This is a genomic window from Thermoflexus sp. (assembly GCF_040289485.1).
Classification (GTDB): domain Bacteria; phylum Chloroflexota; class Anaerolineae; order Thermoflexales; family Thermoflexaceae; genus Thermoflexus.
This window is the reverse complement of sequence record NZ_PSLG01000007.1, coordinates 15,038-62,282: the sequence shown is the minus strand read 5'-3', so window position 1 is coordinate 62,282 and position 47,245 is coordinate 15,038. Positions and strand designations below refer to the sequence as shown.

Sequence of the window (47,245 nt, the reverse complement as noted above, 5' to 3'; positions counted from 1 at the left end):
TGGCCCGCCGCAGCACCACGCCCGGCTCCGGGCGGCCCTCCCGACCGAAGGGCACCAGCACCAGGTGCCCCGGGCGCAGGCGGCCGTCCCCTTCCGCCGGCTCCTCGTAAACGAACACACCGCCGGCGTAGGCGGCGCCGGCGGCCAGCACCGCGATCTCCAGGGCCATCGGCGTTCCGGCATGGACTCAGAGGGGGCCCCTCACGGCTTGGGCTTCGCCCGCTCCGGATAGAGGGCGGCGTAGAGGCGGTCCGGCGTCAGCGGGAAGGTCTCGAACCAGATCCCGGTGGCATCGTGGACCGCGGCGATGAGGGCGGGGGCCAGGGGCAGGAAGGGCATCTCGGCCATCCCGCGGACCCCCCACGGGCCCAGGGGGTCCGGGTGCTCCAGGATCAGGCTCTCGACGGCCTCGGGGATGTCGGCGACGCCGGGGATCAGGTAGGTGCTGAAATGGCGGGTGAGGATGCGCCCCTGCTGGACGATGAAGTTCTCGGTGAGGACGTAGCCGATGGCCTGCACCACGCCGCCCTCGATCTGCCCCCGCACGTTGAGGGGGTTGACCGCCCGCCCCACGTCGTCGGCACAGATCACCTGCACCGGCCGCACCTGACCGGTCTCCAGGTCCACCTCCACCAGGACAGCCTCGGCCACGTAGCCATAGGTCACGTTGGGGCGCTCGGAAAAGCCGGTCTCCGGGTCGAAGGGGAAGGTGCGCACCGGGCGGTAGGTGAACTCGCCGATAGCCGGCCGCTCCTCGTTCTGCCAGGCCTCCAGGGCCCGCTGGGCGGCCCCCCGGATGGCGTTGCCCGCCATGAAGGTCATCCGGGAAGCCGAGGAGCTCCCTGAACTCTCGGTGGACGCGGTGTCCGAGGCCCGCAGTTCGATCTTCTCCGGGGGCAACCCCAAGGCCTCGGCGGCCATCTGGACCATCACCGTGTGGGCGCCCTGTCCCACGTCGGCCCCGGCGTGATAGACCACAGCCCGCTCGATGTGCGCGTCGCCGTGAAGCTCCACGCGGGCCCAGCAGTGCTCGGGAAAGCCGAAGCTGTAGGCGATGTTCTTAAAGCCACAGGCGAAGCCCCAGCCGTAACGCCGGGTCGGGTCGGGGGAGGGCGGGGGCTGGGGCCGGACCCAGCCGGAGGCCGTGCGGCGCCAGCCGGCGGCCCGGGCGCAAGCCTCGATGACCTCGGAGAGACTCACCCCCTCCGGGACCACGCCCCCTGTGGCCATGCGGGAGCCCTCCCGCCAGCCGTTCTTCAGGCGGATCTCCACCGGGTCCATCCCCAGGGCCTCGGCCAGGCGGTTCATCTGGGTCTCAGCGATGAAGAGGGCCTGGGGCGCGCCGAAGCCCCGCATCGCCCCCGTCGGAGGGTTGTTGGTCAGCGCCCCGCGGATATCGGCCCGCACGTTGGGGACCTCGTAGGGGCCGCAGATGGACATGGTGATGTTGCCCAGCACCTTGGTGGAGGTGTAGGCGTAGGCGCCGACATCGGCGATCACGTCGGCCTCAACGGCCAGCAGCCGCCCTTCCCGGTCGGCCGCCCAGCGGGTGCGGGCCACCACCGGGTGGCGCTTGTGGTGGCCGATGATGGACTCCTCCCGACTCCAGACGATCTTCACCGGGCGGCCCAGCCGCCAGGCGACCAGGGCCAGCAGGATCTGCACCGACATGTCCTCCCGTCCCCCGAAGGCCCCACCGATGGCCGCGTAGATCACCCGCACCCGCTCCTCCGGCAGCCCCAGGGCGTGGGCGATCTGATGACGGTCCTCGTGGGCCCACTGGCCGGCCGTGACCACAGTCACCCGCCCTTCTTCATCAATATAGGCGATCCCCGCCTCCGGCTGGAGATAGGCGTGCTCCTGGAAGGGGGTGCGATAGATCCCCTCCACGATGACCGCCGCCTCCCGGAAGGCGGCCTCCACGTCCCCCCGGCGGATACGGTAGTGACAGAGCAGGTTGCCCGGGTAGTCGGGGTGGACCTGGGGGGCGCCGGGGCGCAGGGCCTCCTCCGGATCATAGACGCCCGGCAGGTCCTCGTAGTCCACCTCGATGAGGTCGACCGCCCGGGCGGCCATCTTCTCGCTCTCGGCCGCCACCAGCGCCACCACATCCCCCTCGTATCGGACCACGTCGGCGCCGGGCTTGCTCCCCGGCCCGCAGATCACCGGCTGGTCGAAGTGGATGAGGCCGTATTCGTTCACCGGGACGTCCTTCGCGGTGAAGACGGCGACGATCCCGGGCAGGGCCTCGGCCCGGCGGGTGTCGATCCGCCGGATCCGGGCGGGCGCTCGCCCCGCCCACTTCACCTTCAGGTAAAGCTGCCCGGGCATGTCCAGGTCCCCGGGATAGGGGACGCGCCCGGTCACCTTCCCTTCCGCGTCGATCCGCGGCAGCGAAACCCCAAGGGCCATCGGCGTTTTCCCTCCGCGCTTGAGGATCGATCTCCCAGGCTACGGACCGGCGCCGGCGGCCTCCTCCACCGCCTCGAGAAGGCTGTAGTAGCCGGTGCACCGGCAGAGGTTGCCGGCGAAGGCCTGCCGGATCTGGTCCCGGGTGGGCCGAGGGATCTCCGCGAGGAGCGCCACCCCCGACATCACGAAGCCCGGGGTGCAGTAGCCGCACTGCACGGCCCCGTGCCGGATGAAGGCTGCCTGCACCGGATGGAGGCGCCCTCCGGCGGCCACCCCCTCCACAGTAAGGATCTCCGCCCCGTGGGCGCGAGGTGCCGGCACCAGGCAGGACATCACGGCCATGCCGTCCAGGATCACCGTGCAGGCCCCGCACTCGCCCTCCCCGCAGCCCTCCTTGGTCCCGGTCAAATGAAGGTCCTCCCGCAGCATTCGCAGCAGGGTCTTGTCGTTGGCCCCGTGCACCACGACCCGCTGCCCGTTCACGGTGGTCACGATGGGCTCCGGGCCCTCCTCTCGGTGGCAGACCTGGCCGTCCCATGTGGCCAGTCCTGGAGGGACCTGGAGCCACGTCGGCCAGCGGCCCTCCCCGCGGGCCCAGAGCTGGGCCGGGCGCTCGGGGAAGCCCTCCCGTTCCGCTCCTTCTCGCAGCCGGCGCAGGGCCCGCATGGTCAGCACGCGGACCATCTCGGCACGATACCAGGCGGGCCCTCGGATGTCGTCGATGGGCCGGGCCGCCCCCCGGGCCAGTTCCCCGGCCCGGGCGATCGCATCGTCGGTGAGGGCCCGGCCCTGGAGGAAGTCCTCGGCCTCCCGGGCCCGCACGATGGTCGGCGCCACGGCTCCCAGGGCGATGCGGGCGCGGGCCACCCGCTCCCCGTCGAAGGCGACCACCGCCGCCACGCTGACCACGGAGATGGCCTGGAAACGGCGCAGGCCCAGTTTGAGGAAGATCCCGCGCTCGTTGGGCTCCAGCGGCGCAAAGGCGATGTCCACCAGCATCTCATCGGGCGCCATCGCCGTCCGGCGGACCCCCTGGTAGAAGTCCTCGAAGGAGAGGATGCGCCGGCCCCGGACGCTCTGAAGGGTGACAGTGGCGTCCATGGCCCACAGGGGCACGATGGTGTCGTTGGCGGGCGAGGCGGTGATGAGGTTGCCGGCCACCGTGCCCCGGTTCCGGATCTGGGGAGATCCCACCTCCCAGCATGCCTGGGCCAAGGGGAAAGCGCGGGCCCGGCAGAGGGGCGAAGCCACCACCTGGTTGTGGGTGACCAGCGGACCGAGGTGGATACGACCATCCGGGCCCTGCTCGATGGTGTCCAGGCCCGGGATACGGGTGATGTCGATAAGGACCTCGACGTCGGGGCGCTGGCCGCGCTCCAGTTCCAGGATCAGATCGGTGCCGCCGGCGATCAGCCGGGCGCGGCCTGCGTGCTCGGCCAGCAGACGCAAGGCCTCCTCCACAGAGACCGGGGTGTAGTAGGCTTTCCACATAGCGCCCTCCGGGTTCCCTTTGTCTTAAGTTTAGCGCATCCGCCGCGAGCTCCCCGCTCCGCGGGCCCCGGCCGCAGGATCCAGATCCGCCGGGTGGCGGCCCGGACCGCCGCGGGGCTCCAGGGCATCGGTCGCGCCCGGCCCTCCTGCCACAGGGGGAACTGGTCGAAGTAATGCGGCGAGGCCGGCGATCCGCCCTGGCCGCCGGGGAGCACAGCCAGGCAGCGGTCCCAATCGCTCAGGTCGGCCACGAACCGCCAGGAGGGCAACGCCCCCAGGGGCCCGCCGAACCGGTTCCCCTGGAAGCCGGCCTGGAGCGGGGTGTCCCCGTCGCCGCCCAGCGGGAAGGGGCCCCGGTTGAAGAAGGGCGCTAGGAGCGGGACCTGGCCCAGCCCATGGGCGAGGGTCACCCGATGCACCCGCCCCCAGGTCCAGCGGGCCGGGTTCGGGCCGAGGCGCCGTCGCAACATCCGCACGGCCTCCCGGAACGCCTCGGCGACCCATTCCGTTGCCGAACGCTCCCCGAGCCAGAAGGGATCCGCCCGGCGGAGGATCTCCCGCAGGGCGTGGGGGGCGGTTCGATAAAACGAAGAGCCCGGCAGGAACGCGTTGAGGGATTCCCCCAGATAGCGGCGCCCAGCGGCCCCGAGCCGGGGCCCCAGCAGGCCCTGCAGCAACATCCATTCCGTGGCCGCCACAACCGTCGGCGCCACCGCATCCGGATCCATCCGCCCGTCCCAGGCCTTGACCTGGGCCAGCAGCCAGGCCTCCTCCCCATCGACGGGCGCCACCCGGGCCAGCCACGCCTGCCATTCCCGGGCCGCCAGGGAAACCACGTCCGTCTGGACGGTCAGGCAATCCGCCGGGGTGAGGGCCGGGGTGGACTCCAGCCGCTCCCGGATCCGCCGCGCCCGGTGATCCGGCATCCACTCGGCGCTGATGAAGTAGGGATAGCCAGGTCCCACAATGCGGTGGTTGGCCGTGACGAGGAGACCCTCGGGCGGGTCGAAGCAGGAGGGGAGGGCCTCAAAGGGGATCTCCCCCTCCCAGTCGTAATCCCCGCTCCAGCCGGGGACGGGGACCAGGCCGTGGCCGCGGCGGCGGATCGGGATCCGCCCGGCCATCTGGTAGCCGATGTGCCCTGCGCGGTCGGCGTACACGAAGTTGAGGACGGGGGCGGGCCACTGGCGGAGGGCCTCCCGGAAGGAGGCCCAGTCGTGGGCGCGGTTCAACGCCAGGAGGGCCTTGAACCAGGTCTCGGCGGGGGCGCCGGCCCAGGCCAGGGCCAGCCCCACCTGGGGCCACGGGAGCCCCTCCGGCTCGTATTCCGGCATCAGGTCGGTGAGGACCGGCCCGTGGCGGGTGATCCGCAGGGCGTAGCGTTCGGGATGGCGCCTCCCCCGGACCCGGATGGCGATCTCCCGGACCTCGGCGACCTGCCAGCCGGTGGGGCTTTCGTAGCGGAAGGGGTCCTCGGGATGGAAGCGCTCGATGAACCAGTCCTGGGTGTCGGCGAGGACGGCGGTGGCGCCCCAGGCGATGGCCGCGTTGTGGCCCAGGACGACCCCGGGGAGCCCCGGCACGGTGACCCCGGCCGCAGCGAACCCTTCCGGCTCGCAGACCAGATGCTGCTCATACCAGAGGCTGGGGAGGGAGAGGGGGAGATGGGGGTCGTTGGCCAGCAACGGTGCGCCGGTGGCCGTGCGGGATCCGGCCACGACCCAGTTGTTGCTGCCGATCCCCTCGCGGGGGCCGAGCCAGCGGGCCAGGGCGGCATAAACCGCCAGCAGCCGCTCGGCCATGGGCTCGATCCCCATCGTCTCCGGGAAGAGAGCCGTCTCGCCGAAGAGGGCCGCCGGCTCCAGGTCAGCGGCCCGCTCCCCCAGGGCCCGGGCGAGGGCCACCCGGGCCAGTTCGCTGTCCCAGTTCCAGGAGAGGGACCAGGCGACCACCAGGCCCCAGGCGGCGCTGTGTTCCGGCGTCCAAGGGAAATCGGGCAGCGGCACCAGACGGTCCTCCGGGCCGGTGGGGCCGCAGCGGAAGGCGGCCGTGACGCCGGCCGCGTAGGCCTCCAGGAGCCGCCGGTGGCTCTCGGGGAGGCGGGAGAGGCCCGCTCGGGCGTGCTCGGCCCATCCCACGCCCCGGGCGAACCGGTCCATCTCCAGCCCCATAGGCCCGAAGACCTCGCCGAGGCGCCCGAGGGCCACCAGCCGGTGGAACCGCATCTGCCAGCCTCGGTGGCGGCCGTGGACGAAGCCCTGGGCGAAGAACAGGTCGGCCAGCGTGCGCGCCTCAATGTGGGGGATCCCCCACGCATCGAATCGGATCTCCACGGGGGCGGAGAGCCCTTCCAGCCGGAAGACCCGCCGCGGGGCCATGGGCACCTCCCCATTGAGGATCGAGGGACCACTGGAACCCATCATAAGCGGTCCGACCGCCCTCTTCAAACCGCCGATGGGCCGGTATGAAGGCGGCCGCCGGGGGCCAGGCCGCGGGGTGGGAGCGGCGGGGCGCCGGCCGGCCCGTCCCTATGGCTATAATAGAAGCGCATCCGGATCGCCGGCGGTTTTATCTTCCTCAGGAGCGGACTTATGCGCGTGGAGATCATGGAGGACCGGCTGGAGCAGTTGCGACGGTGGCGGGCGGAGGCCCTGGCGGGGGGCGGCCCGGAGCGCGTCGCCCAGCAGCACGCCAAGGGGAAGCTCACCGCCCGGGAGCGCCTGGACCTGCTGCTGGACAAGGGCTCTTTCCGGGAGATCGACCCCTTCGTCACCACCCGGGTCACCGACTTCGGGCTGGCGGAGCGCCGCTATCTGGGGGACGGGGTGGTCACCGGGTGGGGGACCATCGACGGGCGCCTGGTCTACGTCTACGCCCAGGATTTCACCGTGCTGGGGGGGAGCCTGGGCGAGGGCCACGCCCGCAAGATCGTCAAGATCCTGGATATGGCCCTCAAGAACGGGACACCGGTCATCGGCCTCAACGACTCCGGCGGCGCCCGCATCCAGGAGGGGGTCCTCTCCCTCGGCGGCTACGCCGACATCTTCCTGCGCAACGTCATGCTCTCCGGCGTGGTCCCCCAGATCAGCGCCATCCTGGGCCCCTGCGCCGGCGGCGCCGTCTACTCCCCCGCCCTCACGGATTTCATTTTCATGGTGCGGGGGACCAGTTACATGTTCATCACCGGGCCCGACGTGGTGAAGGCGGTGACCCACGAGGAGGTCACCTTCGAGCAACTGGGCGGGGCTGATGTGCACACGACCATCAGCGGGGTGGCCCACTTCGCCGCCGACACCGAGGCCGATCTCTTCTTTATGATCCGCAAGCTGCTCTCGTATCTCCCTTCCAACAACATGGAGGATCCCCCCTACGTGCCCAACGGCGACGACCCCCTGCGCATGGAGGAGCGCCTCAACACCATCGTCCCCGACGACCCTGCCCGGCCCTATGACATCAAAGAGGTCATCCGCCTCATCGTGGACAACGGGGACTTCTTCGAGGTCCAGCCCGACTACGCTCCCAACATCGTCATCGGCTTCGCCCGCCTGGGGGGGCACAGCGTGGGCATCGTAGCCAACCAGCCGGCGGTGCTGGCCGGGGTCCTGGACATCAAGGCCAGCGAGAAGGCGGCGCGGTTCGTGCGCTTCTGCGACGCCTTCAACATCCCCATCATCACCTTTGAGGACGTGCCCGGCTTCATGCCGGGGGTGGCCCAGGAGCACGGGGGCATCATCAAGGCGGGGGCCAAGTTGCTCTACGCCTATGCCGAGGCCACCGTCCCCAAGATCACGGTGATCACCCGCAAGGCCTACGGCGGGGCCTATTGCGTGATGAACTCGCGGCACCTGCGGGCCGACCTGGTGCTGGCCTGGCCCACGGCGGAGCTGGCGGTCATGGGCCCCGAGGGGGCGGTGAACATCATCTTCCGGCGGGAGATCGCCGAGGCCCCCGACCCCGAGGCGCGGCGGGCGGCGCTGGTGGCCGAGTACCGGGCCAAGTTCGCCAACCCCTACGTGGCCGCCTCTTACGGCTTCGTCGACGACGTCATCGAGCCGAAGGAGACCCGCCCCCGCCTGATCAACGCCCTGGAGATGCTGGCCAACAAGCGGGATCAGAACCCGCCGAAGAAGCACGGCAACATCCCCCTGTGACGGGCCCGGGAGCGAAGCATGTTCCGCAAGATCCTGATCGCCAACCGCGGCGAGATCGCCGTGCGCGTCATCCGCGCCTGCCGGGAACTGGGGATCCGGACGGTGGTGGTGTTCTCCGAGGTGGACCGCAACGCCCTGCACGTGCGCTACGCCGACGAGGCTTACCCCATCGGCCCGGCGCCGGCCCGCGAAAGCTATCTGCGCATCGACAAGATCATCGACGTGGCCCGCCGGGCTGGGGCCGACGCCATCCACCCGGGCTACGGCTTCCTGGCCGAGCGCCCTGACTTCGCCGAGGCCTGCGAGGAGGCCGGGATCACCTTCATCGGGCCGCCGCCGCGGGCTATCGGGGCCATGGGCGACAAGGCCACCGCCCGCCGGATGGCCAAGGCCCTGGGCGTGCCCATCGTCCCAGGCACCGACGGTGGCCTCTCCAACGAGGACCTCATGCGGGCCGCCCAGATCATCGGCTTCCCCGTCCTCATCAAGGCCTCCGCGGGCGGCGGCGGCAAGGGCATGCGCATCGTCCGCTCCCCCGAGGAGATGCCCGACGCCCTGGCGGCGGCCCGGCGGGAGGCCATGGCCGCCTTCGGCGACGACGACGTCTACCTGGAAAAACTCGTCGAGGGCGCCCGCCACGTGGAGGTCCAGATCCTGGCCGACCAACACGGCAACGTCATCCACCTGGGGGAACGGGAGTGCTCCATCCAACGCCGCCACCAGAAACTGATCGAGGAGTCCCCCTCTCCCATCGTGGACGAGGAGATGCGGGCCCGCATGGGCGAGGTGGCCGTGCGCATCGCCCAGGCCATCGGCTACGTCAACGCCGGCACGGTGGAGTTCCTGGTGGACAAGGACCGCAACTTCTACTTTATCGAGATGAACACCCGCCTCCAGGTGGAGCACCCGGTGACCGAGATGGTGACGGGGGTGGACATCGTCAAGGAGCAGATCCGCATCGCCCGGGGCCGCAAGCTCCGCTACCGCCAGGAGGAGATCCGCCAGACCGGGTGGGCCATCGAGTGCCGCATCACCGCTGAGGACCCCTTCAACAACTTCATGCCCTCCACCGGCCGCATCGTCACCCTGGCCGAGCCCACCGGCCCCGGCGTGCGGGTGGACAGTGGGGTCTACGAGGGCTGTGAGATCACGCCCTACTACGACTCCCTCATCGCCAAGGTGATCACCTGGGGGGAGACCCGGGGCGAGGCCATCCTGCGCATGCGGCGGGCCCTGGAGGAGTTCCGGATCATCGGCATCCAGACGAGCATCCCTTTCCACCAGGCCATCCTGAACAGCACCCGCTTCCTGGCCGGCCACTTCGACACCAAGTTCGTCGAGGAGCGCTTCGCCATGGACGAGGAGACGCCGCCGGAATTGGAGGAGGTGGCGGCCATCATCGCCGCCCTGGTGGCCCACCGGCGGGGCCAGGCCGCCACCTACGTGGCCCGCCGGCCGGCGCGCCCCCTCAGCCAGTGGAAATGGTTCGGCCGCTACGAGCAACTCGGGAGGGGCGGATGAAATACGTGGCCACCCTCCATGACAAGACCTTCGTGATCGAGATCAACCGGGAGGACCGCGTCCTCTGCGACGGCGTCGAGCGGGCGGTGGACTTCCGCCTGATCGACCAGCAGCACGTCTACTCGCTGCTTTTGGACAACGCCTCCTACGAGGCCCTGGTGGAGGAGCGGGAGGGCGAATACTGGGTCTTCCTGCGGGGCCACCTCTTCGCTGTCCGCGTTGAGGACGAGCGAGAGCGTCGCCTCCGGGAGGCCTCCGGACGGGCCGCCGGGCCGGCCGGCGAGGTGGCCGTCAAGGCCCCCATGCCCGGCCTGATCGTGGCCGTCCCGGTCCGGGAGGGCCAGGCCGTCCGGAAGGGAGAGAAACTGGTCCTCCTGGAGTCCATGAAGATGCAGAACGAGATCCGCGCCCCCCGCGACGGCACGGTGAAGGCGATCCGGGTGCAGCCCGGCCAGAGCGTGGAACAGAACCAGGTGCTGGTGGTGCTGACCTGACCCGTGGGAGGGAGCCCATGGCGCTCCGGCTGGAAGCCCACGTTGAGGCGATCCGGGCGGCCAAGGCCCGCTGGATGGAGAGCATCCGGGGGGCCCCCCAGCGTCGCCCGCGGTTCGAAACCCCCTCGGGGATCCCCCTGGAGCCCCTCTACACCGCCGCCGACGTGGCGGTGGACGAACTGGAGGACCTGGGGTTCCCGGGGGAGTTCCCCTTCACCCGGGGGATCTACCGCACCATGTATCGGGGCCGGCTGTGGACCATGCGCCAATATGCCGGCTACGCCACCGCCGAGGAGTCCAACCGGCGATATCGCTACCTCCTGGCCCAAGGGCAGACCGGCCTCTCGGTGGCCTTCGATCTGCCGACCCAACTGGGCTACGACGCCGACCACCCGATGGCCCACGGGGAGGTGGGCCGGGTGGGGGTGAGCATCTCCTCCCTGGAGGACATGCGGCGGCTGCTGGAGGGCATCCCCCTGGACCAGGTGAGCCTCTCGATGACCATCAACGCCCCGGCGGCGGTGCTGCTGGCCATGGTGCTGGCCCTCGCCCGCGAGCAGGGGGTGGACTGGCGGCGGCTGCGAGGCACGGTGCAGAACGACATCCTGAAGGAATACGTGGCCCGGGGCCTGTACATCTTCCCCCCGGAGCCCTCCATGCGGCTGACGGTGGACGTGATTGCCTTCTGCCACCGCCACGTCCCCCACTGGAACCCCATCAGCATCAGCGGCTACCACATCCGCGAGGCGGGGGCCACGGCGGTGCAGGAGGTGGCCTTCACCTTCGCCCACGCCCTGGAGTATGTGCGGGCCGCCGCCCGGGCCGGCCTCTCCATCGACGACATCGGGCCCCAGTTGTCGTTCTTCTTCAACGCCCACAACCACTTCCTGGAGGAGGTGGCCAAGTTCCGGGCCGCCCGCCGGCTGTGGGCCCGCCTGGCACGGGACCGCTTGGGGGCCACCCGGCCGGAGGCCATGATGCTGCGCTTCCACGTCCAGACGGGAGGCAGCACCCTCACCGCCCAGCAGCCCGAGAACAACATCGTCCGGGTGACCATCCAGGCCCTGGCGGCGATCCTGGGCGGCTGCCAGTCCTTGCACACCAACGCCATGGACGAGGCCCTGTGGCTGCCCACGGAGAAGTCCGCCCGGGTGGCCCTGCGCACCCAGCAGATCCTGGCCTACGAGTCGGGGGTGGCCGACACCATCGATCCCCTGGCCGGCAGTTACGTCATCGAGTATCTCACCTCCGAGATCGAGCGCCGGGCCCTGGAGGAGATCGACCGGGTCGAGGCCATGGGCGGGGCGTTGCGAGCCATCGAGGCCGGCTACATCCAGCGGGCCATCGCCGAGGCCGCCTACCGGGCCCAGCAGGCGATCGAATCGGGGGAGCAGATCATCGTGGGGGTGAACGCCTTCCCGGTGGAGGAGGAGGAGCGGGGACTGGAGCGGCTGAAGGTGGACCCAGCGGTGGAGGAGGCGCAGCGGGCCCGGCTGGCCGCCCTGCGGGCCCGGCGGGACGCCGAGCGGGCCTCGGCGCTGCTGGCCCGCATCGAGGCGGCGGCCCGCCGGCCGGAGGAGCCCCTGATGCCCCTCTTCATCGAGGCGGTAGCCGCTGACGTCACCCTGGGGGAGATCTGTGGGGTCCTGCGGGACGTCTGGGGCGAATACCGCCCCCCCGATGTCCTGTGAGCGGCGGGCGATGGCTCCCGCAAGGGTTGTCAGGCGCGTGGGGAGCGGTGATGCCCGAAGGCTAGGCCCATGGGTATCATCATGCGCCCATCGATCGGCGGACGTATTCGGCCGGCGCCCGACCCCGTGGTAAAATGCCCTTGATCCCCCAGAACGGGAGCGACCGCGGATTCCCCATGCGCCTGCTTTATGATCTCACGCTGGACGAGCTGGCTGCCGTCTTGGCCGAGTGGGGCGAGCCGCCCTATCGGGCCCGCCAGATCTGGGGATGGGTCTACCGGCGGGGAGCTACCACCTTCGCGGCGATGACCGACCTCCCCAAGGCCTTGCGGGACCGCCTGGCCGAGATGTTCTCTCTTTCCCCCCTTCAGCCTGTCGCCGAGCGGGTCTCCCGGGACGGGTGGACTCGCAAGTGGTTGTTCGCCCTGCCCGACGGGGCGGCGGTGGAGACGGTTCTGATGGAGTTCACCGACCGGCGCACCGCCTGCGTCTCCACCCAGGCCGGCTGCGCCATGGGCTGCCCCTTCTGCGCCACCGGCCAGATGGGCCTGCTGCGCAACCTCACCGCCGGGGAGATCGTCGCCCAGGTCCTGCACGTGGCCCGCTGGCTGGAGGCCCACGGCGAGCGCCTCACCCACATTGTCTTCATGGGGATGGGCGAGCCCTTCGCCAACTACGCCCAAGTGGCCAAGGCCCTGCGCCTGCTCATCCACCCCGAGGGGTTCGGCATCGGGCAGCGGCGGATCACCGTCTCCACCGTGGGCATTGTCCCGGGCATCCGGCGCTTCGCCCAGGAGGGCTGGCAGATCAACCTGGCGGTCTCCCTCCACGCCGCCACCGACGCGCTGCGGGACCGCCTGGTCCCCATCAACCGCGTGTATCCGCTGGACGCGCTGATGGAGGCCGTCCGGGAGTACGTCGCCCGGACCCGACGGCGGGTCACTTTCGAGTGGGCGATGATCCGCGGGGTCAACGACACGCCCGAGCAGGCCCGGGCCCTCGTCGAGCACCTGCGGGGCCTGCGGGCCCACGTCAACCTGATCCCCCTCAACCCCACCCTGGGGTTCGCGGGCGAGCCCTCCCCCCCGGAGCGGGTCGAGGCCTTCCGGCGCATTGTGGAGGCCGCCGGGATCCCGTGCACGGTGCGGGTGCGTCGTGGGATCGACGTGGCTGCCGGCTGCGGCCAGTTGCGCGTCGAGGCCCAGGGCCGGCGCCCGCTGATCCAGCCGGCAGGCCCTCCCCTCCCCGCCCTCCGGAGGGAAGGCCGGTGAGCCGGGTGAAGATCGCCCCCTCTATCCTTTCGGCGGACCTGGCCCACCTGGCCCGGGAGGTAGCGGCCGTGGCCCAGGCAGGGGCCGACTGGATCCACGTGGACGTCATGGACGGCCATTTCGTCCCCAACCTCACCTTCGGCGTGCCCGTGGTGGCCGCCCTGCGGCGGTCCACCCACCTCCCCCTGGATGTCCATTTGATGATCGAGGCCCCCGACCGCTACCTGGAGGCCTTCGCCCGGGCCGGTGCCGATGGCCTCACCGTCCACGTGGAGGCCTGCCCCCACCTGCACCGGACGGTCCAGCAGATCCGGGGCTTGGGCCTGCGGGCCGGGGTGGCCCTCAACCCGGCCACGCCCCTGGCCGCCGTCGAGGAGATCCTTCCCGACATCGATCTGCTGCTGGTGATGACGGTGAACCCCGGCTTCGGCGGGCAGCCCTTCATCCCCCGCATGCGGGAGAAGGTGCGGCGGGCGCGGCGGATGATCGAGGCCCTAGGCCGCCCGGTGGAACTGGAGGTGGACGGCGGGGTGGGCCCGGAGAACGCTGCCGATCTGGTCGCCGACGGGGCCACGGTCCTGGTGGTCGGCGCCGCCCTCTTCGAGGCCCCCGAGGGGCCCGCCGAGGCCCTCCGCCGCCTCCGCGCTGCCATCGCCGCGCCGTAGCGGGGCCGCCCGCGGATCTTTCCCCAGGAGAGGACCGGCCGTGCTGTTCGGGGCGATGGAAGCAGGAGGCACCAAGTTCCTGTGCGCGGTGGGCACCGGCCCGGACGACCTGCACGAGATGGTACGGATCCTCACGACGACGCCGGTGGAGACCCTGGGCCGCGCCCTGGCCTTCTTCGAGCGGTTCCGAGGGCGTCTGCGGGCCCTCGGCATCGGATCCTTCGGCCCCCTCGACCTGGATCCAGCCTCCCCGGCCTTCGGGACCGTGACTACCACGCCGAAGCCGGGCTGGTCCGGCGTCCCCCTATTGCGGATCTTCCAGGAGGCCCTGGGGATCCCGGTGGCCCTGGACACCGATGTCAACGCCGCCGCCCTGGGAGAGGGGCGCTGGGGGGCAGCCCAGGGGCTGCACACTTTCATCTACGTCACCGTGGGCACCGGCATCGGGGGCGGAGCGGTGATCCACGGCCGCCGGCTCCGGGGCCTCCTCCATCCCGAGATGGGCCATCTGCGCATCCCTCGGGATCGGGAGCGAGACCCTTTCCCCGGCCTCTGCCCATATCATGGGGACTGCTGGGAGGGGCTGGCCTCGGGGCCGGCCATGGCCGCCCGGTGGAGCCAGCCGCCTGAGACTTGGCCGCCGGATCACCCGGGGTGGGCGCTAGAGGCCGAATACGTGGCCCTCGGCCTGGTCAACCTCATCCTCACCTTGGTGCCCCAGCGGGTGATCCTGGGCGGCGGGGTCTTCCGGTTCCCGCCGCTTTACGGGATGGTCCGCCGCCGGGTGCAGGAGCGGTTGGGAGAATACTTGTGGGCGCCTGCCCTGGCCGGGGACCTAGAGGGATACATCGTGCCGCCGGCCCTGGGGGAACGGTCCGGCCTGCTGGGGGCCCTGGCCTTGGCGATGGGGGTTGCAGAGGACACGTGAGGACAGGTGCGGCCATGCTCAACGGATGGATCGACCTGCGCAGCGACACGGTGACCCACCCGACGCCGGCCATGCGAGAGGCCATGGCCCGGGCGGAGGTGGGAGATGATGTCTTCGAGGAGGACCCCACGGTGCGGCGGCTGGAGGAGGCGGCCGCGGCGCGCATGGGGAAGGCAGCCGCCCTCTTCGTGGCCAGCGGGACGATGGCCAACCTGGTCTCCCTGCTCACCCACTGCGGCCGCGGCGACGAGGTCATCGTGGGGGACCAGTCCCACACCTTCCTCTCCGAGGTTGGGGGCATGGCCGCCCTGGGAGGCATCCACCCCCGGCCGGTCCCCAACCAGCCGGACGGCACCCTCCGCCTGGAGGACATCGCGGCGGCCATCCGGTCCGAGGACATCCACCACCCGCGCACCCGCCTGATCGCCCTGGAGAACACCCACAACCGGTGCATGGGGGCAGCCCTCCCCCCGGCGTATCTCGCCCAAGTCCAGGCCCTGGCCGACCGCCACGGCCTGGCCGTGCACATCGACGGCGCCCGTATCTTCAACGCCGCCGTCGCCCTGGGGGTCCCAGCGGCCGAGCTGGCCCGCTTCGCCGACACGGTCACCTTCTGTCTGAGCAAGGGGCTGTGTGCCCCGGTGGGCTCCCTGATCTGCGGCCCCGCCGACTTCATCCGAGAGGCCCGGCGGGTCCGCAAGATGGTGGGCGGCGGGATGCGCCAGGCGGGGGTGCTGGCGGCGGCGGGGTTGGTGGCCCTGGAGACCATGGTGGACCGCCTGGCGGAGGACCACCGGCGGGCGCGGCGCCTGGCGGAGGGGCTGGCGGAGATCCCCGGCGTGCGCATCGAGGTCCACCGCGTGCAGACCAACATCGTGATCTTCGAGCTGGACCCGCGGATCCCTCTGGACGAGGCCGCCTTTCTCGAGGCCTTGGCCGTCCGCCGGGTGCGGATGCTGCGCTGGGGCCCCCGCCGCTTCCGCGCCGTCACCCACTACTGGATCGACGACGCGGACATCGACCACGCCCTGCGGGCCGTTGCCGCCGTGGTCGGGGAGGCTCTGGGGCGGAGGTAGGGCCATGACGCTGACGCGGATCTGGCCGCCGGAGGCGGGAGCCTCGTCCGGGGAAGCGCTGCGGGCCTGGCGCGAACGCCCCGAGGGCTTCCTCTGGCTGGACCTCTGCGGGCCGGGGGAGGCGGAGAAAGCGCTGCTCCGGGAGGCCTTCGGCTTCCACCCCCTGGCGCTGGAGGACGCCTTCCGGGCGCGGGAGCGGCCCAAGCTGGACGCTTATGCCGACCACTACTTCTTGGTGTTCTATGCGGTCGCCCTCGATGCGAAGGTGGGCCTGCAACTGCGGCCGTTGCACCTGTTCGTCAGCCCCCGGGCGGTGGTCACCGTGCGTCCCGAGGCCATCCCGGAGGTGGAGGCGGCCCTCGCCCGCTGGCAGGCCCAGGCCGCCGACGGGCCGCCCCGCCCCGGCGAGGTGGTCTACGCCCTCCTGGACGCCGTCGTCGACGGCTACTTCCCTGTCCTGGACCGGATCGCCGAGGCGGCGGAGGAACTGGAGGAACGGCTTTTCCGAGGGGGCGACGGCCGGCTGGTGGAGGACCTCTTCCGGCTGCGCAAGGTGCTGCTGGAGCTGCGGCGGGTGGTGGCCCCGGAGCGGGAGGTCATCAACCTGCTGTTGCGGCGGGAGCTCCCCATCTTTAGGCCGGAGGACATGGCATATTTCCAGGACCTCTACGACCGCCTGGTGCGGCTGACCGAGAGCATCGACCTCTACCGGGACATGCTCTCGGGAGCCCTGGAGAGCTACCTTTCCCTGCAGTCCAACCGGCTGAACGAGATCGTCAAGGTCCTCACCATCGCCTCCATCGTCCTGATGGCCGACGCCCTGGTGGCGGGGATCTACGGAATGAACTTCCGGTATATGCCGGAACTGGAACAGCCGTGGGGGTATCCCTTCGCCCTCGGCCTGATGGGCCTGATCAGCGGGGGGCTGATCCTCTTCTTCCGCCGCCGCGGCTGGCTGTAGGGCGACCCACCCGGGCACCCCTGACCTCCTCTCTGTAGAATAAAGGGGACCTCTGCCTCCTGAGGGCCTGGGATGGGACGGACGATCCGTGTGCGACCGCGGCCGGGGGAGGGCGAACTGGAGCCCTCCGAGTGGTTGTGGCTGTTGGGCGTTCTGGCCGTCGCCCTCCTGCTGTGCGGGGCCGGCCTCTGGCAACTGCAGCGCGCCGTCGCCGGGGCCCTGAGGGCTCCCCCCACGCCCACCCCGCGCCCGACCTGGACGCCGATGCCACGCCCCACAGCGACCCCGGCGCCCACCCCCACACCCACCCTACCCGCCTCCATCCATGTGGGGATCTTCGTGAAGGTCACTGGGGCGGGGGAGCAGGGATTGAGTTTCCGCCGCGGGCCGGGCCGGCAGGCGGAGCGGATCCGCTTCCTCCCCGAGGGGGCGGTGCTGCGGGTGGTCGGCGGTCCGGAGGAGGCCGACGGGCTGGCCTGGTGGCAACTGGAGGATCCCCAGACCGGGGAGCGGGGCTGGGCCGCCGGCACCTATTTGACACCGTCCTACGGCCCGTGAGCCTCGCGCGAAACAGGAGGAAGCCCTATGCCGCACCGGCGAAGCCTGCGGTCCCCCAGTGCGTGGGGGATTGCCCTGCCGGCCCGCGTCCCGGTGGCCCCGTGGCGTGCCACCGCGCGGACCGTCGCGGCGCTGGCCGGGCCGGCGGTGGTGGAGCAGCTGCTGAACATCGGGGTGGACTGGACGGACGCCTATCTGGCCGGGCACCTGGGCACCGCGGCCCTGGCCGCCGTGGGGCTCGGCGGCCAGTTGCTCAACCTGGTGGCGGCCTTCTTCGGCGCCCTGGGCGTCGGGGCCACTGCCCTGGTGGCTCGCGCGGTGGGGGCCCGGGATCCGGAGGCGGCGGGGCGGATCACCTACCAGGCCCTGGAGGGCGCCCTGCTCCTGGGGGTGGGGGGGATGGCCTTTGCCCTCCTCAGCGGGCCGTGGCTCTTCGCCGCCCTGGGGGCGGAGCCGGCGGTCCGGGCCGTGGCCATGGCCTATCTGCAAAGTGTCGCCCTCTCCTTCCCCGCCATGGCCTTCCTGTTCGTGGGCAATGCAGCGCTGCGGGGGGCGGGCGACACCCTGACCCCAATGCGGATCTGGGCCGTCGTGGTGGTGACCAACGCCCTCCTGGCGTGGGCCCTGAGCGGGCCCTTGAGCCCCTTCCGCCTGGGGGTCGTGGGGCTGGGGGCGGCGGCCGCCGGCGCCCGGACCCTCGGGGCGGCGCTGGTGTTCTTCCGGCTGTGGCGGGGATCCGGACGCCTCGCCCTGCCCCGCCAGCAGCCGTGGGTGGACCGGGACCTGCTGGCGCGGATCCTGCGGGTGGGCATGCCGGCCGGCGCCGAGCAGTTGCTCTTGCAACTGGCCCTCCTCAACATGACCGGCGTGATCACCGGCCTGGGCACCGCGGCCTACGCCGCCCATCAGATCGGGCTGCGGGTGATGTCCCTCTCCTTCCTGCCGGGGTGGGGATTCGCGGTGGCCGCCTCCACCCTGACCGGTCAGGCCCTGGGGGCGCGCCAGCCGGAGGCCGGGCGGCGCGCCACCCTCGTCGCCGCGGCGATGGCGCTGGCCCTGATGGGGACCATGGGGGTGGCCCTGGCCCTGGGCGGGCCCTGGCTGGTGGACCTGTTCACGGAGGACCCAGCGGTTATCGCCCAGGGAGCCGCCGCCCTGCGTATCGCCGCCCTGATCCAGCCGGCGATGGCCCTCAGTTTTGTGTTCTCCGGGGCGTTGCGGGGGGCCGGGGACACGCGCTACACCTTGCTGGTCACCGCCGTCTCGATCTGGATCGTGCGGCTTCCTGTGGCCGCCCTTTTCGCCCACAGCCTGGGCTGGGGCCTGCCGGGGGCCTGGTTGGGGATGCTGGCCGACTTCGCGGTCCGGGCCTTCCTCTTCGGCCGGCGCTTCCGGAGCGGTGCCTGGCAGCGGATCCGCCTTTGACTTTCCCCGAAAACAGTGAAGATGAGGGGACGATGCGGCGGGAATGGACTTTCCGGGCCATCGGCCAGGTGCGCAGCCGCTTCACCGAGGGGACGGCGGCGGACGTCATGCGTGAGGAGGAGAGCGAACTGGTGATCGACCCCGAGCTCGTCGAGGGGCTGGAGGGGCTGCGGCCGGGGGACGTCCTGATGGTGCTCTATGTCCTGGACCGGGTGACGGAGCCCCGGCTGAAGGTGCACCCCCGTGGGGACCCCACCCAGCCGATGAAGGGGGTTTTCGCCACCCGCTCCCAATACCGCCCCAACCCCATCGGCCTGACCGGCGTCCGCGTCCTGGCCATCGAAGGGAACATCGTCCGAGTGCGGGGCCTGGACGCCCTGGACGGCTCCCCCATCCTGGATCTCAAGATCGCCTCGGACTTGGACCGTCCGCCGGACATGGCGCCCCCGCAGGCCGGGGGGCGGGACGGCTAACGGCGGGCAGCGGGCCGGGCCGCCCAGATCTCGTCGAAGATCTGCGCGCCGGTCCGACCGGTGCGGGCGCTCCGGGCCAGGGCCAGGGCCCGCCGGAACCCAGTGGCGAGATCCACCCCGGCTGCCTCCTGCGTGCACTCGATGGCCCGGGCGGCTTGCCGGATCACCAAGCGAGGCTCCAGGCGGTCCAGATCCTCGAAGAACCAGCCGCAGCTGGCGAACATCCGCTGCCGGTGCACCTGGGCCTGTAGGGCCAGCAGCAGCCGCCGCTCCACCTCCCCGGAGAGGGGGCGATCGGCGAACTCCCGCAGCAGCGAGGGGGCATCGGCCGTCCCCAGCACGACGTGGATGTATTCGTCCCGCAGCCGCCACGGGTCCTGGACCCGACCGTGGGCGAGGTCCAGGTAAGCGGCGTCGATCTCCTCGGCCAGCAGGTCCATGGCCGCTCGCAGGATGGCCTTCCAGCGCGCGTCCCCGGGCGTGCAGGCGCATCCCGTGCTCCAGCGGGCCAGCCCGTGGGGGCAGCTCCACGCCGTGTTCTGGAGGATCTCCACCTCCTCCATCGGGGGATGCTCGCGGAGGTAGTCGGCCAGGGTGGTGACCCGGTAGGCTGCGTCCGGGGGGCGCACCAGGCGTTCGAGGAAGGCCACCCCCTCCCGGTGGTGGTGGCCGAAGGTCTCCCCGTCCATCGCCAGCAGGGTCAGGTGGCGACGCCCCCGCAGGGCCGCCGCCGCCCACCGATCCGCCGGCCTCAAGTCCGGCAGGGAGAAGGCCACCTGGTTGGAGAGGTCCCGGTCGCGGACGAAGACGGTGAAGTAGGCGTTGGCCTCCAGGCGGACCCGGTAGGGCCCGGCCCCGCGGGAGAGGTCTCCGCGCACCTGCTCAGAGGAGAGGATGGTGAAGGTCAGCCCCGCCTCCGCCAGCACCTCCAGCGTGGCCAGGTCCACGGCCATCTCCGGCAGCCAGATCCCGCGGGGGTGGCGGCCGAAGCAGTGCTGGAAGGACTGGATCCCCCAGTAGACCTGGGTGATCCGATCCCGACGGCGGGCCAGGGGCAGGATGGTGTGATGGGCCGATTGGGCCAGCGCGGGCCCCACCCCCCGGGTCGCACCGATGCGGTCTGCGGCCACGATCCGCCGATACGTCTCGGGATCATGGCGGGCCAGCCAGGCGATGAGGGTCGGGCCGACGTTGAAACTGATCGCCTCGAACAGGGAACGCTCGGCGAGGGGCCGGTAGCACTCTGCTGTGATCTTCTCGTTGAAGTTGGCGTAGGGCTCCGCGCCGGGCTCCGGCGGGATCTCTCCGGTCCAGGGGTCCTCCCGGGGGGGCTGGTAGAAGTGGCCGTGGACGGCCAGCCAGGGCCGGGTGTCCTCCACGGACGGCCCTCCGGGCTCAGAACTCGGTGACGCCGGTGAAGGTGAAGGCCTCCAGCAGCAACGCGGGGGCCACCACGCACCCGAAGCCCTCGGAGAGGCGCCAGCGCTCCCTTCCCACCGCCCGCACCCCGGCCAGGGCCGGAACGTAGCCTTGGGTGAAGCGGAGATTGCGCACCGGGTAGGCGATCTCCCCACCCTCGATCCAGAAGACCCCGTCCCGCGTCATCCCGGTCAACACGCAATCCCGGGGGTGGACCAGCCGGGTATACCAGAACCGCGTGATGTAGAGCCCCCGGTCCACCTGCTGGATCATCTCCTCCAGGGTGGCCTCGCCCGGCGCCATGAAGAGGTGCAGGGGAAGGGGGCCCAGGCTGGCGGTTTGGGGGCGGGCCCGGGGCAGGGCGTGCCCGGTCGAGGGGCGGCCCTCCCGAGCGGCGGTGATGGTGTCGTAGACCGGCCCCTGGGGGACGCCCCGCTCGACGATCACCACCCGCTGCCGGGGGACGCCCTCGAAATCGAAGGGCAGGGGCAGCCCCCGAGGATCCCGCCCGTCGTCCCAGATGGTGACCAGGGGAGACATCACCGGCCGGCCGATGCGGTCGTTCATCCAGGAGCGACCCTCCTGGACGGCCAGGGCCCCGGCGCCGGCATATCCGAGCCAGGAGAGGATGTCCTCGACGGCGTAGGGCTCCAGGACCACCGGATACACCCCGGGCGGGATGGGCCGCGGGTTCCGGATCCGGAGGGCCTTGTCGATGGCGGAGCGGCCCAGAGCCTCCACGTCCAGATCCTCCAGACGCCAGGCGGCCCGATGGGCATAGCCCGAGCCCTCTTCCCCCATCACGACAGTTGTGAAATGGGCTTCGGTGCCGGCGTGGTAAGCGAAGACGCCCTTAGAGTTGGCCACGGCCACCTCGTAGAGGCCGGTGGAGAGGGCCCCGGCGGCGTTGAGCCCATGGCCCTCGGCCAGCCGACAGACCGCTCCCACCGCCCGCGCCCGCCACTCCGGGGTGGCCCCGGCGGCCGCCTCGTCAAAGGCCGCGGCCGGGGGGATCGGCTGCGGCTCCGGCAGCCCGGGGAACTCCGCGTTCTCTGGCTGCAGCCGGGCCAGGGCCACGGCCTCCTCGACGGCCCGCCGCAGGTCCTCGGCCGACAGCCGGTTGGTGATCGCTGAGCCGATCCGACGGCCCACCACTACACGGACAGCGACCTCGGTGTTGACCTCGGCCACGTTCTGGTGGATGGTGTTGTTGGCAAAGCGGGTGAGGGCGCTGTCCCGGGCCTCCAGCACCAGTTCCGTTTCATCGGCGGGGGAGGCTCGCAGGGCCTGCTCCAGGATCTCGCGGATCTGTTTCTCGCCCAGCATCGGCTCGCTCCTGGGAAGGGATCTCCCGCCGGCGGCGGTCACCTCGTGCTGAACACCCGGACGTTCCGGAAGCGGGCCGGGGCCGCTCCGTGGCCGGTGTGGGCCAGTTGCGGCGGCTGCCCCTTGCCGCAGTTCGGTGTCCCCCAGATCACCCAGTGGTCGGCGTTGCAGACCGCGTCGCAGGACCGCCAGAACTCGGGAGTGATCCCGGTGTAGATGGGGTTCTTGAGCATCCGGGTCAGCTTCCCACCCTTGATCTCCCAGGCGATCTCACATCCGAACTGGAAGTTGAGGCGTTTGTCGTCGATGCTCCAGGAGCGGTTGGTGTCCATGAAGATCCCCTCGTCGGTGTCGGCGATCAGGTCCTCCAGGCGCCACGTCCCCGGCAGCAGGTTGACGTTGGTCATGCGGATCAGGGGGATGCGGTTCCAGCCGGAGGCCCGCATGGTCCCGTTGGAGAGACCGGTCACGTAAGGGGAGGGGCCCAAAAGCCGCAGCAACTGCCGCGCCGTCTCCCGCGAGGTCATATAGCCGACGAAGCGGCCTTCTTTCACGATGTCCACCCGCTGCGCCGGCACCCCCTCGTCGTCCCAGCCGAAGGTCCCCAGGCCGCCGGGGAGGGTGGCGTCGGCGGTGATGTTCACCACCTCCGAACCATAGCGGAAAGCCCCCAGTTTCTCCGGGGTGAGGAAAGAGGTCCCCGCGTAGGCGGCCTCCGTCCCGAAGACGCGGTCCAGTTCGATGGGGTGACCGCACGACTCGTGGATCTGGAGGGCCACCTGGGAGCCCCCCAGGATCACCGTGGTGACGGCCTCCGGGCACGGGTCAGCGGACAGCAGGGCCACCGCCTCCTCGGCGATGCGGGGGGCGTTCCCGGGCAGGTCGCACTCCTCGATGAACTCCCACCCCCGCGTCATCTGGTGGCGGCCCACCGAGTTCGGATACGAGCGGCGCTGGACCTCGTCGGGGCCGACGGCCAAGGCCTCGATGCCGCAGCCGGACTCGACGATCTCCTGCTCGATCCACGAGCCCTCGGTGCTGGCGAAGGTCTTGCGCTCGCGGATGAAGACCATCTCCGCCTCCGTGGCCGCGATCCCCCGCACCGCCCGCATGGCGGCGTCGGCGGCCATGAGGACCTCCAGTTTCTTCTCCAGGGGAACGGCGAAGGGATCTACCTGGATGGGGGTGCGGTAGGTTCCCCGTTGGACCACGGGGGGGCCGATGTCCACGTCGGCCTTCTTGAAGAGGGCGCTGGCACGGGCGATGGCCACCGCCTGGGCGGCCACCCGCTCGGCCTCCGCGACGGTCAGCCGGGCGCTGGAGGCGAAACCCCAGGCCCCGTCGGCGATGACCCGCACCCCGAAGCCCATGTCCTCGATCTGGCTGATGCCCTGCACGACACCGTTGCGCACCAGGAGGGCCTGCTCGACCCGGTGGACCACCCGGACGTCGGCGTAGGTGGCCCCCCGCAGTTGGGCGACGTTCAGCGCGCGCTCGATCACCTCGTTCACGACCGACCTCCCCAGGGATCTGGCGGGCGGACCGGCGGAATTATAGCACTGGTGGCGGGAAGGCGGCCGGCCCAGGCCGCCAGGCCCAGGGCAGGGGGTAGCAGGAGGCATGCCACCTGCAGCGGACGCCGGGGGTCCGCCGCGAAGAGGGCACCGGCCAGGGGCGCGGCCAGGGCCATGGCGAGGCTACGGGCGGTGTGGGCCAGGGCTGCGGCCGTGGCCTGGGCCCCGGTGGGGGTCATGCGGAGGACGCGGGCGGCGGCCAGGGCGTAAGCGGCGTAAGCCCCCCCGGCCAGCAGCATGGCCGGGCCTGTGGTCTCCCAGCGCCGGGCGTCCGTGGCCAGCAGCCCCAGCCCGAGCCCCGCCAGCCCCCATGCGGCCACCATCCCGATGGGGTAGACCCGACCCTCATCCCAGCGGCCCAGGAGAGGCCCGAGCAGCATGCCCCCCAAGGCCTGGAGGGCGGCGAAGAGGCCGAGGTGGGCCCGGGACCATCCGCCGGGCCCTTCCAGGAAGTTGGGCAGGAGGACGAAGCCGGTCTGGCCGACGGTGAACACCAGCAGCAGGGCGAGCCCGAAGCGCCACGGGATCCCCTGCCCCAAGGAGAGGGAACGGGCCGTCGGGCGGGGCGGCCGCGGATCCGCGGGGAGCAAGAGGGCGGCTACAGTGGAAAGGATGAAAAAGGCCGCGCTGATCCGCAGCACCGTCCGCATCCCGAGGCGCTGCGCCAGCCAGCCGCCCAGGATCGGCGGGAAAATCCCACCCAGGGCATAGGCGGCGTTGAGGAGAGGAAGGACGCGCTCCAGGGGGATGGGGCCGGCCATGCGGGCCACGTAGGCGTGGATGATGGGCAGGCAGTAGCCGGAGAGCAGATACAACGTGAGGCCGGGGACCAGGGCGGGCCAATCGCGAGCGGCGGCCATCGCGACGGCGCCCAGCGTCCCCGCGAACCAGCCGCCCAGCATCAGTGGCTTGTGGGGCATTCGATCGGCCAGCCAGCCCATCGGGAGATAGGTCACGGTCAGGGCGATCTCGGCGGCCCCGATGGCCAGACCGATCTGGACGGGGGCAGCCCCCAGTTCCTGGATGTAGACCGGCAGGAAGTAGAAAAAGAGGCCCTCCCCAAGGGCCCAAAGGATCTCGGAGAGCAGCAGCAGGCGGACCATTCGTCGGGCGGGATGGGGTGGCGCCATCGAGCGATCTCCGGAATTCGGCTGGGGGGTGCGGCTTGACAAACCGCCCCCGGCCATGTTACATATAAAATGCGGCGCCGAGATAGCTCAGTGGGTAGAGCACCCGGCTGAAAACCGGGGGGTCGGCGGTTCGACTCCGCCTCTCGGCATGTGGGACGCGGGCGTAGCTCAGGCGGTAGAGCGCCTCCCTGCCATGGAGGAGGCCGCGGGTTCGAGTCCCGTCGCCCGCTTCTCATGGCGGCGTAGCCGAGTGGCCCAGGCAGGGGTCTGCAAAACCCCGGACGTGGGTTCGATTCCCACCGCCGCCTCCTAAATGGGGACCCCGAGCCACCCGGGCGGCCCTGACGGCCGCCCGGGTTTGTTTGTGAGGCGCAACCCATTTTCTTGTTCAATCGGCTTCCCCCCGAGCCCGAACCCAGGAGGATGCCGTGGCGGAGACCGCCTATATCCCGGAGCGGGATGATGCGAGGGCCTTCATCGAGGACCTTGCCCGGGCGCTGGAGCAGCGGGGTTGGGAGATCGTCCGGCGGCAGGACGAGGACGACGTGGTGTTGATCGCCAGCCGCCTCTCTTGTGCACATCCGATCCACCTACACGATGTCCACTACCTGCCTAGGATCAATCGGGTGATGATCATTGTGGTCCTCGGCGGGAAGGGATCCCAGAACCTCGCCCCAGAGAGCCTCCAGGCCCTCAACCGCCTCAACCACGAATACAACCTGGCCCAACTGGCCGTGGACCCCGACGGGGACCTGTGGGTGAAGACGGTCTATCCCTTCGGCGACGCCCTGGATGTGGATCACTTCTCCCGCTATCTGGAGTGGTTGGACGTCGCCGTGACCTTCTTCGCCCGCGAGCACCTGCAGCGTTTCGTGGACTAGGCGCCTTCCCCCGGTCCCCGAGGTGGGATCCTCCGCGGGCGCCACCGGGAGGCGCACAGCCTCCCCGCCCGTCCGGAGCCGCAGCCGCCGGCCGTCCTCCCAGCGATACACCCCCACCCATACGGCCAGGTCGGCCGCCGGGATCTCCTCCGGCAGCACCAGGACACGGGACTCCCGCAGGCGATCGCCGGGCCGCCAGAGATGGGTGTTGTACCACCCGCCGGCCGGGCCACCGTCGTGCTGGGCGATGGGCGGGGCGGCCGGGGGCCAGCGCTCCCCCTCCGGGCGGCGATATACATGGACGAACACGCTGTAATCCCGCGACGGCGGGGCCGCCGCCTCCCAGTCCAGGGTGACCGTGATCCGGCGCCCCGCGACGCGCGCGATCCCCCCCCGCAGAAGGATGCCGTCCTCGAAGGCTGCCTCCAGGTTGGTGCGAAGATCCCCAGGGGGATCTGCCACCATCAGGAAATAGCGTGGACGCCCCTCGCCGGGCCAGGGCGGCGGGACCTCTAGGGAGAGCACAGCATCGCGGGGGAGCCAGCGGCGCCATCGCTCCGGGGCCTCATGCTGCCAGCCGACGACCAGAGCCGGCGGCGGCGGAGGGGCCGGCGGCTCCTCCTCCACCCGGTGGACCTGGACGCGAGTCCGGTCGGACAGGAGGAACACCATCTCCGCCCGCCCTGCCCATAAGCGCTCCGAGAGGATCACCGTGCCGGAGGGATGGGTCTCCAGAAAGCGCCGGACCTCCCGGGCCACCTCCCAGGAATCGAGGGAGAAGGCCCCCCACACCTCCGCCCGGCCCCACCACGCTGGGTCGAAGTAAGCCACGCTGTGCCAGGGGAAACTGAGGCCCAACCCGGCGGCCAGAAGAAGGGACACCCCCCAGGGCCGCCGGAGCCGCCGGGCGAAGCCCTCCGCCGCCGTCCAGAGGCCGAGGGCCGCCCAGAAGACGGCCACCGGCAACGCCCCGCTGGCCCGCAGATAATGGGGCGCCTCCGTGGAGAGGAACGTGGGAAGAAGCATAGCGCCGAGCCAAAAGACGGTGAAGGGGGCCTCGCGGGCCGCCCGCCAGCCCCCCACCCCAAAGGCCAGGGCCAGCAGGGGATCGAAGACCGGCCGGCGGCCGGTGTTGTGACGCGGCTGCTCGTCGCCCCGCACGAAGAACATCCCCAAGACCTTCACGGCCTGCTCCCCAGCCACGGCCAGGAAGGGACGTTGGCCGGTGAAGGCCGCCGTCTGTGCCCCGCGCAGGGCGAAATGGTCCGGGTGGCGTGCGAAGAAAAGCCCCAGGGGGAGGAGCGTGAGGAAGGCGCACCCCAGAAAAGCGGCCACGGCCGGCCGGGGGAACTGCCCCGGTTGCCGCCGCCATCTCACCGCCCCGGCCACCGCCAGGGGGATCACCGTCATGCGGGCAGCGAGATAGGTGTAGAAACCGCCTCCCCACACCAGGCCGGCGATCCCCCAATCCCGCGGACGCCCGCTGCGGACCGCCCGGGCGAGGGCGTGGAGGAGCAGGGCGGTGGCCAGGGGGAACAGGCCCGCCCGGAACCCCACCCGGCTGAGGTGGAGCGGCCAGAGCAGGAAGGCCATCAGGGCCCCTGCCAGCGCCCCAACGGCCCATCGCCGGCTGAGGGTCCAGGCCATCCGCATGGTGGCGGCCACCGCCAGGAGGCCGACCATGCTGGCCGTGAGGCGCAGGGCGTATGGGGTGGGGCCCAGCACGGCGATGGCGCCGGCCACCAGGTAGATGAACAAGGGCTCGCGGCCGTTGTTCTCGGGAAAGAACACGGCCAGGCGCCCGCCCAGCACCCCCAGGGCGTCGAGGCCGTAATAGGCCTCATCATACCACAGTCCATAGGGGAGATGAGGCAGGTCCGTCCAGCGGAGCAGGGCCGCCAGCAGGAGGACCCCGATCATCACCCCCCACCGCCCGCCCCCCCGTCCCTTCGCCATCCGCCGACCCTCCCGCCAACCGAGGAGGCCCCGGGGCGCGGCATCGCCCCGCCCCGAACCCCGGCCGCCGCCGCTCCCCGTCCGATCAGAACAGGGCGACTTCCCCGGCGATGATCTTGCGGCGCACCTGGTGGATGTTGGAGAGGTGCTCGTCGACGATGGCGCGGACCGCCTCCTGGAGCCCGGGGGTGAGACGGCCGGAGCGGACGCGGATGGCGGCGTTGGCGATAAGGGGCTGGTCCAGCGGCTTCCCGATCTGGGAGAGCAGGTAAACCGTGGCCTCCTGGACCTCCGGGAGGCGGGCGACGATGTCCCGGGCGATCTCCAGGGCGAGCACGTTGTAGACCTTGCCCACGTGGGAGATCGGGTTCTTCCCGGCCGCCGCCTCCAGGCTGGAGGAGCGGAAGGGGGTGATCAGCCCGGTGATGCGGTTCCCCCGGCCCACGGCCCCGTCATCCCCCATCTCGGCGCTGGTGCCGGTGAGGGTGAGGTAGAAATCCCCCCGCTTGGCGTGATCGGCCGTGTTCACGTCCACCCGCACCGTCCGCCCGGCCAGGGTCGGCAGGCCAGCCACGAACCGCTGGAGGGCCTCCTGGACGCCGCGCTTGGCCTCCTCGTATTCGGCGGCATCACGGACCCGGGTGGCGATGAAGGGGACGGCCACCGTGAGGATGACGTGGTTCCCCTGGCGCAGCCCCATCACTTTGACATCTTCGCCGATGGGGAACTGGCTGATCAGTTCGTAGTTCAGATACTGAGCCGCCTGGTAGACGGCCTCCTCCAGGCCGCTGCGGGGCCAGTGGGCGACGCCGAAACTGGTGTCGTTGGCGGTGACCTGATGGACGATGTCGATCAGCTCGCTGGCGCCGCGCCCGGCGAAGCAGTCGATGATCACGTGCTTGACCGGGTCGAGGTAGCGCATCGTCTCCCGCAGGTAGGCCCGGGCGGCCTCGATGGCGATGGTCTCCATGGGGATGGCCTGCCCGTTGTAGAAGGGCGTCCCCCGGCCGGCGATCTGGATGCGGATGGGCTTCAGCAGCTCCCCGCCGCCGAAGCGCACGGAGATCTCGCCGGCCACCAACTGGACCTTGTCGAAGTTGTGGTGGAGGGCGCCGCCGAGGTGCTCCTCGCACCACCGGGTGTATTCGCGGCTGATCCGCTCGGCGATGCCGTCGCACAGGCTGTCGGGATGTCCGATCCCCTTCCGCTCGACGATCTCCACCGGAAGGTCCTCGATGTAAGGGCCGCCGGCCTCGGAAACCACGATATTGCGCATCGCCATCCTCCCTTGAGATGTTCGGACAGGCCAGGGCTTCGCCCCAGCCTCCCACGCCTGCCCATAAAAACACCCCTCCGGGAGGAGGGGCGGGGCAAAACAAAAGCCTCTTCTGGGAAGAAGAGGCACGTCGCCGCTGCGGGCCACCTCATCTCCCAGACGAACCGTCTGCCGGACTTGGCACCAGCCCCGCGCGCTCCGCCCGGGGGGCGGCGTGCTCCCCGAGCGGCCCTGATGCGCGACGGGAGGTTGCCGAGGCTTCGTCGGGCCGGGTCCCTCCGCCTCTCTCGATGAGTGCCGCGCTCTATTCAATTGTCCGCTTTGTGCTTATCTTACCACAAGACGGGGGGCTGTCAACTGGGAACTCCAAGTCGGCCCGCCGGCGCTATCATGTTCCTCAGACGGCAGCGCCATGACGGCCCATCGGCCTCAGGCGTGGTGGGTGGTGGCCAACGCCGCCAGGTGAGGGCGTCGTCGGCTTTGCCCGCCTGGCCTCCGACGGCTACGCCGAGGAAGCGGGCGGCCCCGGCAACACCTTCGACCTGGCCCCCGCCCCCGCCGTGGGGCTCCACGAGCCCATCCCCCTCTTCTGGATCCGCCAGATCCCCCGGGCCCGGGAGCACTTCGAGTTCCTCCGCCTCCGCCACGGGACCGTCTTCCGGGTCTCGCCGGAAGGCCTCGAGGCCCTCCTCCGGCTGGCCCGCGCCCTCAACCCCGAGCAGGCAGAGGAACTGGAGGCCTTCCGGGCCAGGGAGCCGGACCCCCGACGGTGACGCCAGCCTCCCCCAGCCGGTCTATGGTCTATAATGAAAAGGACGAAGACGCCCACGGGAGCCGAACGGATGCTGGACTGGCGGCAGGTGAGACCATATGTGCAGGCCCTGGCCGCCTATGCCGGGGAGCAACCGGGCGAACATCCGCCCACCCTCGCCTACGCCCTGGACCTGCTCCACCGCCTCTCCGAGGCGATCCCAGAACTGCAGCGCCGGGCCCAGGAGGCCCAGCGCCAGGGATGGCGGGGCGCCATCCCCTGGGGAGAGCCCCTGGCCGCCCGCATCCCCCTGCCAGACGCGCTGCCCCACGCCCGGGTGATCGCCGCCGACGGCTCCCAGATCTACCCCGACCGCCACGGCCCGCTGCCCTACTTCGTCGTCAACATCGGCCTGATCGAGATGCGTCCCGGCTCCGGCGAGCCGCCCCGGACCTGGCACCACGTCCTGTTCTGGTATCGGGAGGAGGATCTGTTCACGGAAGAGGGCGAGATGCGCGCCCTCAACGACCTGGAGGCGGAGCGGGACATCCAGGAACTGGAGCAACTGGCGGCGGCGATGGCGGCCCGCGCCGACGACCCCTTCGGCCCCCCCGTGGGCCTGGCCGATGGCCTGCTCCTGCCCTGGGCCCTGGCCCGGGGGGAGCCCTTCGCGGCGCTCCCGGCGGAGCGCTACCGGGAGCTCTTCCGCCGGACGGTGGGGGCCTTGGAGGCCGCCCGAGGGACCGGCGGGTCCCTGGCGGGCTATGTCGACCGCCCCACCGGCCACGCGGTGCTGCGGCTGCTGGCCCTCGGGCGCCCGGAGGGCCCAGACGATTATCCCTTCGGCCGGCTCCGGGACCGGACGGTGTTCGCCCGCCTGCTGGCCCCCGGGGAGCGCTCGGCCCTCTTCGCCCAGACCTGGCCGATCAACGACAGCCTGGGCCAGGAGGGGCATCGCCTGCTGTTCTTCTACCTCAACGTGGGAACCCCCGGGCGCCCCCATGTGGCCCGGGTGGAGATCCCCGAGTGGGTGGCCCAGGACCCCGAGCGCCTGCGCCGGCTGCACCGGGCCCTCTGGGATCAGTGCCGCATCCTGGCGGAGGCGCCCTATCCGTATCTGCTCACCCGGGCCCACGAACTGGCCCGCATCCGCTCCGAGGAGCGCCAGCGGCTGGAGGAGATGATCCAGGAGGAACTGCTCCGCCGGGGGATCCGGCGGCTTGTCTCTGCCAAGGCGCAGCAGAAGCAGTGGCTCGGCTGACGGCATCGGGAGGCTTCTGATGGCGACCGTGGGGGATCGCCGACCGAACCGGGAGGAGTCGGCTTTCGTGGGCCGGGTGATCGAGGCCACCGCCCGCTTCTTCCGCGTGGGTTCCCGGCTGACCGCCGAGGACATCCCCGCCTTCGGCGCCTTCGTCCAGACCGCACGGGGGGAGACCACCATCATCGGGGTGATCTATGACCTCGTCCTGCACGGGGACGAACTCACCCGCATCGTCGCCCTCCAGGAGGCGCCCCCCGGGGAGGTCCAGCGGGACATGATCGACAACCGCAACATCCCGGTGGAGATCGGCGTCCTGACCCTGGGGTATCTGCGGGAACGGGGGACCTACTACGGCATCCCCCAACAGCCGCCGGCCCTGCTCGAGCCGGTCTACACCTGCCTCCCGGGGCAGATCCGGCGCTTCACCGAGCGGCTGGATTTCATCCGCACCTTGGTGGAGGCCCGGGAGGCCTCCGACGACGTGCTGGCGGCGGCCCTCCGGGAGGCGGCGGCGGCCCACCCTGCCCCGGCCCGGCGGGACTTTCTCATCCGCTCCGGCCAGGAACTGACGCGGCTGCTGGCCGAGGAGCCCATCCGCCTCGCCCAGGTCCTGCGCCGCCTCCGGACGGCGATGGAGGACGTGGGCGCGATGTGACCCGGAGGTTCCCGCATGGACCAGGAACTGGAGGCGTTCTTGCCGCCGCGCCCTCGCCCCCCAGCCGAGGAGGCCCGCCGGTTGGGGCTGGTCGTCGGGGGCTCCCTCTCGGAGGGGCTGGCCGTCAAACTGGACCCTCGCATCGCCATCGAGGGGCTGGCCGTCGGCCGCTACGTGGTGGTCCGGGGCGGCCGTCGCTGCTTCTTCGGCATGATCACGGACATCCGGCTGGCCAGCGCCGACCCGGGCCTGGCCCGCATGCCCCCCGACCCCGACGATCCCTTCATCCGGGAGATGGTGGCCGGGATCGGGGTCTTCGGCGAGATCCACGTGCAGCCCATGCTGGTCCTGGAGGAGGGGAGCCCGGTCCCCCGCCCGGTCAAGAGCATCCCCGCCCATTTCGCCCCCGTCTACGAGGCCACCGAGGAGGAGGTGGACCGGGTCTTCCGGCCCCGGACGCGGGAGCGGGAGGATCGCTACTTCGTCATCGGGGAGCCCCTGGACATGCCCGGCGTGCGCATCCCGCTGAACCTTGACCGCTTCGTCGAGCGCTCCGGGGCGGTGTTCGGCAAAAGCGGCACCGGGAAGACCTTCCTCACCCGCATGCTGCTGGCCGGGGTGATCGCCCACAACACCGCGGTGGCCCTGGTGTTCGACATGCATAATGAATACGGATGGACGGCCCGAGGGGAGGAGGGGGCGGTCAAGGGGCTGAAGGAACTGCCGGGGTGCTTCGCCCGCGTGACCATCGCCACCCTCGACGAGGAATCCTCCCGCCGGCGCGGCAGCCGTTACGACCTGGCCGTCCGCATCGGCTACGACCAGATCGAGCCGGAGGACGTGGAGTTGTTGCGGGGCGTCATCGGCTTGAGCGAGACCCAGGTGGGCGCTCTGTATATGCTGCGGCGGCGCCTGGGCCGGGGCTGGCTGCGGACGCTGTTGGAGGCCGACGGACAACTGGAGAAGGGAGCGGAGGGAGACAAAGGCAGCGCGGATCCGCTGGCCGAACTGGTGGAGCGGGACCTGATCACCAGCAGCACCCTGGGGGCGCTGCAGCGGAAACTGGGCCTCCTCCATCGCTTCGGCTTCCTGGCCCCCCAGGTCCCCGGGGCTGAGGACGCGGTGGGGCAGATCCTCTCCTGCCTTTTGAACGGCCGGAGCGTGGTCCTGGAGTTCGGCCGCTACGGAAACGACATGGCCGCTTATGTGCTGGTGGCCAACTACCTGACCCGGCGCATCCATGAGGAATACGTGCGCCGCATGGAGCGGGCGCTGGGCGACCCCGCCCAAGAGCCCCCCCATCTGGTCATCGTCATCGAGGAGGCCCACAAGTTCCTGCAGCCCGGGATCGCCGAGCACACCGTCTTCGGGACCATCGCCCGGGAGCTGCGCAAATACAACGTCACCCTGCTCATCGTCGACCAGCGGCCCAGCCAGATCGACGGGGAGGTCCTCTCCCAGATCGGCACCCGGGTCCTGTGCCTACTGGACCACGAGGATGACGTGCGGGCGGCCCTGGCCGGGGTCCCGGGCGGGAGCCGGCTCCGAGAGGTCCTCGCCCGGCTGGAGACCAAGCAGCAGGCCCTGCTGCTGGGCCACGCCGTTCCCATGCCCGTGGTGGTGCGGACCCGGCCCTACGACGAGGGCTTCTACCGGGAGCTGGAGCGGGAGACCGGGCGCCAGGGGCTGGTCGAGCGTTATCGGAAGGCGATGGACGAGGACTGAGGGAACCGTCCGCTGCCCCCGGACGTCTTTCTGGTGCGAACCGACGTCCGGGAGGTTCTCAGATGCGGATAGACCGGTGGATGCTTTGGGGGATGGCGCTGCTGGCGGCGTGCGCGCCGATCGTGGGCGGGATGCGGGAGTCCCCCCTCACCGGCTTCTCCTCCCTGCCGGCGCCGGCCCGCTCGGCGGCGACCCCGACCCCGGGAGGCGTGACGATGCCCGCCACCGTGGAGGCGCTGGTAGCCCGCGCGAAGGCCGACCTGGCTGCCCGCCTGGGCCTGTCCGAGGCCGAGATCCGGGTGGTCGAAGCCCAGGCGGTGACCTGGCCCGACAGCAGCCTCGGGTGCCCCGAGCCCGGGCGGATGTATCTTCAGGTGCTCACCCCGGGCTACCGCATCGTCCTGGAGGCCGGGGGGCGGCGCTACACCTACCATGCGGGCCGCGAGGGCCCACCCTTCCTCTGCCCCCCCGAACGGGCGCGCCCGCCGGCGGCCCCAGAGCAGTGAGCCCGGCCTACTCCTTCGTCCCGCCCAGCGTCAGGCCGGTCAACAGCCAGCGGGAGGAATACAGGAAGAGCAGGGTGACAGGCAGCGCCACCAGAATAGAGGCGGCGGCGAACTTCCCCCACAACACCGTATATTGTTCCGTGAACGTCCACAGGCCCAGGGGCCAGGTATACATCTCCCGCTTGTGGAGGATGATGCGGGCGACGATGTATTCGCTCCATCCGCTCATGAAATTGAACAGGAAGGCGATGGCCAGGGCCGGGGTGGAGAGGGGGCGGATGATGTGCCAGAGGACCCCCAGCCGCGAGGCCCCATCGATCATCGCCGCCTCCTCCAGATCGCGTGGGATGGTGTCGTAGTAGCCTTTCAGGATCCAGATGCTGACGGGGACGGCGGTCACCGAGTAGGCGATGACCAAGCCCAGGTAGGAGTCGATCAGGCCCAGGCGGGAGATCATGATGAAGAGGGGAAGGAGCAGCATGGCGGCCGGGAACATCTGGGTGCTCAGCAGGAAGATCAGCCCGGCGTTGCGCCCGGGGAAGCGGAAGCGGGAGAAGGCGTAGGCCGCCGTGGCCGAAAGCAGGAGCCCCACTGTCGCCGTGGTCAGGGTGATGATGAGGCTATTCCAGATCCAGAGGCAGAACTCGGTGGGCCGCCCCGGCCGGCCGACCAGGAGCTCGATGTAGTTCGCCAGGGTGGCGTCCTCGGGGATGATGGCCAGGCTGGTGGTCAGCAATTTGTTGGCCGGCCGCAGGGAGATGGTGACCACCCGGAGGACGGGATAGACGGCGACGGCGCAGGCGGCCCACAGGGCCAGATGGATCAGCAGGCGCTTGGCCGCGCTGTCCCCCCGGGGCCGGAAGAACAGTGCGCGCAGCCGGGGCCGCGGCCACGCCCGGGGCAGGGCCGCTGGCACTTCCACCACAGAGGAAAGGATCGTCTTCCCCTTCATTCGTAGATCCCCCGCAAGCCTTTGGTGATCCGCAAATAGAGGATGGACCAGAGGAGGAGGATGAAGAAGATCACCAGGGCGAAGGCAGCGCCGAAACCATAGCGGTAAAACTGGAAGATGGCCTTATACAACGAGGAGACCAGGATGTCCGTCTTCTCCTGAGGACCCCCTTGCGTGACCAGGTAGATCACCTCAAAGCGGTTGAACGTCCACACGGTCCCCAGGATGGTCGCCGGCACCAGCACCGGCCGCAGAAGGGGCAAGGTGATGTGCCGGAACTGCTGCCACTTGCTGGCGCCGTCGATCTCGGCGGCTTCGTAATACTCCGGGGAGATGCTCTGTAGGCCCCCCAGGAGCACCACCATCATGAACGGGATGCCCAGCCACACGTTGGTCATCACCACCGAGACGAAAGCCCAGGTGGGGTCCTGGCGCCATGGGACCGGGCCAACGGCCTGGGAGAGCCCGGCGAAGAGATCATCGATCAGGGGGACGGAGGCGGTGCGGTCGGCGAGGTCGGCGAAGAGCTGCTGCATGTTGCGGAGGAGGATGTTGAAGAAGCCGTAGCGGAAGTCGAACTCGTTCCGCCATGCCATCGCCGTGATCGTGGAGGGGACGGCCCAGGGCAGGATCAGGATGGTGCGGTAGAGCCCCCGCAGCCGCATCGGCCGGTTCAGGAGCAGGGCCAGGATCAGCCCCCCGGTCACGTGGAGGGTGACGTTGATGACCGTCCAGAGAACCGTGCGGCCGAAGACCTCGAAAAAGGTCGCGTCCTTGGCCACCGGTCCGGTGAAGACCTTGATGAAGTTCTCGATGCCGTAGCGCAGCCCGAACTCGGGGTTCTGGGCGGTATACATGGCCATGTTCGAAAAGGCCAGGCGGGCCTCGTAGAGGAAGGGGATCACGATCAGGAAACTGATCCCCAGGAGAGCCGGAAGGATCAGCAGATAGGCCAAGCCCAGGCGGGAAGGCCGGGGCTCCCCCCCGACGTAGATGGCCCCTCCGAGGAGCAGCAGGGCCAGGGCAGGCAGGAGCCATCCCCATGGCATCCCCACCCGGGCCGACCAGGCCGCCCACAACCGCTCCGGCGCGCTCAGCCACGATGTCAGCCCCCATGCCGCCGCCAGATCGGCGATGAGGCCGACACGATCCAGGAAGCGCAGGAAAAGCAGCAGCAACAGCCCGGCCAGGCCGACTTGGACCGCACGGGTGAAGAGGGCGGCCGGCCGCGAGCGGGGCCTCCGGAACACGAGCAAATACACGTGGAGCTCCAGGAGGGCCAGGCCAGCGAGGACGGCCAACAGAAAGCCCAGGACCTGAGCCAGCGAGCGCGCCATGATCTCCGGCGTCAGCGCCCCCATCCCTTCCCCCCTTATACCATTGCCCCCGCTATTCTAGCGGAGGCGACCCGCAGCCTCGATCCCACCGGAAAGGGAGGGGGCCTGCCCGGCAGGCCCCCTCCCCCGCTCGACGCTTACTTCTTCTTCCCGAGCTCCGCCACGCACTGATCAGCCGCCTGCTGCATGGCCTTCGCCGCGTCCGCCGGCTTGAGCTGGCCGGCCATCACCCCCTCCAGATTGGGCCGCATGGCGTCCCAGGCGCAACGCATCTCCGGGGCGGCGGGCATCGGCCTGCCCAGCAGCAGCTGCTCGAAGGACCCCTTCAGGACTGGATCGCCTTGGATCGCGGGATCGTCCTTGAGGGCCTTCAGGGAGGGCAGGCGCTTGAACTTCTGGATCCACTTCTTCTGAACGTCCGCCGAGGTCATGTAGGCGACGAAGGCCTTCACCGCCTCGAGCTTGGCGGGATTCTGGAGGACGGCCTTGGAGACCATCCAGTATTTGCCGCCGGTCATGGGCGTGGGATATTTGCCGGTGGCGGTCACCTTGGGGATGGGGGCCACGCCCAGTTTGTTCCCCAGGGCCTGCACATAGCCGCCCAGCGACCAGTCCCCGTTGATGATCATGGCTGCCTTGCCCTCCTTGAAGAGGGTGTCGGCGCAGTTGTAATCGCACTCCTGCGGCACCACCTTGTGCTTGAACTTGAGGTCCTGGACGAACTGGAGGGCCGCCACCGTCCCCTCGTTGTTGAAGGTCGGCTTGTCGTTCTCATCCAGCGGCCAGGTCCCGAAGGCGCCCAGCCACGGAGCCAGCCAGAAGGGCTCGTTCAAGTTGTAGGCGAAGCCCTGGACCTCGCCCTTGGTCAGTTCCTTGGCCATCTTGATCAACTCATCCGTGTCCTTGGGCGGCTCCTTGACCAGGTCCTTATTGTAAAGCAACATCAAGTGGTTACCGTAGTTGTCGGGCACCCCCCAGATCTCCCCCTTCACCCGGGTGGCATTCAAGGCCTCCGGGATAAACTGGTCCAGGAAGGCTTTGTCGAAGACCTCCGTGGCCTTGGCGATGATGCCCAGGGCGCTGAAGGGGCCGGCGAAGTCGTTGGGCACCCGGACCAGCTCAGGGGCCGACCCAGCCAGGCTGGCGGCCTGGAACTGATCGCGCAGTTCCTCGTTGCCGTAATGGACCCGCTCGACGGTGATGTTGGGGTGGGCCTTCATGAAGTCGGCGACCAGCTCGTCCAGGAAGGCATCGACCTCCTCGTTCTCCTGCTCCCAGTAGGTGATCTTCACCTTGGGCGCCGGGGTCGGCGAAGGAGCAGGGACCTTCGTGGCTTCGGGTGGGCGTCGGCCCTTGGGTGGGGGTGGGCGTGGCCGCCGGCGCACACGCCCCCAGCAGCAGGCCCAGCAAGGCGAGAACCGCCATCCCGACGTAGAAACGTCGCAGAACCATCTCTCACCTCCTGTGGATCTTATTGGGATCGCCCCCAGGGTTTCCCGAAGGGACCCTGGCGGGTTCGCCGGATCCGGATCAAGGCTGCCAGGTGTCTTGGAACACCGCGGATCCCGAGCACGGGAGGGTGCGGACGTGATTCGACCCCCCTTCCCAGATCACCGAGCCATCCGGGTTCTTGACAATGTACTTGTATTGGATCCCCCGGCACTTGCTATAATCCGTGAAATAAACATCGCCAGACCAGGTGCTGGTGTTCACCCATTGGAGGGGACGGGCCTTGGCGGGATCCCAGAATCCCAACTCCGGGGTGTCGCCCACCACAAAGATGTTCTGCCCGTAGGCGGTGACGAAGCCCTGGACGGTGAAGGTGACCTTCACGTCGTTCGCGGTACCGGCCACCAGGATGGTCCCGCCGGTGGCGGGGGCCGGCACGGCGACCTGTCCGCTGCGGGTCCAGTATTGGCCGCCGTTCCAAAGGTCGGTCACCCGCGTGCCGTCGGCCAGATACCCTGCGGTGGGGAACGTCAAGGTGCGGGCGGCGTCGCTGTTGTTCAGCCCGATGAGCAGCCTGTTGCTGGCGTCCCAGCGGCGGTAACCATAAAGACCCTGCGAATCATCCAGGAGCACCCCGTGGGCGATGCTCCCCGTCCGCAAAGCGGCGTAAAGGGATCGAATGCGGATCAGGCGTCGGACGTCCGCCCGCAACGCCATGTCCTCCTGTCCCCAGGGATAGGTCCGCCGGTTATCCGGATCGTTGGCCCCCGTGAGGCCGACCTCGTCCCCGTAGTAGATCGTCGGCGCTCCGGGGTAGGTCATCAGGAACAAGAACGCCAGCCGCAGCCGGGCCTTGCTCCCCCCGGCATCGTATAAGAAGCGGGCGGTGTCGTGGGAGTCCAGGAGGTTCATCAACGCATACCACGCCTGAGGCGGATAATCCTCCTGGATGGCGAGCAACCGGTTGTGAAAAGCGCTGGCGGGGATGCTCCGTTTGGCGATGAAGTCGGTCAGGGCGAACTTCAACCGATAGTTCATGACGCTGTCCATCTCACGCCCGGTCAGGAACTCGCTGGCATCCCCCCACACCTCGCCGATGATCGGGGCATCCGCCCGGGTGGCCTTGACCGCCTGGCGGAAGGCCTGCCAGAAGCCGTGGCTGATCTCATCGGCCACGTCCAAACGCCATCCGTCCGCCCCTTGGTTCAGCCAGTAACGGGCGACCGCATCGGGGGCACCATAGACGTAATCCCGGACCGCCTGGATCTCCGTCCACTCCGGCAACGTGGCGAACCCCCACCAGCTGGCGTAATCCGGGGAGCCGAGGATGCCCTGCAGGGGACTATCCCAGTTCACCTGGGGCTCCCCGGGGTCCCAGCGGTGGTTGCGGTTGATGTCGTCGAACCAGCGGATCGGGTAGCGATACACCGTATACCAAGACCAGTAGGGCGAAGCAGAGCCACGGGCGACCACATCCTGGAAGAAGGGATGCGCCACGCTGGTGTGATTGAAGACACCATCCAGGATCAGCCGCATCCCGCGGTTGTGGGCCGCCGACGACAGGTTCTGGAACACAGTCAACGAGCCCAGATGAGGGTCGACCTGCTTGTGGTCCACCGTGTCATATTTATGATTGGAAGGCGCGCGGAAGATGGGGTTGAGATAAATCGCCGTCACCCCCAGGTCCTGCAGGACATCGATCTTGGCCAACACCCCCTCCAGATCGCCCCCATAAAAATCGCGGCCGCGGGGCGGGTTCTCGGGCAAATCGAACCAGTTCGTGTGGAAAAGAACCGAATCCCCATAGACCTTCTCGCTGGTTGTCGGATCGTTGGTCGGGTTGCCGTTGTAGAAACGGTCCGGAAAGATCTGATAAATGACCGCGTTCTTCAACCAATCGGGGGTCACGAAGTTGGGATCGTAGATGGTGATGTTGTAGTCGTTGGCTTGGGCGTCCCGTTCGCTGGCGTAAGGCATCCCCCATCCGCCGTCCCGGGCCCCATCGTCCGCGTAGTAGGCCACGGCCGTGCCATCGTAGATACGGAAGTGATACCAGAGCACCGTTGGGTAGCTGCGGGCCGGGATATCCACTCCCCAGTAATCATAGGTGGCGTCGTTGGTCTCCCAGGCCATGGGATAGAGGGCCTCTTGGCCGGCCGCGCTGTCCCACACCCGCACGACCGCCCCGGTGATGTCGTAGCGGTAAACCCGCAAGCGCAAATGGATGCGCTGGCCCGTCGGGACAGCCATCGTCGGGTTCCGGTAGAAGCTGTCGCGGCTGTTGTGGCCCAGACCGTACCATTCGACGTTGTTGTCGTTGCTGGCCGCCCAGGCCGGCCGCACCGACAGAGCGGCCCCTACCGCCAGGACCAGGAAAATCCCCCACCTCACCCGCTGGCGCATGGCTCCCTCCTTATCTCAACAATGTGTGGCGATCCTTCGACGGCCGATCGCTCCCATCCTCAACGGATCGGCGCCGGGCCGGTGGAGCGGCGCACCACCAGACGGCCCGGGATGAGCACATGGCAAGCAGGCGCCTCCGGATCCTGCAGCCGGCGGGCCAACGCCTCCACGGCGGCTTCCGCGATGCCCTCAACGTGGAGGTTGATGGTCGTCAGGGGAGGGTCGGCAAGGGCGGCCAGCGGGGAATCCGAACACCCGATCACCGAGACCTCCTCCGGCACCCGCAGGCCCCACCCCCTCAAAACCTGGAGGGCCGTGAGGGCCGGGATATCATGGGTGATAAGAGCCGTGATGGGCCGCCCCTTGGCCCACAGGGCCTCGAGGGCCCGGACGGTGCCCGCCTCCGTCCCGTCCGTCTCCGCTACCAGCTCCGCGTTCTCCTCCAGGCCGTAGGTCTGAAGCAGTTGCAGATACGCCTGAAGGCGGATGGCGGAGAAACCGAAGGCCAGCGGCTCCGCCAGGTAGGCGATGCAGCGGTGGCCCAGGGCCAGCAGGTGCTCCAGGGCCAGCCGCGCCGTCTGCTCGAAGTCTGTGTCCACCACATCGATGGCCTCCCGCTCGTCGGGACGGCCAATGGAGACAAAGGGGACCTGTCGCTCCCGCAGGAGGTCGATGCGCTCATCGCGACGACGGACCATCATCAGCAGCCAGCCATCGGCCATCCCCGAGGCCGCGAACTCCTCGAAGGACTCCATGTCCGGACTCACATGCAAGAGGAAGGTGTAGCCGTGACGGCTGACGGCCTGGGCGATGGCGCCGAAATACTGGAGGTTGAGGGGGTCGAAGGATTCGGGGGTCAACAGGGCAGAGAGGGCCACGGTGTTCGTCCGACGGGCGGCCAGGCTCTTGGCGGCGAAGTTCGGCCGGTATTTCAGCCGCTCCACCGCCTCCAGCACCCGGGCCACGGTTTCCGGCTTAAAGCGGCCCTTGTTGTTCAGGATGTGGGAAACCGTGGTGATGGAAACCCCGGCCTCCCGCGCGATGTCGTAAATCGTGGGCATGTCACCCACCCTCCTGGACCTGCCCCCAACGCCGGAGCCCCATGAATAAAGCGCTTTTGTAAAGCGCTTTCATTATAGGGGAAAGGGGACGATCTGTCAAGGGGTTTCGGATCCGGCTTCCAGCAGGCCGCCTTCCTGGACTGTCAGGGTCACCCGCCAGATCCCCGGTCCCACCGGCGCCGGGTCGAGGGGCTGGCCTTCCCAGCGCACCCACGGACGGGACCCGGGCAGGGCCAGCCAGACGGCCCCTTGGGCCCTCCGGCCGAGGGCGATCGTCCACCGACCCGCCCGCTCCGCCTCCACCGCCGTCGTCACCTCCAGGCCGGGGGGGATCCGAAGGGTAGATCCCCACCAGCGCACCCCAGGGCGGGCCGGCCGCAGCGCCCACAGCGCCGCCCCGTGGGGCGGCAGCCGGACCGTCCATGCGCCTTGCAGGATCCGCACTTCCCTCGACCAGAAGGCAAAGCCCTGAGCGGGATCCGGCACCCCCAGCGCGGCCAGGGACCACGTCCGCACCAGCGGCCGGTCTTCCCCGTTCAGAAACGCGATCCAGATCAGGGGCTCCCCGCCCAGGGTCCCCCGCAGCCGAACCACCTGGGGGAAGGGCCGCTCCAGCAGGTCCAGGATCTCCGGCCGCCGCCCGTGGGGCGGCAGACCCGCCGCCCACAGCCCCAGGCGATCCTCCGGCAGCCAGGCCACCGGGTCGCTGTCCAGGACCATGCCGCCGCTGATGGCCACCGCGGTGACCAGCAGGCGGACCTCCTCTTCGGTCAGCCGGGTGGACCGGTCCCGGAGGATCAGGCAATCGGGATCGTTCCACCACCAGCGGCGGTGCATCCAGGCCCGGGTCAGGGCGTTGCGGATCGCGTTGCGGGCCGCCGGGAGGCTCGGCTCCTGGCGGAACGGACGGCTCAGGCCGAACAGGCGCGGGGCCCAGTGGGGGGCCACGTCGGGCCCGATGCGCATGCCGTCGACCAGGCCGATGGCCGGGCCGAGGGGACAGCCGCAGCCCAACAGGAAGGCCTCCTCGCCCGCCGCCTCCCGGATCGCCTGAAGCCCTCGGCGCAGCGCCTGGGCCCGCGTGCTGCGGGGGTCGTAGCGGCGGCCGGGCAGCGCTGCCGCGTAGAGGAAATCCAGTTTGAGATAGGGGAAGCCCCAGCGGTGCACCACGGTGTGGATCACTTCCCGCAACCAGTCCGTCACGCCCGGGTGTGTGGGGTCCAGGGCCCGCAGCCATCGATACCAGTTGTAGCCGGCGGAGACCGGCCGCCCCCCCTCGTCCCGCAGCAACCACTCCGGATGGGCCCGTGCCACCGGGGCCTCCGGCCAGGCCAAGAAAGGGGCCAGCCACAGGCCGGGCGTGAACCCCGCGTTCCGGATCGCTTGCGCCAGCGGGGCCACCCCCTCCGGGAAGCGCGGGCTGGGACGCAGCCAGTCCCCGACGGCGGCCTGGAAGCCGTCGTCGATCTGGATCAGCGCGACGGGGAGCCGATCCCGCCGCCCGGCGAGGGCCGCCAGGTTCTCCAGGACATCCTCCGCCCGCACCCGGGTCTCGTAGAAATACCAGGAGCACCAGCCCGCGGGCGCCGGGAGCCGTCCCCGTGCCCCCATCGCCCGGGCCACCGCCGCGGCGTAGGCGCCGAAGGGATCCGGGTCAGAGGCCTCCCGCGCTTCCACCCAGATCCACTCCGAGGCGATCTCCTCGCCGGGCGCGATCGGGAGGCCGTCCAGTTCCGCCATCACCTCCAGCCGCGGCCGGTGGCGTCCGTCCAGGAGGATCTTCACAAACTGGTCCGCGGTGGTCAGCTGGCCGACGATCAGCGCCCGGGGGCCGAGGACCAGGGCGGCCACCAGGTCGCTGCGCCGCAGCCCCGGGGGCCCCGGCGGCGTCGCCACGTCGAAAACCATCGGCGCCCCGAAGGGCCCCAATCGGGTCCGGGGGTCCGCGGCGGCCGCTGCGGTGGCGCCCGCGAAGCTCCACGAGTGAAAGCCGTTCTGATAGAAGCGCCAGGAGGTCGGCGGGAACGGAGCCTCCAGCAGGCCTGTGAGCACCGCCATCCGCCGCAGCGCCAGCGGGGGGCCAGCCTCCCGACGCACGATCAGCCGGACGGCCGCCGCCCCGTCCGCGTAGACGCGCCACTGGCGGACCGCCGTCCAGCCTTCCACCCGGAAGTGCTGGCGGCGCTCCCGGAAGGGCCCGTGGCGGTCCTCCCCCTCGGCCTCCTCCTCCGTTCGAAGGACCCATGCCTCGGGGGGCCAGGCCCGCCCGTCCGCGCCCTCCAGGGCGATGCCGGCCGCCCAACGGATCCCGGAGGGATCGGCGAACACCATCGGCGGGCCCCTACGGGATCAGCAGGACCTTCCCCACCGTCTGGCGGGAGGCCAGCCGCCGATGGGCCTCCGCGGCCTGCTCCAGGGGGAAGGCCGAATCGATGAAGACCTTCAGCTGGCCAGTGGCGGTCAGATGCAGGACCTCCCCCGCCCGCCAGAGCAGCTCCTCCCGGGTGCGGAGGTAGTGCCACATTGCGGGCCGGGTCAGGAAGAGGGAGCCTTTCTGGTTGAGGACCTGGGGGTCGATCGGCGGCACCGGCCCGCTGGACTGGCCGAAGAGCACCATGACGCCCCGGGGCCGCAGGCAGTTCAGACTCTTCTCGAAGGTGTCCTTTCCCACCGAGTCGTAGACCACGTCGACGCCGTGCCCGTCCGTGAGCCGCCGGACTTCCTCCTCGAAGTCCTGCTCGGTGTAAACGATCACCGCGTCGGCCCCCAGGGCCCGCACGATCTCCGCCTTGGCCGGCGAGGAGACCGTCCCGATGACCCGCGCCCCGCAGCGCTTGGCCATCTGGACCAGGAGGGTGCCGACGCCGCCCGCCGCGGCGTGGATCAGGCAGGTGTCCCCTGGCCGCAGCGGATACGTGCTTTGGGTCAGGAACTGGGCGGTGATCCCCTGGAGGAGGACGGCCGCCGCCTGCTGGAAATCGATGCGCGGCGGGAGAGGGATCAGGCGATCGGCGGGGACCACGTTGTATTCCGCATAGGAGCCGGAGACGCCGGCGTAGGCCACCCGGTCCCCTTCCCGGAAGCCCATCACCCCTGGCCCCACAGCAGCCACCTCGCCGGCTCCCTCCTGGCCCGGAGGGAAGGGCAGGTCGATCCGATACAGGCCGGTCCGGTGGTAGAGATCGATGAAGTTGACCCCGATGGCCCGAAGGCGGACCAGGACCTGGCCGGGGCCGGGGGAAGGGGTGGGAACTTCCTCGAGGCGCAGGACCTCTGGCCCTCCGAACTGGTGGATGCGGATGGCGCGCATGGTTGCAGGCCTCCCGACGAGGATCCATGCCGGCGGCTTCATTATAGCCCGCCTCTCCTCCATCGCGTGCTGGCCGGAACGGCGCCTGCCCGCCATAATGCATCATGAACAGGGCGCGGCCCTCGGCCCGCCCGAGAACGCGCCAGGAGGTGTCCGGTGCAGGTCCGCGGCCTGATCTTCGACCTCGGCCATACGCTCATCGACCTCCCGGTCGACCCGCAGGGGCTGCGCCCGCAGATGCTCGCGGCGGCCCTGGAGGCCCTGCGTCGACACGGGCTCACCATCGACCCCGCCGCCTTCACCGGCGCCCTGGAGCGCTGGCTGGAACGACGCTCCGGTCAGGGGTCGGAGGAGTGGATCGAGCACCCCCTGACGGGGACCTTCGCCCTGGCTCTGGCGGAACTCGGCTTCGCGGGGCTCCCGGAGGCGATGATCCGGGAGGCGGTGCGGGCTTTCCTGGCCCCTCAGGAGGCCTGCTGGCGGACCTTCCCCGATACCCACGAGACGCTGGAGGCGCTGCAGGCCCGAGGATATCGCCTCGCCCTGTTGACCAACTCGGGGGACGCCGACCACTCCTGGCGGCTGATCGAGCGCTTCGGGCTGCGGCGCTATTTTGACCCCATCGTGATCTCGGCCGCCGTGGGGCTGCGCAAACCCCACCCGCGGCTCTTCCTGGACATCTCCCGGCGCTGGGACCTTCCCCCGGCGGCCATCGCTGTCGTCGGCGACCTGCCGGAGGCGGACCTCCGGGGCGCGCGGCTGGCCGGGATGCGGGCGATCTGGGCCGTCATGGCCCACGGCCCGCGCCCGCTGCCCGACGGGCTGCAGCCGGACGCGGTCATCCACGCCTTGCGCGAGCTTCTCCACGTCCTCGGCTCCACCCGCCCCTAGCCGCGCGGAGCCCACGGGGATCGCCACCACCTTGCGCTGGGGGGACGGCGGATGGTGCGCCACCTGCGGATCTTCCTAGAAGCCATCAAGTTCGAACACACCGTCTTTGCGCTGCCCTTCGCGTATATCGGCATGCTGCTGGCGGCCGGTGGGCGGCCGCGCTGGGATCAGGTCTTCTGGATCACCGTCGCCATGGTCGCGGCGCGCACCCTGGCGATGAGCATGAACCGCCTGGCCGACCGCGACTACGACGCCCGCAACCCGCGCACGGCCAACCGCCCCCTACCCCGAGGCCTCCTCCGCCCGGAGGCCTTGAAGGGGGCCGTGGGGATCTCAACCCTGATCCTGGTGCTGGCGGCTTGGGCGCTCCACCCGCTGTGCGCGGCGTTGCTTCCCGTGGCCCTGGTCTTTTTGATCGGCTATCACTACACCAAGCGCTTCACCTGGCTCAGCCACTGGATCCTGGGTTTCACCGACGGGCTGGCTCCCCTGGGCGCGTGGATCGCCCTGCGGGGGTCCTTCGGGACGCGGGAAGACCTGCCCGCCTGGCTCCTGGTGGCGGCGGTCACCCTCTGGATCGCCGGCTTCGACCTGATCTACGCCTGCCAGGACGTGGACTTCGACCGCCGGGAGGGACTCTATAGCGTCCCCGCCTGCTTCGGCGTCGCGGCCGCCCTCCGCCTGGCCCGCCTGAGCCACCTCGGCATGGTCATCCTCCTGGGGGTCCTGGGGGCGGCCCTGCGGCTGGGCTGGCCCTACTGGCTCGGCCTCGGCGCGGTGGCGGCCCTGCTGGTCTACGAGCACCGCCTGGTCTCTCCCGACGACCTCTCCCGGGTGGACATCGCCTTCTTCAACGTGAACGCCTACATCAGCGTCTTGTTGCTTGCGGCCACGTGGGGCGGGCTCCTCGCCGGAGGAGGGGGGATGGCGGGCGTCCGTTGACGACGGGGGCGGCCTGGGCTAAAATAAGCCCCGCGCCTGCGGGCGCATCCTGGGGCGAGCGAGGGGATCGGAAAATGGCGCGGTGCGAGATCTGCGGGAAGGGAACGGCCTTCGGCAACACGGTGAGCCATTCCAACCACGCCGAACGCCGGCGGTTCCTGGCCAACGTGCAGAAGCGGCGGGTTACCATCAACGGGGTGACCCGCCGGATCGCCATCTGCACCCGCTGTCTGAAGACCCTGCACAAAGCACGGGCCTGACAGCGGTCGTCCCCGATCGCTGTGGAAACCGATGGTGTGGAGATGCGCCCCCGGCGGGGATCCACATCATCGGTTTTTCTTTTCTGGCGTCGGGGGCGAGGCGGGGTGGCCGGCGGGACATCTCCGGGAGGCAGGAGGGGGACGATGCGGATCGAGGTGCACGTCGGGGCCATCCAGGAGACGGCCGCGGATGCCATCGTGGTCAATTTGTTCGAAGGGGTGGAAGCCCCAGGGGGCGCGACCGGGGCCGTGGATCGGGCCCTGGGCGGGGCGATCTCCCGGGTGCTGGCGATGAAGGACTTCCGGGGGCGGCTGGGGGAGACCCTCGTCCTGTACACGGACGGGCGGATCCCCGCTCCGCGGGTGCTCTTGGTCGGGTTGGGGCCGGAGGCGCGCTTTGGGCCTGAGGCCGTCCGCCACGCGGCGGCGGCGGCCGCCCAGCAGGCCCGCTCCCTGGGGGTGCGGACGCTGGCGACGGTCGTCCACGGCGCTGGGCGGGGCGGGCTTTCCCCAGAGGCGGCGGCCCATGCGACGGTGGAGGGGACGCTCCTGGGCCTGTACACCTTCCATCGCAGGACGGCCGACGGGGCGGGGGGTGGCCCGGAGGCCCTCCTTCTGGTGGAGTTCGATGCGTCCCGACAGGCCGCCATTGAACAAGGGGCGTGGCGGGCGGAGATCCTGGCGCGCTACGTCTGCCGGGTGCGGGACTGGGTCAACGAGCCGGGCTCGAGCATGACCCCGCGCCGGCTGGCGGAGGAGGTGGCCGGGCTGGCGGGGGAGGTCGGCCTGCACGTCCAGGTCCTGGATGAGGCGCAGATCGCCGCGCTGGGGATGGGGGCGCTGCTGGCGGTCGCCCGGGGAAGCGAGGAGCCCCCCCGGTTCATCGTTCTGGAATATGCCCCCGAGGGCCGGCTGGAGCGCCCGGTGGTCCTGGTCGGGAAGGGGATCACCTTTGACAGCGGCGGGCTGAACCTGAAGAGTGAGGAAGGCATGCTGACGATGAAAGGAGACATGGCCGGCGCCGGGGCGGTGCTGGGGGCGACCCTGGCGGCGGCCGCCC

General features: G+C 70.3%; 37 protein-coding genes, 3 tRNA genes and 1 riboswitch. Of the genes, 24 read left to right on the top strand and 16 right to left on the bottom strand.

The features are described from left to right. Nucleotides 1–201: 201 nt before the first annotated feature. The 3 genes from C4313_RS02335 to C4313_RS02325 are packed head-to-tail and all read right to left on the bottom strand — an operon-like array spanning nucleotide 202 to nucleotide 6,281. On the bottom strand, nucleotides 202–2,412 hold the full coding sequence (locus C4313_RS02335) for a xanthine dehydrogenase family protein molybdopterin-binding subunit (RefSeq protein ID WP_352428265.1): 2,211 nt from the start codon (nucleotides 2,410–2,412) through the stop codon (nucleotides 202–204). 39 nt (nucleotides 2,413–2,451) lie between these two features. After that, on the bottom strand, nucleotides 2,452–3,903 hold the full coding sequence (locus tag C4313_RS02330; protein ID WP_352428264.1) for an FAD binding domain-containing protein: 1,452 nt from the start codon (nucleotides 3,901–3,903) through the stop codon (nucleotides 2,452–2,454). Further along, nucleotides 3,822–6,281, bottom strand: a complete 2,460-nt coding sequence (locus C4313_RS02325; protein WP_352428263.1) for a penicillin acylase family protein — start codon at nucleotides 6,279–6,281, stop codon at nucleotides 3,822–3,824. Before C4313_RS02325 ends, C4313_RS02330 begins: the two co-directional genes overlap by 82 nt. 213 nt (nucleotides 6,282–6,494) lie before the next feature. Here C4313_RS02325 and C4313_RS02320 point away from each other — a divergent pair, with 213 nt between their 5' ends. The 12 genes from C4313_RS02320 to tsaA all read left to right on the top strand — a co-directional run bounded on the left by C4313_RS02320 (nucleotide 6,495) and on the right by tsaA (nucleotide 19,117). After that, nucleotides 6,495–8,054, top strand: coding sequence for an acyl-CoA carboxylase subunit beta (locus tag C4313_RS02320; protein WP_352428262.1), 1,560 nt, complete (start codon nucleotides 6,495–6,497; stop codon nucleotides 8,052–8,054). Nucleotides 8,055–8,072: 18 nt separating this feature from the next. Further along, nucleotides 8,073–9,575, top strand: coding sequence for an acetyl-CoA carboxylase biotin carboxylase subunit (accC, locus tag C4313_RS02315; protein WP_352428261.1), 1,503 nt, complete (start codon nucleotides 8,073–8,075; stop codon nucleotides 9,573–9,575). Then, nucleotides 9,572–10,069, top strand: a complete 498-nt coding sequence (locus C4313_RS02310; protein WP_352428260.1) for an acyl-CoA carboxylase biotin carboxyl carrier protein subunit — start codon at nucleotides 9,572–9,574, stop codon at nucleotides 10,067–10,069. The genes accC and C4313_RS02310 overlap by 4 nt, the downstream gene beginning before the upstream one ends. 17 nt (nucleotides 10,070–10,086) lie before the next feature. Further along, nucleotides 10,087–11,760 (top strand): acyl-CoA mutase large subunit family protein, encoded by a 1,674-nt coding sequence (locus C4313_RS02305; protein ID WP_503012440.1) that lies wholly within the window; start codon nucleotides 10,087–10,089, stop codon nucleotides 11,758–11,760. 176 nt (nucleotides 11,761–11,936) lie between these two features. Further along, a complete protein-coding gene (gene rlmN / locus C4313_RS02300) occupies nucleotides 11,937–13,031 on the top strand; it encodes a dual-specificity RNA methyltransferase RlmN (RefSeq protein WP_352428259.1) in 1,095 nt (364 codons plus the stop codon). Continuing rightward, nucleotides 13,028–13,696, top strand: coding sequence for a ribulose-phosphate 3-epimerase (gene rpe, locus C4313_RS02295; protein ID WP_352428258.1), 669 nt, complete (start codon nucleotides 13,028–13,030; stop codon nucleotides 13,694–13,696). Before rlmN ends, rpe begins: the two co-directional genes overlap by 4 nt. Before the next feature lie 40 nt (nucleotides 13,697–13,736). Then, on the top strand, nucleotides 13,737–14,624 hold the full coding sequence (locus C4313_RS02290) for an ROK family protein (protein WP_503012439.1): 888 nt from the start codon (nucleotides 13,737–13,739) through the stop codon (nucleotides 14,622–14,624). Between the two features lie 14 nt (nucleotides 14,625–14,638). Beyond that, a complete protein-coding gene (gene ltaE / locus C4313_RS02285) occupies nucleotides 14,639–15,700 on the top strand; it encodes a low-specificity L-threonine aldolase (RefSeq protein WP_503012441.1) in 1,062 nt (353 codons plus the stop codon). A 4-nt stretch (nucleotides 15,701–15,704) separates the two neighbouring features. After that, entirely contained in the window at nucleotides 15,705–16,661 is a 957-nt protein-coding gene (gene corA, locus C4313_RS02280; RefSeq protein ID WP_352428256.1) for a magnesium/cobalt transporter CorA, read from the top strand. 72 nt (nucleotides 16,662–16,733) lie between these two features. Beyond that, complete coding sequence (locus C4313_RS02275) at nucleotides 16,734–17,219, top strand: SH3 domain-containing protein (protein WP_352428255.1); 486 nt, start codon at nucleotides 16,734–16,736, stop codon at nucleotides 17,217–17,219. Between the two features lie 27 nt (nucleotides 17,220–17,246). Beyond that, nucleotides 17,247–18,644 carry an MATE family efflux transporter gene (locus tag C4313_RS02270; RefSeq protein ID WP_352428254.1) on the top strand — a complete coding sequence of 466 codons (1,398 nt, stop codon included), beginning with the start codon at nucleotides 17,247–17,249 and terminating at the stop codon, nucleotides 18,642–18,644. A 32-nt stretch (nucleotides 18,645–18,676) separates the two neighbouring features. Continuing rightward, nucleotides 18,677–19,117 carry a tRNA (N6-threonylcarbamoyladenosine(37)-N6)-methyltransferase TrmO gene (gene tsaA, locus C4313_RS02265; protein WP_352428253.1) on the top strand — a complete coding sequence of 147 codons (441 nt, stop codon included), beginning with the start codon at nucleotides 18,677–18,679 and terminating at the stop codon, nucleotides 19,115–19,117. On the opposite strand, the gene C4313_RS02260 is transcribed toward tsaA, so the two are convergent. The 4 genes from C4313_RS02260 to C4313_RS02245 are packed head-to-tail and all read right to left on the bottom strand — an operon-like array spanning nucleotide 19,114 to nucleotide 24,566. Further along, on the bottom strand, nucleotides 19,114–20,496 hold the full coding sequence (locus tag C4313_RS02260) for a DUF3536 domain-containing protein (RefSeq protein ID WP_352428252.1): 1,383 nt from the start codon (nucleotides 20,494–20,496) through the stop codon (nucleotides 19,114–19,116). The two genes, tsaA and C4313_RS02260, sit on opposite strands and share 4 nt — an antisense overlap. 16 nt (nucleotides 20,497–20,512) lie before the next feature. After that, complete coding sequence (locus tag C4313_RS02255) at nucleotides 20,513–21,862, bottom strand: TldD/PmbA family protein (protein ID WP_352428251.1); 1,350 nt, start codon at nucleotides 21,860–21,862, stop codon at nucleotides 20,513–20,515. Between the two features lie 38 nt (nucleotides 21,863–21,900). Beyond that, complete coding sequence (locus C4313_RS02250; protein ID WP_352428250.1) at nucleotides 21,901–23,373, bottom strand: TldD/PmbA family protein; 1,473 nt, start codon at nucleotides 23,371–23,373, stop codon at nucleotides 21,901–21,903. Next, complete coding sequence (locus C4313_RS02245; protein WP_352428249.1) at nucleotides 23,370–24,566, bottom strand: MFS transporter; 1,197 nt, start codon at nucleotides 24,564–24,566, stop codon at nucleotides 23,370–23,372. The genes C4313_RS02250 and C4313_RS02245 overlap by 4 nt, the downstream gene beginning before the upstream one ends. Before the next feature lie 76 nt (nucleotides 24,567–24,642). Here C4313_RS02245 and C4313_RS02240 point away from each other — a divergent pair. From C4313_RS02240 to C4313_RS02230, 3 genes are all read left to right on the top strand, one after another. Then, nucleotides 24,643–24,715 (top strand) — tRNA-Phe (locus C4313_RS02240). 8 nt (nucleotides 24,716–24,723) lie between these two features. Further along, nucleotides 24,724–24,796, top strand: a tRNA-Gly gene (locus tag C4313_RS02235). A 6-nt stretch (nucleotides 24,797–24,802) separates the two neighbouring features. Next, nucleotides 24,803–24,874, top strand: a tRNA-Cys gene (locus C4313_RS02230). Nucleotides 24,875–25,156: 282 nt separating this feature from the next. Here C4313_RS02230 and C4313_RS02225 read toward each other — a convergent pair. Further along, the gene (locus C4313_RS02225; RefSeq protein ID WP_352428248.1) at nucleotides 25,157–27,403 is read right to left on the bottom strand and encodes a glycosyltransferase family 39 protein; all 2,247 of its coding nucleotides are present in this window, start codon (nucleotides 27,401–27,403) and stop codon (nucleotides 25,157–25,159) included. 85 nt (nucleotides 27,404–27,488) lie between these two features. Then, the gene (locus C4313_RS02220) at nucleotides 27,489–28,679 is read right to left on the bottom strand and encodes a methionine adenosyltransferase (protein ID WP_352428247.1); all 1,191 of its coding nucleotides are present in this window, start codon (nucleotides 28,677–28,679) and stop codon (nucleotides 27,489–27,491) included. Between the two features lie 145 nt (nucleotides 28,680–28,824). Beyond that, nucleotides 28,825–28,976: riboswitch (SAM riboswitch) on the bottom strand. A 263-nt stretch (nucleotides 28,977–29,239) separates the two neighbouring features. Here C4313_RS02220 and C4313_RS02215 point away from each other — a divergent pair. From C4313_RS02215 to C4313_RS02195, 5 genes are all read left to right on the top strand, one after another. Next, a complete protein-coding gene (locus C4313_RS02215; protein ID WP_352428246.1) occupies nucleotides 29,240–29,452 on the top strand; it encodes a hypothetical protein in 213 nt (70 codons plus the stop codon). 69 nt (nucleotides 29,453–29,521) lie between these two features. Next, entirely contained in the window at nucleotides 29,522–30,691 is a 1,170-nt protein-coding gene (locus C4313_RS02210; protein ID WP_352428245.1) for a DNA double-strand break repair nuclease NurA, read from the top strand. 19 nt (nucleotides 30,692–30,710) lie between these two features. Further along, on the top strand, nucleotides 30,711–31,349 hold the full coding sequence (locus C4313_RS02205) for a hypothetical protein (RefSeq protein WP_352428244.1): 639 nt from the start codon (nucleotides 30,711–30,713) through the stop codon (nucleotides 31,347–31,349). A 15-nt stretch (nucleotides 31,350–31,364) separates the two neighbouring features. Beyond that, on the top strand, nucleotides 31,365–33,074 hold the full coding sequence (locus C4313_RS02200; protein WP_352428243.1) for a helicase HerA domain-containing protein: 1,710 nt from the start codon (nucleotides 31,365–31,367) through the stop codon (nucleotides 33,072–33,074). Between the two features lie 62 nt (nucleotides 33,075–33,136). Continuing rightward, the gene (locus C4313_RS02195; RefSeq protein WP_352428242.1) at nucleotides 33,137–33,580 is read left to right on the top strand and encodes a DUF8738 domain-containing protein; all 444 of its coding nucleotides are present in this window, start codon (nucleotides 33,137–33,139) and stop codon (nucleotides 33,578–33,580) included. 7 nt (nucleotides 33,581–33,587) lie between these two features. Here C4313_RS02195 and C4313_RS02190 read toward each other — a convergent pair whose 3' ends face one another. The 7 genes from C4313_RS02190 to C4313_RS02160 all read right to left on the bottom strand — a co-directional run bounded on the left by C4313_RS02190 (nucleotide 33,588) and on the right by C4313_RS02160 (nucleotide 44,092). After that, the gene (locus C4313_RS02190; protein WP_352428241.1) at nucleotides 33,588–34,532 is read right to left on the bottom strand and encodes a sugar ABC transporter permease; all 945 of its coding nucleotides are present in this window, start codon (nucleotides 34,530–34,532) and stop codon (nucleotides 33,588–33,590) included. Continuing rightward, complete coding sequence (locus tag C4313_RS02185; RefSeq protein ID WP_352428240.1) at nucleotides 34,529–35,893, bottom strand: carbohydrate ABC transporter permease; 1,365 nt, start codon at nucleotides 35,891–35,893, stop codon at nucleotides 34,529–34,531. Before C4313_RS02185 ends, C4313_RS02190 begins: the two co-directional genes overlap by 4 nt. 113 nt (nucleotides 35,894–36,006) lie before the next feature. Further along, nucleotides 36,007–37,161 (bottom strand): extracellular solute-binding protein, encoded by a 1,155-nt coding sequence (locus C4313_RS02180; protein ID WP_352428239.1) that lies wholly within the window; start codon nucleotides 37,159–37,161, stop codon nucleotides 36,007–36,009. A 238-nt stretch (nucleotides 37,162–37,399) separates the two neighbouring features. Beyond that, on the bottom strand, nucleotides 37,400–39,721 hold the full coding sequence (locus C4313_RS02175; RefSeq protein ID WP_352428238.1) for an alpha amylase N-terminal ig-like domain-containing protein: 2,322 nt from the start codon (nucleotides 39,719–39,721) through the stop codon (nucleotides 37,400–37,402). A gap of 59 nt (nucleotides 39,722–39,780) precedes the next feature. Beyond that, nucleotides 39,781–40,782 (bottom strand): LacI family DNA-binding transcriptional regulator, encoded by a 1,002-nt coding sequence (locus tag C4313_RS02170; protein WP_352428237.1) that lies wholly within the window; start codon nucleotides 40,780–40,782, stop codon nucleotides 39,781–39,783. 96 nt (nucleotides 40,783–40,878) lie between these two features. Beyond that, nucleotides 40,879–43,113, bottom strand: coding sequence for a glycoside hydrolase family 36 protein (locus C4313_RS02165; RefSeq protein ID WP_352428236.1), 2,235 nt, complete (start codon nucleotides 43,111–43,113; stop codon nucleotides 40,879–40,881). Nucleotides 43,114–43,123: 10 nt separating this feature from the next. Further along, complete coding sequence (locus tag C4313_RS02160; protein WP_352428235.1) at nucleotides 43,124–44,092, bottom strand: quinone oxidoreductase family protein; 969 nt, start codon at nucleotides 44,090–44,092, stop codon at nucleotides 43,124–43,126. A gap of 156 nt (nucleotides 44,093–44,248) precedes the next feature. Here C4313_RS02160 and C4313_RS02155 point away from each other — a divergent pair, with 156 nt between their 5' ends. From C4313_RS02155 to C4313_RS02140, 4 genes are all read left to right on the top strand, one after another. Beyond that, nucleotides 44,249–44,983, top strand: coding sequence for an HAD family hydrolase (locus tag C4313_RS02155; RefSeq protein WP_352428234.1), 735 nt, complete (start codon nucleotides 44,249–44,251; stop codon nucleotides 44,981–44,983). A 51-nt stretch (nucleotides 44,984–45,034) separates the two neighbouring features. Next, nucleotides 45,035–45,925: a UbiA-like polyprenyltransferase gene (locus C4313_RS02150; RefSeq protein WP_352428233.1), complete on the top strand. Its 891-nt coding sequence runs from the start codon at nucleotides 45,035–45,037 to the stop codon at nucleotides 45,923–45,925. 74 nt (nucleotides 45,926–45,999) lie between these two features. Next, on the top strand, nucleotides 46,000–46,185 hold the full coding sequence (gene rpmB / locus C4313_RS02145; protein ID WP_352428232.1) for a 50S ribosomal protein L28: 186 nt from the start codon (nucleotides 46,000–46,002) through the stop codon (nucleotides 46,183–46,185). Nucleotides 46,186–46,329: 144 nt separating this feature from the next. Next, nucleotides 46,330–47,245, top strand: a 916-nt coding sequence (locus C4313_RS02140) for a leucyl aminopeptidase family protein (protein ID WP_352428266.1), incomplete at its 3' end; no start/stop codon positions are given.

Excerpts from the sequence above, each read along its gene's own strand:
- C4313_RS02335 (WP_352428265.1), bottom strand. The coding sequence starts at position 2,412 with ATGGCCCTTGGGGTTTCGCTGCCGCGGATCGACGCGGAAGGGAAGGTG.
- C4313_RS02330 (WP_352428264.1), bottom strand. The coding sequence starts at position 3,903 with ATGTGGAAAGCCTACTACACCCCGGTCTCTGTGGAGGAGGCCTTGCGT.
- C4313_RS02325 (WP_352428263.1), bottom strand. The coding sequence starts at position 6,281 with ATGGCCCCGCGGCGGGTCTTCCGGCTGGAAGGGCTCTCCGCCCCCGTG.
- C4313_RS02320 (WP_352428262.1), top strand. The coding sequence starts at position 6,495 with ATGCGCGTGGAGATCATGGAGGACCGGCTGGAGCAGTTGCGACGGTGG.
- accC (WP_352428261.1), top strand. The coding sequence starts at position 8,073 with ATGTTCCGCAAGATCCTGATCGCCAACCGCGGCGAGATCGCCGTGCGC.
- C4313_RS02310 (WP_352428260.1), top strand. The coding sequence starts at position 9,572 with ATGAAATACGTGGCCACCCTCCATGACAAGACCTTCGTGATCGAGATC.
- C4313_RS02305 (WP_503012440.1), top strand. The coding sequence starts at position 10,087 with ATGGCGCTCCGGCTGGAAGCCCACGTTGAGGCGATCCGGGCGGCCAAG.
- rlmN (WP_352428259.1), top strand. The coding sequence starts at position 11,937 with ATGCGCCTGCTTTATGATCTCACGCTGGACGAGCTGGCTGCCGTCTTG.
- ltaE (WP_503012441.1), top strand. The coding sequence starts at position 14,639 with ATGCTCAACGGATGGATCGACCTGCGCAGCGACACGGTGACCCACCCG.
- corA (WP_352428256.1), top strand. The coding sequence starts at position 15,705 with ATGACGCTGACGCGGATCTGGCCGCCGGAGGCGGGAGCCTCGTCCGGG.
- C4313_RS02275 (WP_352428255.1), top strand. The coding sequence starts at position 16,734 with ATGGGACGGACGATCCGTGTGCGACCGCGGCCGGGGGAGGGCGAACTG.
- C4313_RS02270 (WP_352428254.1), top strand. The coding sequence starts at position 17,247 with ATGCCGCACCGGCGAAGCCTGCGGTCCCCCAGTGCGTGGGGGATTGCC.
- tsaA (WP_352428253.1), top strand. The coding sequence starts at position 18,677 with ATGCGGCGGGAATGGACTTTCCGGGCCATCGGCCAGGTGCGCAGCCGC.
- C4313_RS02255 (WP_352428251.1), bottom strand. The coding sequence starts at position 21,862 with ATGCTGGGCGAGAAACAGATCCGCGAGATCCTGGAGCAGGCCCTGCGA.
- C4313_RS02245 (WP_352428249.1), bottom strand. The coding sequence starts at position 24,566 with ATGGCGCCACCCCATCCCGCCCGACGAATGGTCCGCCTGCTGCTGCTC.
- C4313_RS02225 (WP_352428248.1), bottom strand. The coding sequence starts at position 27,403 with ATGGCGAAGGGACGGGGGGGCGGGCGGTGGGGGGTGATGATCGGGGTC.
- C4313_RS02220 (WP_352428247.1), bottom strand. The coding sequence starts at position 28,679 with ATGCGCAATATCGTGGTTTCCGAGGCCGGCGGCCCTTACATCGAGGAC.
- C4313_RS02210 (WP_352428245.1), top strand. The coding sequence starts at position 29,522 with ATGCTGGACTGGCGGCAGGTGAGACCATATGTGCAGGCCCTGGCCGCC.
- C4313_RS02205 (WP_352428244.1), top strand. The coding sequence starts at position 30,711 with ATGGCGACCGTGGGGGATCGCCGACCGAACCGGGAGGAGTCGGCTTTC.
- C4313_RS02200 (WP_352428243.1), top strand. The coding sequence starts at position 31,365 with ATGGACCAGGAACTGGAGGCGTTCTTGCCGCCGCGCCCTCGCCCCCCA.
- C4313_RS02195 (WP_352428242.1), top strand. The coding sequence starts at position 33,137 with ATGCGGATAGACCGGTGGATGCTTTGGGGGATGGCGCTGCTGGCGGCG.
- C4313_RS02190 (WP_352428241.1), bottom strand. The coding sequence starts at position 34,532 with ATGAAGGGGAAGACGATCCTTTCCTCTGTGGTGGAAGTGCCAGCGGCC.
- C4313_RS02185 (WP_352428240.1), bottom strand. The coding sequence starts at position 35,893 with ATGGGGGCGCTGACGCCGGAGATCATGGCGCGCTCGCTGGCTCAGGTC.
- C4313_RS02175 (WP_352428238.1), bottom strand. The coding sequence starts at position 39,721 with ATGCGCCAGCGGGTGAGGTGGGGGATTTTCCTGGTCCTGGCGGTAGGG.
- C4313_RS02170 (WP_352428237.1), bottom strand. The coding sequence starts at position 40,782 with ATGCCCACGATTTACGACATCGCGCGGGAGGCCGGGGTTTCCATCACC.
- C4313_RS02165 (WP_352428236.1), bottom strand. The coding sequence starts at position 43,113 with ATGGTGTTCGCCGATCCCTCCGGGATCCGTTGGGCGGCCGGCATCGCC.
- C4313_RS02160 (WP_352428235.1), bottom strand. The coding sequence starts at position 44,092 with ATGCGCGCCATCCGCATCCACCAGTTCGGAGGGCCAGAGGTCCTGCGC.
- C4313_RS02150 (WP_352428233.1), top strand. The coding sequence starts at position 45,035 with ATGGTGCGCCACCTGCGGATCTTCCTAGAAGCCATCAAGTTCGAACAC.
- rpmB (WP_352428232.1), top strand. The coding sequence starts at position 46,000 with ATGGCGCGGTGCGAGATCTGCGGGAAGGGAACGGCCTTCGGCAACACG.